This is a genomic window from Rummeliibacillus pycnus, assembly GCF_050459865.1.
GTDB classification, from domain to species: Bacteria; Bacillota; Bacilli; order Bacillales_A; family Planococcaceae; genus Rummeliibacillus; species Rummeliibacillus pycnus_B.
This window is the reverse complement of the sequence record NZ_JBCMNM010000033.1, coordinates 1-41,279: the sequence shown is the minus strand read 5'-3', so window position 1 is coordinate 41,279 and position 41,279 is coordinate 1. Positions and strand designations below refer to the sequence as shown.

Annotated in this window: 43 protein-coding genes and 1 riboswitch; of the genes, 14 read left to right on the top strand and 29 right to left on the bottom strand. The window is 34.6% G+C overall.

All coding sequences use genetic code 11. From position 1 onward, the window contains the following. Positions 1 to 278: 278 nt before the first annotated feature. The gene (gene metK, locus ABE048_RS08795; protein ID WP_430310684.1) at positions 279 to 1,472 is read right to left on the bottom strand and encodes a methionine adenosyltransferase; all 1,194 of its coding nucleotides are present in this window, start codon (positions 1,470 to 1,472) and stop codon (positions 279 to 281) included. 274 nt (positions 1,473 to 1,746) lie between these two features. After that, positions 1,747 to 1,863, bottom strand: a riboswitch (SAM riboswitch). A 201-nt stretch (positions 1,864 to 2,064) separates the two neighbouring features. Here metK and pckA point away from each other — a divergent pair. Beyond that, entirely contained in the window at positions 2,065 to 3,651 is a 1,587-nt protein-coding gene (gene pckA / locus ABE048_RS08790) for a phosphoenolpyruvate carboxykinase (ATP) (RefSeq protein WP_430310682.1), read from the top strand. Positions 3,652 to 4,018: 367 nt separating this feature from the next. On the opposite strand, the gene ABE048_RS08785 is transcribed toward pckA, so the two are convergent. From ABE048_RS08785 to ABE048_RS08745, 9 genes are all read right to left on the bottom strand, one after another. Further along, positions 4,019 to 4,474, bottom strand: coding sequence for a hypothetical protein (locus tag ABE048_RS08785; RefSeq protein WP_430310680.1), 456 nt, complete (start codon positions 4,472 to 4,474; stop codon positions 4,019 to 4,021). Positions 4,475 to 4,489: 15 nt separating this feature from the next. Continuing rightward, positions 4,490 to 5,275: an alpha/beta hydrolase family protein gene (locus tag ABE048_RS08780; RefSeq protein ID WP_430310678.1), complete on the bottom strand. Its 786-nt coding sequence runs from the start codon at positions 5,273 to 5,275 to the stop codon at positions 4,490 to 4,492. Next, the gene (ytkD, locus tag ABE048_RS08775; RefSeq protein ID WP_430310676.1) at positions 5,259 to 5,726 is read right to left on the bottom strand and encodes an RNA deprotection pyrophosphohydrolase; all 468 of its coding nucleotides are present in this window, start codon (positions 5,724 to 5,726) and stop codon (positions 5,259 to 5,261) included. The genes ABE048_RS08780 and ytkD overlap by 17 nt, the downstream gene beginning before the upstream one ends. A 51-nt stretch (positions 5,727 to 5,777) precedes the next feature. Further along, on the bottom strand, positions 5,778 to 6,086 hold the full coding sequence (locus tag ABE048_RS08770; RefSeq protein WP_430310674.1) for a transposase: 309 nt from the start codon (positions 6,084 to 6,086) through the stop codon (positions 5,778 to 5,780). A gap of 144 nt (positions 6,087 to 6,230) precedes the next feature. Next, positions 6,231 to 6,413, bottom strand: a complete 183-nt coding sequence (locus ABE048_RS08765; RefSeq protein WP_430310672.1) for a putative motility protein — start codon at positions 6,411 to 6,413, stop codon at positions 6,231 to 6,233. 202 nt (positions 6,414 to 6,615) lie between these two features. After that, positions 6,616 to 7,083 (bottom strand): GNAT family N-acetyltransferase, encoded by a 468-nt coding sequence (locus tag ABE048_RS08760; RefSeq protein ID WP_430310670.1) that lies wholly within the window; start codon positions 7,081 to 7,083, stop codon positions 6,616 to 6,618. Positions 7,084 to 7,185: 102 nt separating this feature from the next. Beyond that, positions 7,186 to 7,632 (bottom strand): NUDIX hydrolase, encoded by a 447-nt coding sequence (locus ABE048_RS08755; protein WP_430310668.1) that lies wholly within the window; start codon positions 7,630 to 7,632, stop codon positions 7,186 to 7,188. 12 nt (positions 7,633 to 7,644) lie between these two features. Then, on the bottom strand, positions 7,645 to 8,430 hold the full coding sequence (locus ABE048_RS08750) for a class I SAM-dependent methyltransferase (protein ID WP_430310666.1): 786 nt from the start codon (positions 8,428 to 8,430) through the stop codon (positions 7,645 to 7,647). A 114-nt stretch (positions 8,431 to 8,544) separates the two neighbouring features. Beyond that, complete coding sequence (locus ABE048_RS08745; protein WP_430310664.1) at positions 8,545 to 8,970, bottom strand: carboxymuconolactone decarboxylase family protein; 426 nt, start codon at positions 8,968 to 8,970, stop codon at positions 8,545 to 8,547. A gap of 107 nt (positions 8,971 to 9,077) precedes the next feature. Between ABE048_RS08745 and ABE048_RS08740 the strand changes: the two genes are divergently transcribed. From ABE048_RS08740 to ABE048_RS08715, 6 genes are all read left to right on the top strand, one after another. Continuing rightward, positions 9,078 to 9,512, top strand: coding sequence for an Lrp/AsnC family transcriptional regulator (locus ABE048_RS08740; RefSeq protein ID WP_430310690.1), 435 nt, complete (start codon positions 9,078 to 9,080; stop codon positions 9,510 to 9,512). Between the two features lie 395 nt (positions 9,513 to 9,907). Then, positions 9,908 to 11,308 (top strand): cytochrome ubiquinol oxidase subunit I, encoded by a 1,401-nt coding sequence (locus ABE048_RS08735; protein ID WP_430310662.1) that lies wholly within the window; start codon positions 9,908 to 9,910, stop codon positions 11,306 to 11,308. Further along, a complete protein-coding gene (gene cydB / locus ABE048_RS08730; RefSeq protein WP_430310660.1) occupies positions 11,305 to 12,306 on the top strand; it encodes a cytochrome d ubiquinol oxidase subunit II in 1,002 nt (333 codons plus the stop codon). The genes ABE048_RS08735 and cydB overlap by 4 nt, the downstream gene beginning before the upstream one ends. A 13-nt stretch (positions 12,307 to 12,319) precedes the next feature. Next, positions 12,320 to 14,044, top strand: coding sequence for a thiol reductant ABC exporter subunit CydD (gene cydD / locus ABE048_RS08725; RefSeq protein ID WP_430310688.1), 1,725 nt, complete (start codon positions 12,320 to 12,322; stop codon positions 14,042 to 14,044). Positions 14,045 to 14,070: 26 nt separating this feature from the next. Next, a complete protein-coding gene (cydC, locus tag ABE048_RS08720) occupies positions 14,071 to 15,807 on the top strand; it encodes a thiol reductant ABC exporter subunit CydC (RefSeq protein ID WP_430310686.1) in 1,737 nt (578 codons plus the stop codon). Positions 15,808 to 15,989: 182 nt separating this feature from the next. Continuing rightward, positions 15,990 to 16,304 carry a hypothetical protein gene (locus tag ABE048_RS08715; protein WP_430310658.1) on the top strand — a complete coding sequence of 105 codons (315 nt, stop codon included), beginning with the start codon at positions 15,990 to 15,992 and terminating at the stop codon, positions 16,302 to 16,304. Between the two features lie 320 nt (positions 16,305 to 16,624). Here the strand turns inward: ABE048_RS08715 and ABE048_RS08710 are convergent, their stop codons facing one another. Genes ABE048_RS08710 through ABE048_RS08700 form a run of 3 tightly spaced genes read right to left on the bottom strand, consistent with a single transcriptional unit; the run spans position 16,625 to position 18,376 of the window. Then, positions 16,625 to 16,924 (bottom strand): hypothetical protein, encoded by a 300-nt coding sequence (locus tag ABE048_RS08710; RefSeq protein ID WP_430310656.1) that lies wholly within the window; start codon positions 16,922 to 16,924, stop codon positions 16,625 to 16,627. After that, a complete protein-coding gene (locus ABE048_RS08705; protein WP_430310654.1) occupies positions 16,906 to 17,895 on the bottom strand; it encodes an anti sigma factor C-terminal domain-containing protein in 990 nt (329 codons plus the stop codon). Before ABE048_RS08705 ends, ABE048_RS08710 begins: the two co-directional genes overlap by 19 nt. Further along, positions 17,888 to 18,376: a sigma-70 family RNA polymerase sigma factor gene (locus tag ABE048_RS08700; protein WP_430310652.1), complete on the bottom strand. Its 489-nt coding sequence runs from the start codon at positions 18,374 to 18,376 to the stop codon at positions 17,888 to 17,890. The genes ABE048_RS08705 and ABE048_RS08700 overlap by 8 nt, the downstream gene beginning before the upstream one ends. A gap of 1,163 nt (positions 18,377 to 19,539) precedes the next feature. Here ABE048_RS08700 and ABE048_RS08695 point away from each other — a divergent pair. Next, entirely contained in the window at positions 19,540 to 20,586 is a 1,047-nt protein-coding gene (locus tag ABE048_RS08695; RefSeq protein ID WP_430310650.1) for a Cj0069 family protein, read from the top strand. A gap of 37 nt (positions 20,587 to 20,623) precedes the next feature. On the opposite strand, the gene ABE048_RS08690 is transcribed toward ABE048_RS08695, so the two are convergent. Both ABE048_RS08690 and ABE048_RS08685 read right to left on the bottom strand, forming a co-directional pair. Beyond that, a complete protein-coding gene (locus ABE048_RS08690; RefSeq protein ID WP_430310648.1) occupies positions 20,624 to 20,875 on the bottom strand; it encodes a GlsB/YeaQ/YmgE family stress response membrane protein in 252 nt (83 codons plus the stop codon). A 105-nt stretch (positions 20,876 to 20,980) separates the two neighbouring features. After that, on the bottom strand, positions 20,981 to 21,760 hold the full coding sequence (locus ABE048_RS08685) for a M15 family metallopeptidase (RefSeq protein ID WP_430310646.1): 780 nt from the start codon (positions 21,758 to 21,760) through the stop codon (positions 20,981 to 20,983). A 503-nt stretch (positions 21,761 to 22,263) separates the two neighbouring features. Here ABE048_RS08685 and ABE048_RS08680 point away from each other — a divergent pair. From ABE048_RS08680 to ABE048_RS08670, 3 genes are all read left to right on the top strand, one after another. Continuing rightward, complete coding sequence (locus ABE048_RS08680) at positions 22,264 to 22,434, top strand: hypothetical protein (RefSeq protein WP_430310644.1); 171 nt, start codon at positions 22,264 to 22,266, stop codon at positions 22,432 to 22,434. Continuing rightward, on the top strand, positions 22,431 to 22,664 hold the full coding sequence (gene yidD, locus ABE048_RS08675) for a membrane protein insertion efficiency factor YidD (RefSeq protein ID WP_430310642.1): 234 nt from the start codon (positions 22,431 to 22,433) through the stop codon (positions 22,662 to 22,664). Before ABE048_RS08680 ends, yidD begins: the two co-directional genes overlap by 4 nt. Positions 22,665 to 22,764: 100 nt before the next feature. Then, a complete protein-coding gene (locus ABE048_RS08670) occupies positions 22,765 to 23,739 on the top strand; it encodes a metal ABC transporter solute-binding protein, Zn/Mn family (protein ID WP_430310640.1) in 975 nt (324 codons plus the stop codon). 108 nt (positions 23,740 to 23,847) lie between these two features. On the opposite strand, the gene ABE048_RS08665 is transcribed toward ABE048_RS08670, so the two are convergent. The 3 genes from ABE048_RS08665 to ABE048_RS08655 all read right to left on the bottom strand — a co-directional run bounded on the left by ABE048_RS08665 (position 23,848) and on the right by ABE048_RS08655 (position 25,889). Beyond that, positions 23,848 to 24,285, bottom strand: coding sequence for a Dps family protein (locus ABE048_RS08665; protein ID WP_430310638.1), 438 nt, complete (start codon positions 24,283 to 24,285; stop codon positions 23,848 to 23,850). 568 nt (positions 24,286 to 24,853) lie between these two features. Continuing rightward, positions 24,854 to 25,426: a manganese efflux pump MntP family protein gene (locus ABE048_RS08660; protein ID WP_430310636.1), complete on the bottom strand. Its 573-nt coding sequence runs from the start codon at positions 25,424 to 25,426 to the stop codon at positions 24,854 to 24,856. A 136-nt stretch (positions 25,427 to 25,562) separates the two neighbouring features. Then, positions 25,563 to 25,889 carry a GlpM family protein gene (locus ABE048_RS08655; protein ID WP_430310634.1) on the bottom strand — a complete coding sequence of 109 codons (327 nt, stop codon included), beginning with the start codon at positions 25,887 to 25,889 and terminating at the stop codon, positions 25,563 to 25,565. 118 nt (positions 25,890 to 26,007) lie between these two features. Between ABE048_RS08655 and ABE048_RS08650 the strand changes: the two genes are divergently transcribed. Continuing rightward, positions 26,008 to 26,886, top strand: a complete 879-nt coding sequence (locus ABE048_RS08650; RefSeq protein WP_430310632.1) for a LysR family transcriptional regulator — start codon at positions 26,008 to 26,010, stop codon at positions 26,884 to 26,886. 50 nt (positions 26,887 to 26,936) lie between these two features. Here the strand turns inward: ABE048_RS08650 and ABE048_RS08645 are convergent, their stop codons facing one another. Continuing rightward, a complete protein-coding gene (locus ABE048_RS08645; RefSeq protein ID WP_430310630.1) occupies positions 26,937 to 27,380 on the bottom strand; it encodes a hypothetical protein in 444 nt (147 codons plus the stop codon). Positions 27,381 to 27,621: 241 nt separating this feature from the next. Between ABE048_RS08645 and ABE048_RS08640 the strand changes: the two genes are divergently transcribed. Continuing rightward, on the top strand, positions 27,622 to 28,797 hold the full coding sequence (locus ABE048_RS08640; RefSeq protein WP_430310628.1) for a PucR family transcriptional regulator: 1,176 nt from the start codon (positions 27,622 to 27,624) through the stop codon (positions 28,795 to 28,797). A gap of 92 nt (positions 28,798 to 28,889) precedes the next feature. After that, a complete protein-coding gene (locus ABE048_RS08635) occupies positions 28,890 to 29,771 on the top strand; it encodes a DMT family transporter (RefSeq protein WP_430310626.1) in 882 nt (293 codons plus the stop codon). Between the two features lie 183 nt (positions 29,772 to 29,954). Here ABE048_RS08635 and ABE048_RS08630 read toward each other — a convergent pair whose 3' ends face one another. The 10 genes from ABE048_RS08630 to ABE048_RS08585 form a co-directional block, all read right to left on the bottom strand. Further along, positions 29,955 to 31,391 (bottom strand): o-succinylbenzoate--CoA ligase, encoded by a 1,437-nt coding sequence (locus ABE048_RS08630; protein ID WP_430310624.1) that lies wholly within the window; start codon positions 31,389 to 31,391, stop codon positions 29,955 to 29,957. Positions 31,392 to 31,497: 106 nt separating this feature from the next. Further along, positions 31,498 to 32,412: a pseudouridine-5'-phosphate glycosidase gene (locus ABE048_RS08625; protein WP_430310622.1), complete on the bottom strand. Its 915-nt coding sequence runs from the start codon at positions 32,410 to 32,412 to the stop codon at positions 31,498 to 31,500. Positions 32,413 to 32,414: 2 nt separating this feature from the next. Next, complete coding sequence (locus ABE048_RS08620; RefSeq protein ID WP_430310620.1) at positions 32,415 to 33,506, bottom strand: PfkB family carbohydrate kinase; 1,092 nt, start codon at positions 33,504 to 33,506, stop codon at positions 32,415 to 32,417. A 213-nt stretch (positions 33,507 to 33,719) separates the two neighbouring features. After that, positions 33,720 to 34,538: a 1,4-dihydroxy-2-naphthoyl-CoA synthase gene (menB, locus tag ABE048_RS08615; protein WP_430310618.1), complete on the bottom strand. Its 819-nt coding sequence runs from the start codon at positions 34,536 to 34,538 to the stop codon at positions 33,720 to 33,722. 12 nt (positions 34,539 to 34,550) lie between these two features. Continuing rightward, positions 34,551 to 35,375 (bottom strand): 2-succinyl-6-hydroxy-2,4-cyclohexadiene-1-carboxylate synthase, encoded by an 825-nt coding sequence (gene menH, locus ABE048_RS08610; protein WP_430310617.1) that lies wholly within the window; start codon positions 35,373 to 35,375, stop codon positions 34,551 to 34,553. After that, positions 35,363 to 37,090, bottom strand: a complete 1,728-nt coding sequence (menD, locus tag ABE048_RS08605; protein WP_430310616.1) for a 2-succinyl-5-enolpyruvyl-6-hydroxy-3-cyclohexene-1-carboxylic-acid synthase — start codon at positions 37,088 to 37,090, stop codon at positions 35,363 to 35,365. The genes menH and menD overlap by 13 nt, the downstream gene beginning before the upstream one ends. Next, the gene (locus ABE048_RS08600; RefSeq protein WP_430310614.1) at positions 37,083 to 38,462 is read right to left on the bottom strand and encodes an isochorismate synthase; all 1,380 of its coding nucleotides are present in this window, start codon (positions 38,460 to 38,462) and stop codon (positions 37,083 to 37,085) included. The genes menD and ABE048_RS08600 overlap by 8 nt, the downstream gene beginning before the upstream one ends. A gap of 147 nt (positions 38,463 to 38,609) precedes the next feature. Next, the gene (locus ABE048_RS08595; RefSeq protein ID WP_430310612.1) at positions 38,610 to 39,560 is read right to left on the bottom strand and encodes a dipeptidase; all 951 of its coding nucleotides are present in this window, start codon (positions 39,558 to 39,560) and stop codon (positions 38,610 to 38,612) included. Between the two features lie 124 nt (positions 39,561 to 39,684). Then, complete coding sequence (locus ABE048_RS08590) at positions 39,685 to 40,185, bottom strand: TraR/DksA C4-type zinc finger protein (protein WP_430310610.1); 501 nt, start codon at positions 40,183 to 40,185, stop codon at positions 39,685 to 39,687. 151 nt (positions 40,186 to 40,336) lie between these two features. After that, on the bottom strand, positions 40,337 to 41,098 hold the full coding sequence (locus ABE048_RS08585; protein WP_430310608.1) for a MerR family transcriptional regulator: 762 nt from the start codon (positions 41,096 to 41,098) through the stop codon (positions 40,337 to 40,339). Positions 41,099 to 41,279: the final 181 nt, after the last annotated feature.

Here is a 41,279-nt window from a genome sequence, read left to right as displayed (position 1 = left end):
GAGGAGGCTCAACGCTCGCCCGCGGAAAGCGCCATCTGGAGCGGCATCCTAAGTAAATACTGGAAGTTAAATATGATTGTTTATTTAGAAAATATTCAAGTATTTATGAAATTGACTCGTTAGAGAGTCTAAAAAAATAACCTAAAAAAACCTCCCTTCAATTATTTTTAAAAAGCAGTTTTTTTATTAGAAATTAGAACACACTAAAAAGGTCGTTCACTATAAAAGTGAACGACCTTTTTAGATTTATTGAACTGTGTGATTAGCCGACTAAGCTTCTACTGAAATTTAGCTTTCAGTGCTTCTGCTTTATCGGTATTTTCCCAAGGAACATTTAAATCAGTACGGCCAAAATGTCCGTAGGCAGCAGTTTGTTTGTAAATCGGACGACGAAGATCAAGCATTTTAATAATACCTGCCGGACGTAAATCGAAGAATTCACGAATTGCTTCTACTAAGTCGCTTTCTTTTACTTTTCCAGTGCCGAATGTGTCAACTGAGATGGATACTGGTTGCGCTACACCGATTGCATATGCAAGTTGAACTTCTGCGCGTTCTGCAAGACCTGCTGCTACGATATTTTTCGCAACATAACGAGCTGCATATGCACCAGAACGGTCAACTTTTGTAGCATCTTTACCAGAGAAAGCACCACCACCATGACGAGCGTAACCGCCATAAGTATCAACAATAATTTTACGGCCAGTAAGACCTGCATCACCTTTAGGTCCACCAATTACGAAACGTCCTGTTGGATTAATGAAGTATTTCGTGTTTTCATCAAGTAATTCAGCTGGAACTACTTCAGTGATTACTTTTGCTTTTATATCTTTTTTAATTTGCTCTAATGTTACTTCTTCATCATGTTGAGTTGAAATAACGATTGTATCTACACGTACTGGATGGTTATTTTCATCATACTCAATTGTAACTTGTGTTTTACCATCTGGACGTAAGTAATCTAATTGACCTGATTTACGAACTTCGGTTAAGCGACGTGCTAATTTATGTGCTAAGCTAATTGGAAGTGGCATTAATTCAGGTGTTTCGTTACAAGCATAGCCGAACATTAAACCTTGGTCCCCAGCACCAATTGCTTCAATGTCTGCATCCGTCATAGAACCTTCACGAGCTTCTAATGCTTTGTCAACACCTTGTGCAATATCAGGTGATTGTTCACCAATTGCAACAAGCACTGCTAAGTTTTCAGCATCAAAACCGTATTTACCACGAGTATAGCCAATTTCTGCAACTGTATCACGTACAATTCCTTTAATATCTACATATGTAGATGTTGTTACTTCACCTGCTACAAGTACTAAACCAGTAGTAACTGTTGTTTCACACGCTACACGTGCATTCGGATCTTTTGCAATAATGGCATCTAAAATTGCATCTGAAATTTGGTCACAAATTTTATCCGGGTGTCCTTCTGTTACGCTTTCTGAAGTAAATAATCTTCTGTTTGTCATTTGGTTTCCTCCTATTATCAACGAGATCCTCTCGAAAAAAAGATACGGTACTCATTACCCATGTCCGTTTAAGTAATTACGCTAAACGACAAGCCAGCTATTAGCTGCTTTTTAACACGAGGATATAGAAAGTGCCAGTACAAAATATAAATAGAATCCTACAAATCACATATAATAATGAAACAAATCAGATTTGCCTCTATTTTTTGAAAAAAAAAACCTTTCGCTCATCGAAGTTCAATGAGGAAAGGATATGTTTCGTAAGCACCTTTCACTCTTATCGTTCAAGGAATGTATCCTTGCATCAGATTAGCACCAACGCATTACATGAAAGATAATGCAGGTTGCCGGGTTTCATAGGGCCTGACCCTCCACCAGCTCGGGATAAGAGTATCCGTTCTATTGCATATAGTAAGTGATATTGATTTGAAAGTCAAACTTAATTTTATTTTCATTTTTAAAAAACAAATTTACAAAAATAATTAGCTATTAGTATAGACTATTAATCTGAATGTGTTATACTAATTCTCGAAACGATTTACAGAAACCCTTTTCACAGGGGAATAATATAAAAAGGATGGTACGAACTAAGATGAATTCAGTAGAAATTGCGAATGAGCTGAAGGATTTATTACAAGGTCAAAATATTTTGGAGCAACTTTCAGTCCCACAATTAGTGGAAAAAGCAACTTCACGCGGTGAAGCAATCTTAACAGTTGATGGTGCTGTTCGTGCAGTAACAGGCAAATATACAGGACGTTCACCTAAAGATAAATATATGGTAGTTGAAGAATCTTCTAAAGATGATATTGATTGGGGTAAAGTTAACCAACCAATTTCTGCAGAAGTCTTTGACTCATTATACAACAAAGTTGTTAACTATTTAAAACAAAAAGATGAAGTTTTTGTATTTAAAGGCTTTGCAGGTGCCGATACGGATTCTCGCTTAGCAATTCGAGTTGTTAATGAATACGCTTGGCATAACCTATTTGCTCACCAACTATTCATCCGTCCTACTGATGAAGAACTAAAAACTCATGAAGCTGATTTCACAATCGTATCTGCTCCAACATTTAAGGCAGATCCTGAAGTTGACGGTACATCTTCAGAAACATTCATCATCGTATCTCTAGAAAAACGCATTATTTTAATCGGCGGTACTGAATACGCTGGCGAAATGAAAAAATCAATCTTCGGTATCATGAACTACCTATTACCAAAACAAGATATTCTTTCAATGCACTGTTCAGCAAATGTTGGCGAAAAAGGTGACGTTGCACTATTCTTCGGTTTATCAGGTACTGGTAAAACAACATTATCTGCTGATGGTAACCGTAAACTAATCGGTGATGATGAACACGGTTGGTCAGATAACGGTGTATTCAATATTGAAGGTGGTTGCTACGCTAAAACGATTAACCTTACTGCCGAAAAAGAACCAGAAATTTATAACGCAATTAACTTCGGTACAGTTTTAGAAAACGTAGTTGTAGATCCTGAAACTCGTATTCCTGATTACGATGATGTAACTTTAACACAAAACACTCGCGTTGCGTATCCAATCCAAAATATCGAAAATATCGTTGATCCATCTGTTGCAGGTCACCCAAAAACAGTTATTTTCTTAACAGCTGATGCTTTTGGTGTTTTACCTCCAATCAGTAAATTAACTAAAGAACAAGCGATGTATCACTTCTTATCAGGCTTTACTTCAAAAACTCCTGGTACAGAACGTGGTGTTGTAGAACCAGAACCAGTATTTTCTACTTGTTTCGGTGCTCCATTCTTCCCATTACATGCGACAGTTTATGCCGAAATGTTAGGTAAGAAAATTGACGAACATCAAGTAAATGTTTTCTTAGTAAACACTGGATGGACTGGTGGTAGTTACGGTGAAGGTAGTCGTATGAAACTTTCTTACACTCGTACAATGGTTCGCGCTGCAATTGATGGTAAACTAAATGATGTATTTACTGATAAAGATCCAATCTTTGGTCTTGCAATGCCAACTTCAATTGAAGGCGTTCCAACAGAACTTTTAAATCCACGCAACGTTTGGGCTGAGAAAGAAGCTTATGACAAAAAAGCAACTGAATTAGCTGGTATGTTCCGTGAAAATTTCAAGAAATTCGGTGCAGTCGCTGAAGAAATCGCTAAAAAAGGTGCACCAATCGCTTAATTTTAAAAAAACCTATAAGTAATCCATATCGTATAAAAACGAGCAGCTGAACCTCTGCTCGTTTTTTTGTTTGGGATAAAGAGCGCGACCGCTGATCTTATTCGCTCGTAAACGCCTTTTATTTGCTCTTTTGGTTACTTTATTCGCTCCTAAACACCTTTTATTCGCTCCTTTTGTTACTTTATTCGCTCCTTTCCAAATTGTATTCGCTCTCTTAGCATTTAAAGTCTTAGGTTGACTATAATTGTTAGTTAATCTTTTTTCCTCAGATAAAGCTCATGGTTACATCCTAAAATAATCAAAACCCAATTTAATTTTTAAATTTGCTCATAAACAAAAACACCACAACAATAGTTGTAGTGTTAGTTTAATCTGAATCATCTGGTACATATTCTACTATCAATTGAAGTTTTTCAAACATCTCGACAATTGGCTCCGCTTCATCCTTCGTTATTCGGTTAAAGAAAACTTCTTCTCCGTGATTGCGGACTTCAATTCCCTCTCTCATTTCATCATCATGAAAGAGGATAGAAAACCATTTGAGTTCTCCATCTATATGTGACTTGTTTTTTAAGTAATCTCGAGTATCATCTTCTAACATGATACGTTGGATTTTAACAAGCCCTTCATTTCGTGATACAAAGCTGATTTGTTCTAATTCTTCAATTGCTTGAGTTTCTTCCTTCCAATTTTGAATTTGAACTTCTGAATAGGGTTTCGTGTAATTTGTCCATAATTCTTGCCAATAGGGATATTTCTCGTTAAAATCCAACTTTTTATTTTTCAGCTTTTCTGGATCAACTCTTGCTTTAATATAGCCCAAATCATCACCCCATCATTACGATTGCTGCAACTTCATCCACTGGCAAGCACCGTCTACAACTTTTCGATTAACTTCACTCGGGAAAAAATGTGTGTATTCTGGATAATACCAAGTTTCTACATGCTTGTTTAAAGACTTCAAGCCGTTTTCCAAAAGCTGCGCATGTTTAAATCCTACATTTTTATCTAGCATGCCATGGATGATTAATACTGGTGTATCAATTTCAGATATTCGAGAAATGGGTGTCCGTTCTTCATAAGCGAAAGGATTTGTTTGAGGAGAACCTCCTAATACACGTTTCATCATTCTTCGCATATCTACTCGTTCTTCATATGTGAATTTCGTATTTGAAACGCCACCCCAAGTGACAATGGAAGTTATATCATCGCGCAATATTCCCGTCCATAGCGCCATCATACCTCCTCTTGAAAATGCAAAAATATGAATTCGTTCAAGATTACAAAAATGTTTTAACACATCTACCGCATTTACTGCATCAAAACGATCTTGACCACCAAATTCGTCACGTCCTTCACCACCACGTGTTCCTCTATAATATGGCGCAAAGACGATAAATCCATGTGAAGCTAGCTGTGTAATACGAGCAGGTCTTACCATTCCAACTCCTTGCATACCACCACGCAAATAAAGGATTCCGTCATACTTTGCTTCAGTAATTGGTGTAGCTAGCAATCCTTTTACACGAAGCCCTTCTGACCAATAAGTGATTTCCGTTAACCTAACTTTCGGATTAGGTGATGGGTAATCTCTTACATTTTCAATTTCACCATTTATCTTCACGTTCACTCACCTTCTCTAAAATCTTCTTCATACCTAAATCTTTCATATAAAAACTTAATTGTTGGTTTTCCAATAACTCTTCTTCGTTCATTAGTACAGCTCCGTTTGTCTCCATGTTCAGATGATTATTAACGATTTTTTGAACAGAGGCAGTAAAAACCGCTTTCGTAAAAGGAATTCTTTCTTGTACCATATATGTTGCAAGCCACTCAACATCGGTAATTCTCGCACCCGTTTCTTCAAATACTTCTCTTACTGCAGCTTCTTCTAATGTTTCTCCCTCTTCTACTTTGCCGCCAGGGAATTCAAATCCACGTTCAGGATGCTCTGTAAGTAACCATTCCCCTTCATACTTCGCCAAAACAAGCACATGCTTGGGGTTAATTTGAAATGCATTTTTTTTAAAAGATAATTCACAACCATTACCATTCAAATCTGTATATGTAAACATACCTTCGCTCACTCCTTATTGTATTTAGTGTAACGAAGGTATCACGTTCTATCAACTGTAGTAAGGCATTTGTTCGATGAATTTTTTTGTCTCTTTATCTCCATACTCATGAATAAGTGCATATAACTTCATTAAACGCTTATCTACTTCATCATTTTGCTGATCAAAATGATATGGTACTGCTGGAATTTGAGCTCTCCAAATACTATCATTATCCCAACTCTTCAGTTGCCCAAACAGATGATCAAATACTTCTAACATAGACGGATCTACTTTTATGTGGAATTCCCATGGAGAGTGATGCGGCGAAAAATTATAATATTTGTGCATTACTGAAACATATACATCAACATTTGGCATAAACATTCTCCTTTTTTATTTATTAGTTTAGTTTTTCAGGGGAAATTTATACAAAAAAAATCAGATTGTTCGGATGAACAATCTGATTTCATTGGAGTTGTAAAGTCATGTCATATTAATCGATAGATTGTGGATTCATCTCGATTAAACTTGTGCGTCAATTATGGTTCCTTTAAACGGATGTGTAGCTTGAGGTTGTTCAGGCATTTGATCTAATAACTGAATAACACCAACAGTTTGCATGTTCATAGCATTTTGTAAAACGCTCATTTGAACAGTCTGTTGAAGATCAGAAAGCTGCATTGACATTATAGAATTCAAATCCATTCTACTCACTCCTTTACAGCAATAGTATCGGATAAATATGAGAGATATTAATTATTTTTAAAAAGACTCTTTTAATGGATAGAAACGGCTATCAAGTTTACTTCTGTGAACTCTCGAAAGTCTGGCAAGTGTAGCTCAGCGCAAAACAGCTCTGTCACAATTACTTTCCTTTCTAATATCCTCTCATCATCCTCTTTTTTACTTAGAATACCCATTTCATCACTTGTAACTCTCCTATTTTCCCCTCTTCACGGGCTCCTGTATCAACAAACCCAATTTTTTCATATAATTTTCTTGCTCGATCATTAAATGGATAAACAGTTAAAAAAATCGTAGTAATATGTGGAAAGTGTTCATTTAAATAGGTAGGCAAGGATTGTAGTGCTTTTTTAGCATAGCCTTTACCTTGATGCATCATGTTCGTAGAAAACGAACGCAACAATATTGCATCCTCTGCTGTACTATACGGTGCAACACCATCTTTCTCATGTAAAACGAAAAAGGTCACAATCTCCCCATCCTTTTCTAAAACTACTGGATGACGTGAAAAATCATTATTGCATATTTCTAAGCTTTCTAGTGGCATTTTCGTTAAAAGTTTCTGTTCTTCATATAATTTATAGCGTTGTAATTTTTGAAAATCCGATTTTAAATAAGATCTTAATACCATTGCAATCACCTCATATCATACGATTTTTTGAGTTATTACATTTCATTGGCGCTTCTACACCAAGTATTCGTAAACCTTCATTTAAAACATTAGCGTCTTAATTTACAATTTTATATACCGTTCAATAACTAGTTTATCTGGAGGACTTATATTATTAGGGAGTTTTGTTAAATCAAAAAATTGAATATCTGTAGATTCGGATTCGTCAAATTTCAATGAACCAAAATAATCTCTACAGATAAAAGCTGTTACAACATTATATACTTCATCTCCATGGGGATATTGGTAATAAAAATCCTTGCCTGAAAAAGTGCTTAGTAATTCTAATTTATTCGCTTTTAGACCTGTTTCTTCAAGCATCTCTCTATTTGCAACATCTTCAAGACTTTCCCCTAATTCCATAGAACCACCGGCAAGCCCCCAACATTTATTATCTTTTCTTAATTGCATTAAAAGTTGATTCTCATTATTGAAAATTAATACACAAGCTCCAACCATTATTAGAGGATCAGTCCCCACTTTTTTCCGTAAATTCATAATATAACTCATTTTATTTTCTCCTCAAAGGGGTTTCGCAGCTTTCCAAATAGTCCATTTATCTTTTTCAACAATTGGTTCATTATTTTTTATTATCAATTGACTATTTATATAGTTAACAAGATCTTGTATTTGTGTATCATTTAATTCGTGGAGAATAGAACGCCCAGTTCTCCTTAAGATGTCTGCTGATAATTCTTCTTGTGTATTATAAATTTTTCTTGTTTCCCATAATTGATATTGGTTAGTATCTTGAAATCCTATTTTTTGAAGAGATTGTAATACCTTTTCTTCAGAATGTCTTCTAGATACTTCTTTTTCGATTAAACTAGGGTATTTTTCAAAGAAATAACCTCTAATATTTTCTAAATCACCCTTAAGCAAACAATCTTCTGGTGTTCGATCTTGAATAAGATAGATTCCACCTGGTTTTAAAATTCGATAAGCTTCCCTAAAACATGTATCTAAATCTGAAATATGGTGTATAACAGCACGTTCAAGAATCATATCGAACTGATTATCTTCCAGTTTTGTATCTAAAGCGTTACCTAGTTGATATCGAATGTTAGGATATCCTTTGCAATTTCCCTTTGCGGTAGAAAGCATTTGCTCAGAAAAATCAAGAGCAGTTACTGTCAATGCCCCCATATCAGCTAGGGCCTTCGTATAAATTCCTCCACCACACCCAATATCTAAAACGGATTTCCCATTCACATCACAAATTTCATTTATCTTTTGAATCCAACTGCTATCTGCGTCTCTTGAAGAATAGGAAGAACGATTATCTTTACTGTGAAAATCGATCGCCATGCTATACCTCCTTGCAAAATAAGTGATATATCCATTTTACAATATAAGGATTATAAGTAAATATTATATATACAATGATTTGCAATAAGAATTACTTATTCTATTTAGCTTGTTCTATCTATAACTTCCTTTAACTTCCTCTAACTGCATTAATGCTCCAAAATATTGTGAAGCCGTTGTAAAACAAATAAATGCAATAAGCTCACTTATTTCTTCATCAGAAAAATATTCTTTTAATACATTTACTACGGTTGGAGATGTTTGCCCCTTTGAAGTAAGAAAGGCTTGTGCAAAACCAACACTGACGGCTATCTTTTCGTCATATTGTTTTTCATCTGGTTTCCCCTTTGCTTTACAATAAACACAACCATTTCCTTGAGCCAGTGTTCTTCTAACTTGTTCTTTTAACTCAGCAGATAAAAAACCATCCTTTTCTAATTCTCCTCCAAGATTATTCCAACTATCCATTACTTTTTCGTTATGCCCCAAAAGCTTTTGAAAGGGCGTAGAGCCATTACTTGAATAAGCTATGAATGCCATTTTGCATCACTCCTTTCATTTATTGTAAAATGAAAGATATAAAATTCACATTTAGCATTTAAAGTAATTTACTAAAATACTTTAAATTAGAAAGGAAAATAGACATGATTGATTTAATAGACAAATCCATATTACAAGAGCTATCCAAAGATAGTCGTCTATCAATGAGTGAATTAGGGCGTCGCGTCCATTTATCAGCTCCAGCTGTAAAAGAAAGAGTCAAGCAGCTAGAAGAACAAGGGGTTATTTTGCAATATACAACTCTTATTAATGACAGAGATCTTGGCTATACCATTCAGTGCATCATTGAAGCGACAATTAAAAATAATCGTTATAACGATTTTAAACTACTCATCCAATCCTATTCGAATGTAGATTTCTGTTATCGTATTGCAGGGGATGCTTGTTTTATGTTGAAGATGAATTTTTCTTCATTCCAAAGTGCTGAAGCTATAATTGACGATCTACAATTATATGCTCATACAAAAACGCATTTTATATTTTCAGAAGTTGAGACAGCTAAAAACTATCTGAACTTGTAACAATTTAATTAATTGATTTTAACTAGAGTATGCTCTTCCATTTTTCAACACCTCAACAAACTTCACACTTCCTTCACAACTGTATTAATTTCACTTTTGAATATTTTGTGACACCAAGTTTAATCATTAGTAATTCAATACAAATAGACAATAAACCTTGGCGATAAACAAGATAATAATTAACAGAAATAGGATAGTATATTATATATATCCATTGATATATCAGCAATAAACACTATTCAAATAGTGTTAACTATGGTTATATAAAAATCGCCACAATATGACCACAATATCGTGACACTTTGTACTCATTTTATACTTCCAAAATAAGAAACAGGTCGTATACTGAAAGGGAAGTTTAAATAACATTCGTTTTCCCTTAGGAGGAAGTTCATATGGAAGTTTTAGATTTAGCACGCATTCAATATGCGATTACTACTATTTTCCACTTCTTCTTCGTTCCATTTTCAATTAGCATGATATTCTTAGTGGCAATCTTTGAAACCATGTATATATGGAAGAAGAAAAAGATTTACCTAGATATGTCTTTATATTGGGGCAAAATTTTCTTACTATCTTTTGCAATTGGCGTTGTAACTGGTATATTACAAGAATTCCAATTCGGGATGAACTGGTCTGAATACTCTCGCTTCATGGGTGATGTATTTGGTGCACCCCTTGCAGTAGAAGCTTTACTTGCATTCTTTATGGAATCTACATTTATCGGTGTTTGGATGTTCGGTCGAAATAAATTACCTAAATGGGTTATTGCTTTATCAGCTTGGCTCGTAGCATTTGGAACGATGCTGTCTGCACTTTGGATTTTAGCAGCAAACTCCTTCATGCAAGAACCAGTTGGATTTGAAATTCAAAATGGCAAAGCGGTTTTAACTGACTTTATGGCGTTATTAACGAATCCGCAATTGTTAGTTGAATTCCCGCATACAATATTCGGAGCACTTGCAACTGGTGGATTTGTCGTTGGTGGTATTAGCGCTTATAACTTACTGAAAAAGCGTAATACTGAATTTTTCAAAAAGTCATTTAATTATGCAATGACCGTAGCATGCATCGCAGGTTTTGGTATTGCATTTTCTGGTCACACGCAAGCTCAACATTTAATGGAATCACAACCAATGAAAATGGCTGCTTCAGAAGCATTATGGAATGATTCTGGTGATCCAGCAGCTTGGACACTAATTGGTGATATTGATACAAAAAATAAAGAAAATAAATGGGAAGTTAATATTCCTTACTTATTAAGTTATCTAGCATATAGTGAGTTCGATGGTTCTGTAGAAGGTATGAAGACTTTACAAGCGAAGTACGAAAAATTATATGGTGAAGACATTAACTATATTCCACCTGTTAAAACAGTATTTTGGAGTTTCCGCGTGATGGCTGGATTTGGTGGCTTGATGATTGTGATCTCATTGCTAGGTTTATGGTTCGCAAACCGTGGGACTTTAGAAAATAAAAAATGGTTTTTACGTGTCATGATGGCGTCGATTGCATTGCCTTTTATCGGAAACACAGCAGGATGGATTATGACAGAGATTGGCCGTCAACCTTGGACAGTTTTTGGTTATTACACAACTGCCCAATCTATTTCACCAAATGTTTCTAAAGGACAAATCCTATTCTCAACAATTTCATTTAGTTCGGCTTATGTCATCCTAGCAGTGATTATGATTATGATGGTAGCTCGAGTAGCAAAACAAGGCCCAGATGCCATTCTTAAGAAAAAATTAGATACGAAAGTAGATTTGATGGACAAGGAGGCGTTTGAAGAATGAGTTTAGAAACATTATGGTTCGTACTAATCGCAGTTCTCTTTGTCGGATTCTTCTTCCTAGAAGGATTTGACTTTGGGGTTGGTATGGCAACACGCTTACTTGCTAGAAACAAACATGAACGTGAACAATTACTCGGAACAATTGGACCTTTCTGGGACGCTAACGAGGTATGGCTCATTACAGCAGGTGGTGCGCTATTTGCAGCATTTCCTAACTGGTACGCTACCATGTTCTCTGGATATTACACATTATTCGTTATCCTTTTACTTGTACTAATTGCCCGTGGAGTAGGGATTGAATTTAGTCATCATGCCAAAACAGATAAAGGAGTAAACCTCTGCCATTGGTTAACCTTTATCGGTAGCCTTGTAGCACCTTTCTTACTAGGTATGCTATTCACTAGTCTTGTACATGGTATGCCGATTGATGGTGACATGCACCTATTTGGTTCATTCTCTGATTTCGTGAATGTTTACTCATTGGTTGGTGGCCTTGCAGTTGTATTACTTTCACTCGTACACGGATTAACATTTATCGGTTTACGCACAACTGGTGATGTACACAAAAGAGCAATCTCTCTGTTAAATAAAGTGTATATCCTATTATTTATTGGTGAAGTACTCTTTGCAGTATTATCTTACTTCCAAACAGATCTATTTGATGTACGTCCTGTCACAACACCAGTATTATTAGGATTAACAGTCTTAGCAACCGTTTTAGGTATGTTATTTGCTAATAAAGGTCGTGAAGGTTTCGCCTTTACAGCCTCAGGTCTTGCTATAGCTTTTGTAGTAGCAATGCTGTTTATCGGATTGTTCCCACGTGTGATGATCAGCTCAATTGATCCATCCTTTAACTTAACAATCGAAAATGCAGCTAGTGGACATTACACATTATCTGTCATGACAAAAGTAGCTTGTACTTTACTTCCATTCGTATTAGGCTATCAAATTTGGAGTTACTACGTATTCCGTAAACGTATTAGCCCTAAGAAATAGGTGAACATAAATGATTGACAAAGCGCTATTTAAACTCAGTGGAATAAAAGAAACTTTTGTGTTCTTATCGGTAATGGCGGTACTTCAAGGTACTTTCACTATTCTCCAAGCGATTTATTTAGCGACGACAATTACAAACTTATTCCATAAGGAGCAGCTGGCTGATCAGCTGCTCCCTATGTCATTATTCTTTGTTTGCTTCGTTGCTAAACATATCGTGATCTACTTTAGAGAAAAATATATGACATGTTTTTCAATGAAAACAGGCTCTAATATACGAAAAAAACTAACAGCTAAGTTATTTAATCTCGGCCCTAACATAACTGCAACAGAAGGTACAGGAAATATGGTGACAATGGCATTAGAAGGTATTTCAAATGTTGAACAATACTTGAAATTATTTCTACCAAAGATAATGAATATGTTTGTCATTCCAGTCATGATTTTCATTTATTCTTTAACAATCGATATTAGATCTGCTCTTATTCTCTTGCTCGTTCTTCCTATATTAATCTTCTTCCTAATTCTTCTAGGCATTGCAGCAAGAGCAAAGGCAGATAAACAATATGAATCTTATCAAGTGTTATCTAATCACTTTGTAGATTCACTTCGAGGTTTACAAACTTTACGCTTTTTAGGATTAAGTAAAAAATACGATCGTAATATTCGCAATGTCAGTGAGCAATATCGCAAAGCTACAATGGGAACATTAGCAGTGGCTTTCTTATCAACATTTGCTCTAGAATTCTTCACAAGCATTTCGATTGCAATTGTTGCCTTATTTTTAGGATTAGGATTAATCAAAGGATCACTTTTGTTATTGCCATCGTTAATCATTTTAATTTTGGCACCAGAATATTTCGCACCGATTCGCGATTTTGGTTCAGATTATCATGCAACATTAGATGGCAAAAATGCATTTACTGCTATATCGTCTATCATGGCACAGCCATCATTTAAACAAGATACTACAGCCATTTCAACATGGAATGACCAATCTACTATATCGATAAAAAATATGACGGTTCAACATGAAGGATCAAATACTCCTTCATTAAACCAGGTATCCTTTGATTTAAAAGGTTATCAAAAAGTAGGCATTATCGGAGCAAGTGGTTCTGGCAAATCTACATTAATCCATGCATTAAGTGGCTTTGCAGAATCGAATGTTTCAGAAGTCCTATTAGATGGTGAATCTATCAATTCATTTATAAATAGAAACTGGCAAAAACAAATTTACTATATCCCACAACACCCTTATTTGTTTCATGATACCGTTCGTAATAATATCGCATTTTATACAAAGGATGCCACAGATGAGCAAATTAGGAAGGCATGTGATCTAGCTGGATTAACGGAAGTAATTAACTCATTACCAAACGGATTTGATGAAATCATCGGTGAAACAGGTCGGGCGCTGAGTGGAGGGCAAGAACAACGTATCGCCCTTGCTCGTGCATTCTTAGATGATTCTCGTAAGATTTTACTTTTTGATGAACCAACAGCCCATTTAGATATTGAGACCGAATGGGAAATCAAACAACGTATGCTTCCGTTATTTGAAAATCGCTTAGTATTCTTCGCAACACATCGTCTCCATTGGATGATAGATATGGATATGATCCTTGTTATGAAAAATGGTGAAATTGTTGAACAAGGCACTCATGAAGAACTCCTTGCAAAACAAGGCTATTACTATGATTTAGTTTATCAACAAACGTATGGATCGGAGGCATAGAAACCATGAAGACAAAACAACCAAATATCCTCAAACATACGTGGGTAAAACCGTATTTACAACAAAATAAGAAACTACTGTGGCTTGTATTATTATTGGGAACCATGACATTTATTTGTGCAAGTGCTTTAATGTTTACCTCTGGCTACTTGATTTCAAAATCAGCCACACGTCCAGAAAATATTTTATTAGTCTATGTACCGATTGTACTTGTACGGACATTTGGTATTTTCCGACCTGTATTTAACTACGTTGAGCAATTAACGAGCCATTCATTTGTATTAAAAATTCTTTCCAAAATGCGTGTTCGTTTATATAAAAAATTAGAAACCCAAGCATTAACACTTTCTAACAGCTTTTCAACTGGTAATTTACTTGGTGTATTAGCTGATGATATTGAACATTTACAAAATTTATATTTAAAATCGATTTTCCCTAGTGTCTTTGCTTTCATTTTATATATCATTTCAGTTGTTGCTCTAGGGTTCTTCTCTATTCCATTTGCATTATTGGTTGCCTTATTATTATTTGTACTAGTGGTACTTATTCCGCTTGTCTCTTTATTAGTAAACCGTAAACGAATGATACAAATGAAATCACTTCGAAGCGAACTATATGCATCTCTCACTGATGCATTTATGGGGTTGAGTGATTGGAAAATTAGCGGAAAACATCAAGAGTTTTTAACTGCTTATGAAGAAATTGAAGAAAAACAAGATGCCTTAGAATTTGAATTGGATACATTTAATCGTAGACGTAATTTATTGTTCCAATCCATTGTTGCAATTGTGACTTTAGTAATGATTGTTTTCGCGGGAACAAGTGCAAATACTGGGGAATTCGCACTTATATGGATTGCCGCCTTTGTATTAGTTGTATTTCCATTAGCAGAGGCGTTTGCACCCGTTTCTGATGCAGTTAATCACTTACCTAATTATGAGACATCTTTAAAACGATTAGACGAAATTGAAGCATCTAGCAAAGAAAGCTTGCCATCTAAAAAAGAAGAAGTAATGGATATGAAATATCAACCTTTAACAATTACCTTTCATGATGTTTCCTTTAAATATAGTGGTGCAGATCAACATGTTTTGCATCATCTTGATTTACAGTTTCATCAAGGAGAAAAGATCGCTATCTTGGGTAAAACAGGGTCAGGTAAAAGTACATTAGCAAATTTATTATTAGGTGCAATAAAACCGACAAAAGGTATTGTGCAATTGAACGATCAAGATACCTCATCAATTCATGATGATATTTCTACGATTGTAGGGGTGCTTGAACAGAAGCCTCATTTATTTGACTCAACAGTACTAAATAATATTCGTTTAGGTAATATACATGCTACTGATGAAGAAGTCATTGAAGTAGCTAAAAAAGTCCAAATGCATGATTATATTGAATCTCTTCCTGATGGATATGACACTCGAATGCAAGAACTAGGAGAACGTTTCTCCGGTGGTGAACGACAACGTATTGCCTTAGCACGAATTTTGCTACAAGACACACCAATCGTTATTCTCGATGAACCTACTGTTGGTCTCGATTCTATCACTGAAAATCAATTAATTGATACAATCTTGAGAACCTTAGAAGGAAAAACAATCATTTGGATTACACACCATCTTGCAGGTGTTAATCAAATGGATCAAGTGATTTTCATCGAAGAAGGCACTGTTCACTTGAAAGGCAAGCATAAAGAATTGCTTTCAAAAAGTGCCCGTTATAAAAGATTGTTCGCTTTAGATCATCCGATAAAATAAAAAACAAAGCCCTCGATTCCGTAAATTTCGAGGGCTTCTTTATTCATATAAAACCAACTTAAAGATTTTCAACAATCACGTTCACATATGACAATTATATAGGCAATAGTACTATTACTTGTCAAAAAAGTCCTCATATACTAAAAGTAACATTCAGAAAATTCCGAAAGTGGTGATGGTACGTGCATCTGTTTACTTATATGTATTTAGCTGGACTAATGATTGGGCTAGTTATTGATGCAATTACGTATTTATTTCCAATAAAACTAAGCCATGGGAACAGGATTTCAATTAACTTTGTAATCGCTATCTTCATATTTATCGTTAGCCTTTTAGTAAGTGGTTCTACTGGTATCGCTATTGGATTTTTTAGTGTAGGTATATATACAACAGCTCTTCTATTAGGTTTATTGGGCATTAAGGCTTCTTGTAAGAAATTTGTTTATTTTGTGATTGTTGTACTTGTTATTGTAATATATTTATTTAGTTTACTTTGAATCAATTTCATAAATGCTTTTCTAGTTAAAAAATAAGAATATATCTTCTAAATAAACAACTCAATAATTCGGTTAATATTTCATTATGCCGCTCCAGATGGCGCTTCATAGTTAATGTTCTAATAGATATGGCATATAAGAGATGTAATTGTTTAATTAGTAAAAAATTGCTCTTCCTCATTTTTATGAAGAAGAGCAATTTTTCTTTAATTTTAATTATAAGTAGATCTACGTTTTGGGCTATGACTACTGTAGAGGTAGCGTAAAGATTGAGACACCACACCCCAAGCGAAGGCATCTCAGGTTTATTTTTTGACAATCTATGGGAAAGGATAAACCATCCATCCTAGTGTGAAAATTGCTCCTATAAATAAGATAGTAAAAAGACCAATTGCAATCCCCCATATCCCCAATGATCGACTTCCTCGTTTTAGGATGGCGATTCCACCTGATACAAGATTGAATAAGATGAAAAGTTGATATGCTAGGCCAAAACTATGGTAGAAATCTGTTAAAAAACTAAGATTCAAAAATACTAATAGAACAATTCCACATAATACGGAAAACCATCCAGCAAAATTATACAGTTTATCAAAACTTTTTAACGCGACCAATTCCATAACTTAACCTCCCCAATTTTTATCTTACGAATAAAATCTACCTTTTCTAACGCTGCAATTTCTTGAGCTGGTCCCGTCACAACAACGCCATATGTTTTAATACCATTTTTGTTAATATAATCAATACGTTCTGCCAAATCTAAGTTTTTAGCATTCGAAACTGCTACGGCCGTTTCTTCATGTTTTTGAAGGTTATTTAGAATTTCCTTAAACACTGTCTCATGACTTTTATCACTATTAAAAGGGGACCAATATGTTTTGTCCTCTATTGTCGGAAAACCTATTGGTGAAACCACATCTCCATCTTTACTTAAGTTTTTCTCTTCTACACCAGTATCAACTGCTGCCCACACGACATCAACATTTGGTAATTTTTTTTGAACATCCTTAACACTCATTAATTTATCAAATGAAAGATATGCTTCAACAACGGTTTCTTTAGGTAATCCATTGACAACTTGCCATTCACGATTTTCATTGACATCATTAACATTTTTCGGATGTACAATCCAAACGTTGTTTTCAGTTGGATACTTTGGTTTTACTCTTTCTAAGTTGGAATCAAACGACTTTGAATTCAAATTATTTAGTAAAAAATTCATCTTATATGTTCCAGCTTTATAATCTTCTTCACCTATCCTCTTATATTGTTCAAACTGAAGCTGCATTGAAAGTGGCTTGATACTCATATCAAATTCAATTTTTTTTAAACTTGTATTCGGATCAGTGACATATAAAGTATCACTTACAACATCCATTAATGTCGTTGTCTGCGTACCAAAAGAATAATACAAAAATGTAAATAAATATATGATAGGTACAATTAAAAGAATAGCTGTAATACTTCCTAAAATAAGTGTCCATCTCGTTTTTTCTACACTTTTCTTTAATATTTTATCGGCTTTTTTTCCATCAAAGGCACTTGATAAATCGTTTTTAGATTGTTGAAGTAATTTTTCATAATCATCCATCATTAACAACCCCTTCTTTTATTAGTTCTCTCATCTTTCTCCTGCCACGAAATAAATGACTTTTAATCGTATTTATTTTTAAATTTAAAATTGCTGCTGCTTCCTCATGTGAACAACCGTTTACGTCACAAAGAATGATGGCATGTTTTTCATTAAACGATAATGTGTTCAGGTACTGAATAAGAATTTGAAATGATTCGCTTTCAACAATTTGAGATTCAGGAGTTATGTAATGGATGATATCTACTTGTTCTTCCATTGTAATTCGTTTATTTTTTCTCTCATGATCAATATAAGTATAATAAGCAACTTTAAAGAGCCAAGGTTTTATATCTTGAATTGTTCCATTTAACAATGCAAAATGTGCTTTGTAAAACGTATCTTGCATTAAATCCTCAGCTAAAGGCTTACTTTGACAAAGTGAATATAAATAGCGATAAATATCATGTAAATATTGCCTATAAATATCATCCAAATCCATCCAAATCCTCCTTTCATTACATCCTCGAATAACTTCATTAAAAAGTTGCAATTATTTTTAATTTTTTAAAATGAATAAATTTCATGAAATTTCCCACATTCAAATTTTGACGTTCCACTACATACTTTGATGGCACTGAAAAAGTGTAGTAACACAAAAATTTATAGTATATATAGCTATTGAATGAAGTGGAATTAGCTCCGCTTTCCGTGGGCGAACTGACGAGCCTCCTCGCTGCGCTCCGGGGTCTCGTCTAGCTCGCTTTCCCACAGGACATTGAATGAACATCACTGAATTAACATCACACGAAGAAAATTCGAATGCATTTTCGAGGACTCTCCGCTAATTCCACATCAACAAATATTGCTATACTCACTCCACAAAGAACAAAATTGGATATCATTAAATGTTCGTATATTTTATATGAATTTTGCATTATAAAATTAATTCAAGTTGAAATATAGAAATAATTGTATATTAATTACAATAAAAAAATATACAAATTTATGTATAATTCGATAATTGTTACTTCCATAAAAAACCCCACAAAATGATCTTCTCATTTGTGGGGGATTTATATGAAATCTCCAGCATCCACGTTTAATGCTAGGAGATGTTTACATATTTATATGAATTACAATTGCAAGTGAGTTGGGCATTTGATTTAAGAATTTGGAGCTTACTTCAAGGACATGTATTAAATTTATCTTGACCCATTGAAACTAATTTATACTATAGGATTGGGTAAAAAATAAACTAGAAAAAAATTTCTTTTCTCTATTTTTTCGAGACGAAAATGAATATTTAATGATACAATATGGTTATCAATATTTCTTAACCTATTACACCATGTAATAGGTATGAAGTCCCCTGAAATGATAAATGTATATCATCTTCTACTAATTTCCCCCTTAAAGTTTACCAAGTTTATTTATTTTTACTACTAACTTCCTCGACTTTCTTATTCATGCAAATGAATATTCTATTTAATGTTAAAAACATCTTATTGTTATCAAATTTTTCGTTTATTTTTCTTTTAACAATCATATTCAGTTCCAAAATAATTATTTTTTTATAAAAAATATACATTTATTTCATTTATAAAAACTACTATTATTGTATTCTATAGATAGAATTACAATTGTATTAAAGGAGGATTTTTATTGGAAAAGAAAGTTATATTTTTTGAAGTGCAAGGCGGCAGCGACAAAGGTCCAGATGGCTATAGAAAAGATACAATGCCAATGGTTCATGCTTTAAAAGAACATGGTCAAGATGCAGATGTGATTTTCTTTGAAGTAGCAAAGAAACAAGAAATTTTTGAGTATGTAAAAGAAAATGCAATCGCTTATGTTTCTCGTATTAACCCTGGAAATTTAAAAGATGAATCTGCTTACTTTTCAATGTTACGCCAGCTTTGCGATGAAGGCATAATCGGTATGCCCCATCCAGATGCAATGATTGGTTATGGTGCGAAGGATGCTTTAGTAAAATTAGCAAATACTTCTCTTGTACCTAGCGATACGTATGCTTACTATACAATTGAAGAATTCAAAAATACTTTTCCAAAATCATTAGCTCATGGTATACGTGTGTTAAAACAAAATCGTGGTTCAACAGGTGAAGGTATTTGGCGTGTGCAAGTAGTGGACGAGCTTGCATCAGATACAACACAAGTACCACTCACCGCAAAGATAAAATGCACAGAGGCAAAAGATAATCATGTTGAATATTTCGAGCTAGCTACTTTCATGGATTTCTGTGAGCAATATATTGTTGGTGACAATGGAATGCTTGTTGACATGCAATTCCTACCTCGCATTAAAGAAGGCGAAATTCGTTTATTCATGTTGCATGACAAACCAATCAATGTCGTACACAAAAAACCAGCTGATAGCGAAGATGCCTTTAGTGCTACATTATTCTCTGGAGCCAACTACCGATACGATAAACCAGAAGATTGGCAGGAACTAGTTGATACTTTCCTCAGTCAATTGCCAGAAGTGATGGAACGTCTAGGTGGTTATGATTTACCTCTGATTTGGACTGCGGACTTCATCTTAGATACAGATGAACTTGGAAATGATCGTTATGTCCTTGGTGAAATGAATTGTTCTTGTGTTGGGTTCACATCCGAATTAGAGTTAGCTCATAATGTAGCTGAAGAAATTATTGCTAAAATTAAAGAATACAACACTTTAAGTGTCTAAAAAAACGCGAATTCCTAAATTGGAATTCGCGTCCCGATTATTTATTCATTGCTTTAAAAATAAAACTTATGATCGCAATTAAAATAACCGCACCTATCAGAGCCGGTAATATATAGAAATCGCTTATTTTTGGTCCCCAACTACCGAATAGCATTCCACCAATCCAGGCACCTATAATCCCTGCAATAATATTTCCGATAATGCCACCAGGAATATCTTTACCTATCATAAGGCCCGCTAACCAACCTAAAATACCTCCGATGATTAAATACCAAATAAAACTAAACAATTAGCATCTTCCTTTCTTTCGGCTCAATTTATATTCCCCTAACTTTGCAAATTTAAACTAGGATTTTTTTATTATTTTTGAAAGGATAATGTTATGTATAATTTTTTATTTTACGGGTACATCAAGAGTAGGAAAATCGACATTTGGATCATCATAATGCCACCATTCTGAGCTAATGGATGTAAAACCTGCCTCTAACATAATCTCCGTTAATAAGTCCACATTTTGTTGAGCCTTTTTAGAATTCTCTGTATAACTACGACCAGCTTTTTCTGAGAAGGAATCGAACTTAGTTGGCATTTTCAGTTCCTTCCCTTTGTGGTCGACTAGAGTTACATCAACACTTACACCTTTACTATGTTTAGAATCCTCTAATGGATAAGATACATACATATGATTTTGTATTTTGTACCATATTGCCCACTGTACACTTATTGGTCGGTAAGCATCCCATATCTTAATTTTGTATCCTTTTTTATTCGCTAATTTATTTGCTTTTTTTAATTTTTTTGCTGTAGATTTTGTCATCAATGCTTTCGCTTTTTTGGGATATAATCGGTACTCCATGAAATTTTTCTTTGTTGCATACCTCAGATCGATGATAAATCCATCTTTTTCCGTTAACTCAACTAGTCCTGCTTCTTTGTAATTTTCAGGTGCCTTTTCTAAATATTTTCTTGGTGCCCAGCCAGTTTGGCCATTATGACTTATTTTGTACCAACCTTTATAGAATTCCGTTGCTTTCACAAATATTTCTTGATCAATTTGCCCAATTTTCGGGTATTTTACACCTGCACCTTTACGAACATTCATTTGTCCTGTTACTTTTAACGTTTGATCTATTTTTTGAATTGTTGCCACTTCCGATGTTGTAGATGAAACCATTCCCCTTGCAACTCCTTCCATATATTATTCAAAATAGTATCTTATAGTCTGGGCTCTGAGAAATTTAATAGTTGACGGTTTGTGTGCATAGCGTTTTGGTACTTTGGGATAATTATTTTACATTATCTATGCATTTATTTTTACCATCAACATCATATACTATATTTTCCTTGTTTTAAATCATTTTACTTTTATCAGTAATTCTATGCAACCCAAGAATCTAGTGATTCTCTTAGATATCTAAAAAAATGGTGAATAATGCTGAGATGATATGCTTTATCTGTCTATTTCTTTTTATTAATAAGAGAAATTTATCTCTATATTTTTTCTTAAACAAAGACTAGTCAAATGGTTGTTTAATTTAGTAAGTATAAATAATTCTGGTCTAAGTTTAGAAGGTTTCATGAAAAGTTCACACGTCTTTTCAATTTGTAAGCACTATACTATATCTATCAATGAAGTTTCGATAAAATAGAAATGAATTAAACAATGGAGTGAATAATATGTCAATTGCATGGATCGCTATTATGCCTGTTGTTATTCTAACAGTGGCATTAGCAAGTGTTTTAATATATTTTATTGCAAAAAACAATAAAAAAAATTCCCATAAAACAATCGATCCAAAACCAACTGAGAATTTTTACTACGATTCGAAGAAAGAAGAGATGAAGTGAAAAAACTATTTATATTACCCATTCGCTTCTACCAAAAAGTGATATCACCTTTAAAACCACCAAGTTGTCGCTTTTACCCAACATGCTCTAACTATGGTATTGAGGCAATTGAAAAACATGGTGCCATAAAGGGTGTATACCTAGCTATACGTCGGATTTTACGATGCCAACCTTTTTGTGAAGGTGGCTATGATCCTGTCCCTGAAGAATTTCCTCCGAAAAAGAAATAACCTTTCGGAGGTTTTTCTATTGTTTTTTTTATAGAAATCTTGTATAGTAATTATTGTTCGAAAAACAAATCGTAATGATTACTATTTATGAGGTGTAAAAATGAAAAAAATCTTTTCCATTTTTCTTGTAGCCTTATTAGCTGTTTTTACTACAGCTTGTGGCGCAAACAAAGAAGCTGGAACATCCAAAGATAATAATGGCAAACTTAAAATTTATACAACTGTTTATCCACTTGAATATTTTGCAGAACGAATTGGTGGCAATCATGTAGAAGTATCTTCCATCTATCCTCCTGGATCAAACGAACATACTTTTGAACCTACTCAAAGAGATATGATGAATATCGCTGATGCAGATTATTTCTTTTATATCGGATTAGGCCTTGAAGGATTCGTTGAAAATGCAAAAAAATCCTTACAAAATGAAAATGTAAAATTTGTTGAAGCAGCTGCGAATGTCTCGAAAGATAAATTGGCTGTCAGCACAGGACATGATGACGATGAGGACCACGCTCATGCTACAGCTGGTCAACATAGTAAAGAAAATAACCATGTAGATCCACATGTTTGGATGTCTCCTATCATTAGCCAAGACTTAGCTCTTTCAATAAAAGATGCATTAGTAAAAGCTCAACCAAATAACAAAGCAGAATTTGAAAAAAACTATCAATCACTTGTTAAAGATTTAAAAGACTTAGACAGTGATTTTAAAACAATGGCTAACAAAGTACCGAATAAAACATTCTTCGTCTCACATGCTGCATTTGGATATATAGCTGGAACATATGGACTCAAACAAGTTTCTGTTTCAGGCTTAAATTCACAAGACGAACCATCTCAAAAAGAACTAACAAAAATCGTTGATCAAGCGAAAAAAGATCACATTCACTACATTCTATTTGAACAAAATGTATCTTCAAATTTGGCAAAAGTAATTGAACAAGATGTCGGTGCTAAGTCGCTTACTCTGCATAACTTAAGTGTACTAACAAACGATGACATTAAGAATAAAGAAGATTATTTTACTTTGATGCATAGAAATATTAAAACGTTTGAGCAAGCATTAGAGAAATAAGTTTAATGCCCTGCAAATTTGCAGGGCTTTTCTTTTGGCTTTATATTAGACACAAGATAAAATAAACTTTTGTTTAAGAATCTCTATGCTAAGCCACCTATTGTTTCATTATGAAATAAATGCTTTAAGCATCCACACATGTTTTTCTAAGCTTTGATTAATCGAATTTAGTAAATCCTCAGTCGTATCATCATTCTCATTTGCCGCTTCAGACATTCCATTTTTTAAATTCTTCATCATCGTTTCGAAATCTTGAATCAATGTTTTTACCATTTGTTCGGCTGTTTCACTACCTACTGCCTCTTTTATCTCTGATATTTCTAGATATTCCTTTAATGTTGCAACAGGTTGTCCACCTAATGCTAGAATTCGTTCAGCAATTTCGTCCAAATTTACTGCAGCTTCATTGTACAATTCCTCAAATTTTTCATGAAGAGTAAAAAATGAAGTTCCCTTTACATACCAATGAAAATTATGTAACTTCACATATAAAACAGACCATGAAGCCACTAATTGATTTAATTCTTTCTGTAGATTCGACATCAAACTCCCACGCTCCTTTGTTTTTTATTAAACTCCCCAGTTACTATTCCACATTTCGATGCATGTTAAACAAAAAGAAATTTGAAAAAGCTGTCTAATAAATCTATTTCAAGAAAGAATATTGAATTAAAACAGTAAAAAATCCGCTCTCTTTTGATAGGAGCTAATTTTTTGATGCCTGTTGATTGCAGTGGATGGTGGTGACTCCTGCGGAAAAAACATGAACCATGAGACTCCACGAAGCAAGAAGCCATAAAAAAAGTGTAGTAACACAAATATTTATAGTATATATCCGATATTGAATGAAGTGGAATTAGCTCCGCTTTCCGTGGGCGAACTGACGAGCCTCCTCGCTTTGCTCCGGGGTCTCGTCTAGCTCGTTTTCCCACAGGAGTCTCCGCTAATTCCACTTCAACTAAGATGGTTATACAAGATTTTTAACATAAAAATCAAGCTACTTTTAATTTTCTAGTAACCTCAACAAAGCGAAGGGCTTAAACCACACCCGTGGAAAGTGTCAGCCTATATCGGAGATCAATAGATACGAATCACAAATATCTTAAATAAAACCCTATTTAATAAACATCTCAAATATCCCAATAAAAATAAGCATCAATCCTGATATTGCTGTTGAATATTTTCCAATAAACGTCTTCGAAAGCAGAAGGCCGAAATGACCTCCGATTGCAAACGTTAAAATGGAGAAGAATCCAATTGAAATCACTGTCCAAATAGCTGAAATACCATTTGCCCCGATGGCTATGCCACCAGCTAAGCAGTTTACAGATAAAATTAATCCTAAAACAGTCGCTTCTCTAATAGAGATGATATTATTACGATCCTTATCAATTTCCTCTAAATTTTTTGCAGATTTTGGATTAGAAAACTTATTCGATGAAATTGTATATACGCCAATTACACATAACAAAAGGCTCCCAACAATATTTGCTTTATGTGGTGTGATATAGTCAATCATTGCACTCCCAATCATTACGGATAAATACGTAACGAACATTGATACAAACGCAATCGTAATATTCGAAGTAAATGGGATTTTCGTTTTTTTTACACCATATGCAAGTCCAATACCTAGATTATCTAAATTCGCAGCGAATCCAATAAGAATAATCGTGATCCAATGCATAAAATCCTCCCTGTACTATTCAAGGTATTCTTTTCATCATATGCTTGAAGGATTTTTTTGCTCTTTTGACTACTTATTGTTTCTAAAAAAATATAAAAGAGCTTAGAAAATTAATTTTTCTAAACTCCTTAATTACCTATGCAATTAAAAATCTCGATCCAACCATAAACACTACATATACAGTTAAAGCGATTAGTACAGATTGACCTGGTTTAAACCAATTGGAAAGAAAATATATTCCTCCTACTAAAACGACCATACCGATCGCTCCGATTATCCCATTACGCTGAGTAATGTGGAATTTTTCTTCTGTCATATTACGAACTTGCAAATGTAAGTTCATTAAAGTCAAAATAGGCAATAGAGTAATGACCCCCGATAAAAATAAATACTTCGACTTGCTCAACATAGCGGCAAACATCATGACTGTGCCACCGATGATAAATTGGATTACATATCCCATAACTTTAGCTCCTAACAACAAGATTGAATTATTGCCAGTGTAATGGTATTTTATCCATAAGTAAATTAAATATTTTGCATATCAAATATAGAAAACTTTTATAGATGGAGATAATAATATGTCAATCAATAAAATAAAGGCTTATATAACAGCTGTCGAATATGGAAGTCTGACAAAGGCTGCGGAAATACTTGAATACACACAACCAAGTATTAGTCACATGATTAGTAGCTTAGAGGATGAATATGGATTTTCTTTATTAATAAGAGGGAAATCTGGAGTAGCCCCTACAGATAATGGGCTTGTCTTATTACAGATTATGCAGGATATATTAAAACGTAATCAACTATTATCTGAAACCATAAATGAAATTAATGGAATGGAAATTGGGAGAATACGAATCGGTGCATATACTAGCGTTTGCGTTCATTGGATGCCTGCTGTTTTAAGTCTATTTAACAAAAGCTACCCCAAAATTCAAATTCAATTATATGAAGGAAATTCACAAGAAATAAAGCAATGGCTGGTAGATGGTAAGATTGATTTTGGTATAGGCACGACACAAATCAATCCCCCCCCTAATTTTATACCTTTGAAAGAAGATCGAATGTTAGCCATATTACCAAGCAACCATCTATTAGCAAGTCATGATTCAGTCGAGCTGAAAACATTTACTACTGAACCATGTATCATGCCATATGAGGATTCACACCACGATGTGCAATTCATCTTTAAAAAAGAAAAAATCTCGCCCAATATTGCTTATCAAATTCGTGGAGATGAGGCAATTATTGCAATGGTAAGAAAAGGTTTAGGTATTAGTTTGCTATCTGAATTGCTCATTAAAGATCATTTACCAGAGCTGTGTGCAAAACCAATTGAAGGAAATTATGTGCGCACAATTGGTATTCTAACGAATTCAACTGTGCAAAGTCTATCCCCTCCTAGTAAAAAATTCATACCGTTTTTACAGGAATGGTTGCAAAAAAATGGATAAAAAATATAAGAGGATATGCCCCTATTCACGAGGCGTATCCTCTTCATTTATTAGTTTGAAATTTCTTCCTTATTCCTCTTACCTGTTTTACTCTTTTCAAACTGATACTTTACAGAAAAAATCGCGCTTACCGCAATAAGTACATAAGAAATCTCTATAATTGCACAAAATCGTATAAAGTAGCCTATAGTTGGCTGGATTAGGTTCTCTGCAGTAGTGATAAATATTGGAATATATAAGAACCAAGTAAATAGTGTGAGAAACCATTGAATGTCATGATTTACCTGCGGACTTTCAGAATTAACCATTGTTAAACAAATGTATTGGACTGCCATTAAAAAAAGGATAGCTAACATCATTGCTATACTAATTTTTTGAGTCATTAATGTTGTAGCCAGTAAAATTACTTCTCCAGTAACTAGTGTATATACACTGTTTCTAATTTTGTTTGAGCCATTTCTATTGATAAAACTCCCCCCTAGATAGTTTGCCAATTCTCTGTTTAGGTTTTAGCAACACTTACAGTACGCTTGACCAAACACTATTCAACTTTTCCGCTATTATAGATGTATGGGACAAGCATGAAGCATATGACTACTATTTCTCCTATTTCACTATTTTGTATTAATGCACCTAAGAAAACATTCTAAAAGTTAACAAATACTTTACGTTATTCATACTAAAAGATGTTAAGATACTAAATAATCGTTACACGAAAGGTTGATTGATCCACAAATGAATGTAAAAAGTTTTATGCAACTACCGATTACAAAGGACTTTTCAATTGTTGCAGGGATTCATGGATTATCTAATCCTGTAAATAGCGTTGAAATCCTCGATTTTGAATTTTCACCAGATATTCAAACAGTAAGAGAGACTATTTTTAATCGACATAGTGTTGTATTGAGTAGCTTGTTATTCGCAAGGCAAAAACCAGAATATTTAATAGATACGATTAAAAACCTAATTGAGCTTGGAGTTAGTGCTTTAGCTTATAAACCCGTTATATTTCAGAATTTACCTGATGAAGTGGTTGCCTTCGCAAACAATCAAAACTTCCCCATCCTTCAATTTGGAGGGGATGAATTTTTTGAAGATATCATATTAGAGGTAGTTGCTTATACGAAACAACAGGATAAAGCACATAAATTAGAGACTATTATAAAGAAGCTTATTGAAAAGAAAGTTAATGAAGAACAGATACATTCCTTTCTACAACAACTGAATAAACCTTTCGAAAAATATGTATTTGCTGCAAATCTTCAAATAGATACAACTGAAAATACTGAATGGATAGATTCGCTTTTTCAGTTAGAGCCATTACTAAAATCAGGCATTATATGTACCTATAAAAAAAGTATTTTTATCTTAATGACTAATACATCTAAGTATTTCCAATTTGAAAACATTCTAAATGAATGGATGACAATGTATGCTATTCCAAAAGAATCATTTATCATTGGATATAGCCAAGTGCAATGCACGCAAAAGACACTGCATCTTGCAGTTAGAGAAGCTTTCTTTGCACGTATAATGGCTGAAATTAACGTTCAGCCTACTTGCCATTATGAAAAACTTGCAACTGATACTTTACTTATTGAGCTCTATCGAGAGAATACCCCATTTGCAATGAAATTTGTGCACAAGTATCTCGATCCACTTTTAGATGAGAAGGTAGATCCGGATTTAATCCAAACAGCTATATCCTATATTCTTAAAAAAGGAAATATCAAAGAAGTAGCCAATTCGCACTTTTGTCATCCAAATACAATTCGATATCGAATGACAAAAATACGCCAGTTAATTGCACCCGCAGATAATGATTTTGTTTTTTATGAACAGTTATCTGCAGCGATTAAATTGCACTTGCTCCATAATCGCATCGAAAAATCTGCAATCGTTTTTGAATAAGTACAAAAATTCACCTAAAAGTTTAGAATTGAATACAAATTATTGTCTTTCATCTCATGTTATCCTTATATAAGTTAGGAGGAAGAACGAAGATGAAACCATACATAGCCAATGGCCTACTACTCATTACCGCCATCGTTTGGGGTAGTGCCTTTGTCTTCACTGATATTGCACTAAAATATATAACAGCTTACCAGATAATGGCCGGTAGATTTTTATTAGCCTCTATTATCCTGATCATTCTTTTTGGTTACAAACTTAAAAAAATTACCAAGTCAGTTATTTGGAAAGGTGTAACGTTAGGAATTATTTTGTATATTGCCTTTGCCTTACAGACAGTAGGTTTACAATACACTACACCTTCCAAAAATGCTTTTTTAACAGTTGTAAACGTAATAATTGTACCAATCATAACGTATGCCATTTATCAACGCCGTATTGATGGGTATGAAATAATTGGTTCAATTCTCGCCATTATTGGGATTGGCTGTTTAACCTTACAAGGCTCATTCACTATGAACATAGGTGATGCGTTATCACTTGCTTGTGCTGTAGGATTTGCTTTTGATATCTTTTGTACAAATCATTTTGTCAAAAAGGAAGATGCTATACTACTTACGATTATTCAATTTATAACAGCAGCTGTAATTAGCAACTTAGTGGTGCTTATTCAAGGAGATGCGCCATTAACATTAGAAAAAGAAGGCTTGTACCCGGTTATCTATTTAGCTATTTTCTCAACAACTATTGCTTATCTTTTCCAAAATATTGCAAACCAATATACAACCGCAACAAAAGCTGCCATTATTCTTTCAATGGAATCATTTTTTGGTATGGTGATGTCGGTATTATTTTTACATGAAGTCCTAACAACTCGCATGATTATTGGTGCGGTGTTGATATTGAGTGCTATTCTTATTGCAGAAGTAAAACCAGCATACCCTAAAAAGAACATCATAAAAAACATACGATAGCAGTTGCTTTCGTTATGGATATAGATTCACTAAATAATTGAGCGTGAATATTTCCAGGGAAATATTTATTTCTTGCTTATTCTCTTAAATTCGACTTATCATTTTCTATCTAATTCATTTTAATATTGATTTTCTTTAAAATAGCCATCAAAAATAATGATATTTTTGATGGCTATATATATTTTATATCAATTCCTGTAATTTACGGCGCAATAATTTACTTGAGCCATTACGAGGGAGCTCTTTGACGAAATAGACCTTCTTAGGAACCTTATAAGAAGCCAAATGTTCTTTACAAAATACTAAAAGTTCTTCTGCATCTACTTCATTTTTCAAAACAACAAATGCGTTTGGTACTTGTCCCCACTGATCATCTTCTACTCCACAAACCCCTGCTTCCCTTACGCTAGGATGAGATGTTAATACATTTTCAATTTCTGCAGGGTAAATATTCTCTCCACCAGAAATGATTAAATCCGAACGTCGATCTACAACAAATAAATATCCTTCATCATCCAAATAGCCTATATCACCACTATGTAGCCACCCATTTGCTTGAGAAGGCTTCTCTACAAAACGTCCAACATAACCAGGTGTTACATGTGCTCCTTTAATTAATATTTCACCCTGTTCAAATGGCTTTTTGGCATCTGCAATTTTGATTTGGTTGAAAAATAAAGGCTTCCCTGCCGAACCAATTTTTCGTAATGCATCTTCACTTGATAATGTTGCGGTCTGTGAGGAGGTTTCTGTCATTCCGTATGTTTGTGAAACCTGTATACCACGCTCTATTGCTCTTTTTAAATAATCAACTGGTACTGGACCGCCACCTGCAAGCATGGTTAAAAATCGTTTCGATACTTGTTGATTACGATTTTCAAGCTCTGATAAAATACGTTCTAATGTTACCGCAACCACAGACATACGTGTAACAGAGCCTTCCACTAGTTGATTTACAACCTTATCAACATCAAATTTTCGATATAAATCTAAACGAATGCCGTGCAACAGACATTTACATAACATTGAAAATCCGCTGATATGGAATAGAGGCACTGTACATAACCAAGCATCATCTTCAACTAGTCCAGTGTTATACAATGAAGATGTAGCATTCGATACGTGGTTACCGATTGTTTGACGTACCCCTTTTGGATATCCTGTCGTACCAGATGTGTACATTATGGTCATCGTATCTTCCTCTGACCATTCTATAGCTGGCGTGAACTCAGCAAGCGTTGTTTGTTCTATTTCAGAAAATGTATGAATACTGACTGCTGTCTTTGGCAAATTTTCCACTAATTCATCTTCAGAAAATATCGAAACTACTTCGGAATCTTCAATTTGATAAGCTAATTCAGTATTACTTAAACGTAAATTTAATAACACCATTTCACATTGCAAATGCATACAGCCACAGATCATGAAAATGATTTGCGGAGTTGAAGTCGCATATATTGCAACTCGATCATGTGGTTTAACCCCAAGTGCTGTTAATTTTCGTGCTTGTTGTAAAGCTAAATCATTTATTTCGTTATATGTCCACGATTTACCTTCGAACCGTAATGCTATACGTTCCGGGGTCAATGTTGAACGTTGAATTATCCAGTTTGGAATCATGTATATGCCACCTTAATATAAAATCATCCCTTTTATCTTATCATTATCCATTAAAAATTGAAAAAACCCGTACCACAATTGTGATACGAGTGAATGTGAACTAAGATTATTTATTGTTATTTAAAGCTTTTGCAATTTGAGCGCCAACTAGTGCGTTATTTTTCACAAGGGCAATATTAGCTTCAAGGCTACTACCTTCTGTTAGTTCTTTTACTTTACCAAGTAAGAATGGTGTCACTTCTTTACCATGAATATGTTTTTCTTCAGCTTCTGCTAAAGCTTTTTCAATAATATTTGTAATAAAATCATGATCTAATGCTTCTTTTTCAGGAATTGGGTTGGCAATAACAGCTCCACCTTGTAAATTTAAATTCCATTTTGTGCGAAGCATATCTGCTACTTCTTGTGGCGTATCCAATCGGAAGTTGACATCGAAGCCACTTTGACGAGTATAGAATGCTGGAAGTTCGTTTGTACCATAACCAATTACCGGTACACCTTTTGTTTCAAGATATTCTAAAGTTAAACCGATATCTAAAATTGATTTTGCTCCTGCACATACAACGCCTACTTTTGTTGTTGCAAGTTCTTCTAAGTCCGCTGAAATATCCATCGTTGTTTCTGCACCACGATGAACACCACCGATTCCACCTGTTACGAATAACTCGATACCCGCAAGTTCAGATGCAATCATAGTAGCTGCTACAGTTGTAGCACCTGTTTGCTTTGTTGCAAGTAAGTATCCGATATCACGACGTGAAGCTTTTGCTACATTTTTGGCATTACCGAACATTTCTAATTCTTCATCAGATAAGCCAATTTTGATTTTACCGTCGATTAAAGCAATTGTCGCAGGTACACAGCCATTATCACGAAGAATTTGTTCTACTTCACGAGCTGTTTGTACATTTTGTGGATAAGGCATACCGTGTGAGATAATTGTTGATTCAAGTGCTACGATTGGTAGTCCTAGTTCTTTCCCTTTTTGAACTTCTGCTGATAATTCGATATATTGTTGCATAATTAATCCTCCAACTCTTTTATTAATAAGTCCTCTGTTAGCTCTGGTCTTACAGTAAATGGTGATTCTAATGTGCGTTTTGCATTCATTAAACCAGCTTCCACAGCCTTCTCAATAGGCATATTAGCAAGCCAGCCGTGAATAACCGCAGATACAAATGCATCACCTGAACCAGTCACATCTTTTATTTCTTCTACTGCTTTCGCATTAAAATGTGTTGGTTTTAAATTATTGCTTGCTACGTAAACACCATTAGCACCAGCAGTTATGATGACATTTTCTGCACCTAACTTCATGATTTCAGGTAAAGCTTGTAAATAGTCAGCTGCAGTTTGAATTTGCTTATGTAATAATGTCTCTGCTTCATCCGTATTACATATGAACCAAGTAACCCCATGTAAATTATCAGGTAAGCGATTCATCTTTGGAGACGATACCGGTACAATTACTAATGGAACATTTCTAGCAATCGCAAATTGTTGAACATACTCTACTGTTTCTTTTGGACAGTTTAAATCGACAATAATGCAAGGAGCTGTAGATAATAACACATCATGCTTCATCAAGATAATAGGTTTTAGCTCCTCATATACATCCATATTTGCAGTGGCTAGTATCAATTCTCCCGATTCATCCATAACCGCTGAGTAGGAACCAGTTGAAAAATCTTGAAGAAGCTCTACCTCTTTTAAATTAATAAAAGCTTCTGATGCAGTAGCAATTGCTTGCCAGTCAGTATCTTTTCCTGCAGTTGTTATTAAACTAACTCTATTGTTTAATCGCCCTAGGTTTTCCGCTATATTACGAGCAACCCCACCTATACTTTGCATAGAAGAAACAGGGTTTGATGTACCAAATTGAACAGGTCCACGTATATGAAATTTTCTATCAATATTCGCACCGCCTATACAAACGATACTATTCTCTTCCGGCAATATGTATGCTCGTCCAATTATTTTCCTTTGTTTCACTAATCCAGAAATGAGATTTGCTAAGGCTGGACGTGACATATCCAGTTTCTCAGCCATTTCTTGCTGAGACATAAATGGATTACTGCGAATTAAACGTATTAATGCCTGTTCTCGATCCGTCATGCCATCACCTCTTTGTTACTTTTGTTTAAATTATAAACAATTGTTTAATTGGTGTCAAAAATTTTTTGGCTAACGATCTATTATTTTGATTTTTATATTGAATTCCACAAAGAACACTATTTTTCTTAATAAAAAAATCTACTCCCTATTTAAAGAGAGTAGATTTATGTTTATAAATATTTTAGAGCTTGAACAAACCGCTTCCGTTTAAGTTTATGGGAAACGTGGGAATTGACCAAAGTCTGGCTTACGTTTTTCTTTGAATGCGTCGCGTCCTTCTTTTGCTTCATCAGTTGTGTAGTAAAGTAAAGTTGCATCGCCACCAAGTTGTTGTAAACCAGCAAGGCCGTCTGTATCTGCGTTTAATGATGCTTTTAAGAAGCGCAATGCTGTTGGTGATTTTTCTAGCATTTCTTCACACCATTGAACTGTTTCATCTTCAAGTTGTTCATAAGGAACAACAGTGTTTACAAGACCCATATCTAGTGCTTCTTGTGCGTTATATTGACGGCATAGGTACCAGATTTCACGAGCTTTTTTGTGACCTACGATACGTGCTAAATAGCCAGCACCGTAACCAGCGTCAAATGAACCAACATTTGGTCCTGTTTGTCCAAAGCGAGCGTTATCAGCAGCAATTGTTAAGTCACATACGATATGTAGTACATGTCCACCACCGATTGCATAACCTGCAACCATAGCTACTACTGGTTTTGGAATTTTACGAATTAAAGTTTGTAGATCAAGTACATTTAAACGAGGAATGTTATCTTCACCTACGTAACCACCGTTACCGCGTACTTTTTGGTCTCCGCCTGAGCAGAATGCTTTTTCGCCTTCACCTGTTAAAATAATTGCACCAATTTTAGCATCATCGCGAGCACGAGAGAATGCGTCAATCATTTCTGCAGTTGTTTTTGGGCGGAATGCATTTCTTACTTCTGGACGGTTAATTGTAATTTTAGCAATGCCATTAAAAGATTCATATCTGATATCTTCATAGACATGTTCAGTTACCCATTCACGAGTCATTAATTTGTCCTCCTAAATAATTTCTAAATGCTCCTCTATTATTGTAGCAAAAGTTTGTGGATTTTCCACATGTATTGCATGACCAACGTTTTCCACAATAACATTTTTACAACATTGGAACCTTTTGTTCATGGCAGAAGCCTTTTCTTCAAATTTCCTATCTAATTCACCCGTTATTAAAAGTACGGGTTTTGTAAAGCTTTGCAACTCTTCCCAATAAGAAGGCTGATGTCCTGTTCCCATACCTCGTAAACTATTTGCTAATCCAATTTCACGTTGTTCTAACCGCTCTTTTCGAATGGCTTGTTTAGTTGGAGCGGGTAATCCTTTTTGAGAGTCAAATAAAGGGATGTTCTCCCAATGATCTGTGAAAGATTCTACTCCATCTTTTTCAATACGATCTGCTAATAAATGGTCACTTTTTCTTCTTGCTGCTCTCTCTTCTGATGTTGGAAGACCTGGTGATGAACTTTCTAATATCAACTGCTCCACCATATCCACATATTTCATCGTAAAAGCAATTGCCACACGTCCTCCCATCGAATAACCGATTAATGTAAATGAAGGAATCTTTCTTGCTTTAAAGAAATCATGCAGTATTTCAACTTGTTCTTCCATCGAATAACGTTGGACATTGAATGGCGCATCCGTTAAACCATGTCCAATTAAATCTATAGTGATAATTCGATAAGTATCTTGAAATGACTGAATTACCGAATCCCATGTTTTTGTACTGCCTGTGAAACCATGAAGAAAAACAAGTGTTTTTTCAGCTTGTGGATTGATAATTTGGTAATGGACATTTAAGCCTCTTATAGATGTCATCACGCTTGCCATTTTTCATCTAGCTCCTTGCCAATAGAGTCCCATAATCTGCGGTGTGATTGAACATTTTCAGAGCGATTTGTCATCACTTCAATTATGCGGAGAGCTTTTTCTTTCTGTGCCTCTACCACTTGAATGAGTTCTTCTTTTGTCTCTACTACTTCATATTGTGCATCATACATTTTTGCTAAATCTGCAAATTGTAAACCAGATGGTGTGCCAAATAACTCTTCATAGTGTTCCTCAACAGTAGATTGTGAAAGATAAGAGAAAATCCCTCCACCATCATTATTCATCACGACGATAGTTATTTCGCAAGTTTGGTAACGCGAAGCGATCAAACCGTTGGAATCATGCAAAAAAGCTAAATCACCAATTAATAAATATGAATCGCGTTTTGTTGCTAATTGTGTTCCAATTGCAGTTGATACAACTCCATCAATACCATTGGCACCACGATTTGAGAATATAAGAACATCCTTTTTCGTTTTATTAAAGAAAGTATCAACATCACGAATTGGCATGCTACTACTTGCAAATAAATCACTATGCTCTGGTAAATGTTCAAATAAAGTTGCAGCAAGTGCACCTTCATCTGATGCTTCATGTAAATAGAATTTTACATGGCGAGTAGCTATATCATTTGCTTCAATCCAAGCTTGTACATATGTTTGATCAGTATGAGCTGTTGTAATTGTTACATCGTCTAGCCATCTACCAACCGTTGCTTGTATATGATGAGTAGTCACTGCCAATGAATCGCGGAACATCGGATCTTCATCTACAACTAAATAGGTTTGTGGATGAACCTTTGTCAAAAATTGCATTAGCGGTTTTGAAACAGGTTGTGCTCCAAAACGAATAACTGTATCTAAATTTGCTACAGTTATAAATGTTTCATTTTTCAATAATGCATCATATTGATCGATAATATATTCTGCACAATCATCTGGTACGTTTGCACGAAGTTGTGACAAACTTTCTACTAATACCGGCCATTTGAGATGGCGTATAAAGTTCCAAATAGTTTCAAAATCTGTCGTTTGTGTTATTTCCCCAAAAATCACAATACCTTTTTGCGCATTTTCAATTGCAGCTTCAAGCACATTCATGGCATGCTCATTTGGTTGTAATTCTTGAATTATACTTGCTGTAAATGAGACTTCTGGTAATTGCTCTTGAAAATCAATTAATAAAGGCTCTCGCAATGGCACATTTACATGTACAGGTCCAGCGGGAGCGGTTTCAGCAATTGCGACAGCACGAGCTATATGGCGTTCGATAAATGGTAAAGTATTTGGAAATTCATCTGGAATTGGAAAATCAACTGCCCATTTCACTTGATTGCCATACAAATTCGTTTGTGCAATGGATTGTGGTGCCCCTACTTCGCGAAGTTCATGTGGGCGGTCTGCCGTTAATACGATTAATGGAACGCGTGATAATTTTGCTTCCACAATGGCTGGGAAGTAATTTGCAGCTGCTGATCCTGATGTACATAATAGTACAACTGGACGTCCGCTTGCTTTTGCTAAACCTAGTGCTAAAAAGGCTGCAGAGCGTTCATCTATTTGTCGATACATTTGGAATTCTTCCGAATGTGCGAATGCATAAGCTAGAGGTGTTGAACGTGAACCTGGGCTCACTACAACATCTATTACCCCTGCTTGATATAAAGATGCAACAAGCTTGTATACATAGCTTGTTAGAATATCCTTATTAGTCATGTAATTGTCCTCCTAAAGCACGAATCATCGGACGGAATTTTACTAGTGTTTCTTCATATTCACTTTGTGGATTTGAATCCGCCACAATTCCCCCACCAGCATATAAAAATGCCTCATCTTGATGTAATAATGCAGAACGAATCGCTACAGCAAATTCTCCATTTCCTTCTGCATCTAACCAACCAATTGGTGCTGCATAATAGCCTCTGTTCATTGGTTCGTATTCACGTATTACTTCCATTGCTCTTTTTCTTGGTACACCACCTAAAGCTGGTGTTGGGTGTAATGTTTTCAATAATTGTAAAATGGTCGCATTGTTTTTCAATTGACCTTCTACTGGTGTATATAAATGTTGAATATCTCTTATTTTTAAAAGCTTTGGTTGTGATGGAATATCGTAGTTTGAGCAATTTTCTTTAAATGTATTACCAATCATGTCTACAACATATTGATGTTCAGAACGATTTTTGGCATCATTTAATAAATCCTGCCCTAATTTTTCATCTTCTTCTGCTGTTTTACCCCGTTTTACTGATCCTGCAACACATGAAGAGTAGGCATAAGAATGTTCAACTTTTACTAATCTTTCAGGTGAAGCACCGAAAAACAGCTTATCTTCAAGTTCTAAACCAAATAAATAACTTTCCGGTTGCTCTAAAATAATTTGCGATAATACATTTGGTGAAGAAATAGCTTCTTCAAATTGCAAAGCAAGTGAGCGAGCGATTACAACTTTTTCTGCTTCTTTTTGACGAATCAAAGATGTCACTTGTTTAATAGATTCCAAGTATTCTTCCTTATATGGTTCAAAACTGTTCTTTATTTGTGGTTTTGCATATGTTTTTAATGCTTTTACTTGAGCTGTATGCATAAGCTCTTCACGCTTTTTGCAAAGTTGTTCAAAAACTTGTGGATTTTCCTGCTCTGCAATATAGTTCGTGCTAATATAAACATGGTCGTTACGCATTACAAGTTGATATGTAGCAACTGCGAAAAATGCTTGAGGCATACCTTCCCATTCCCCTGAAACTCCATTCTCAGGGTCGAAGGTAAAACCACCAAACAGAATTGGTTGTAACGCTTGATCATTTGTCACAATATGCTGTGTTAGCTTTTTCCATTGTTGTTCTACATCGTCAAAGCGTTGTTCCTTTGACTGATTTGTAATCATATACGCATGACCTAGGCCAACGAGCGTAAACGTTTTCTCACGATTTTGCCAATAATATCGCTGACCAGCAAAGGTTTCTTCCCCTGCTTCAAAAAAGGCTAATGCTGATAATCGATTCACTTCAATTGTTTCTGAAAAAAATTGCAGTGTCGACTTGTCTGTCTCTTGGCCATCGGTTGATGTCGACAACTTACGATTCATGAAAATTCCCTCCGTCAGTAGATAAAATATTGCTTTTCTACTCGTACATACTTAAGTATCCTATACTATCATACATCTTTCTACTTGATTCAGCACTTATTTACTTTGTAGTAAGTCATATAAAAAAGCATTTAGAGGAAAATCACTCTAAATGCTTTGACTTGATTCTATATTTTTCACATACTCTATGAAGTTTTTACTTGTTATCTTTTCTATTTCTTCTGTTGAAAATTGTTGCAATAAAGTTGCAATCAAATTTTGTGATTGTGCTGTATTCTCTAAACCGACAATCGTTCTGTCAATACCATCAAAATCTGAACCAAGCCCTAAATGTTCAACGCCCACCAAATCTGCCAAATATTTCACATGTTCAGCTAAATCCATTAATGTTACATGATCGGTGTCTTTTTTTATAAAAGGTGGATAATACACAACATGAATATGACCACCATGCTCCACTAAGGCAATCGCCTGTTCATCCGTTAAATTTCGTGTATGTTCACAAAGTGCTCTAGCATTTGAATGACTTGCAATAATATGCCTTGCCAATGGTAATACATCCCAAAAGCTTTGTTCATTTAAATGGGAAACATCAATGATAATATCTCGTTTATTTAATAACTCGATCACTTGTTTCCCAAAAGGCTTCAAACCTTTATCAGGTGGTTCTTCTGCTCCAAATGCAACGCCGTTTTCAAAATTCCATGTGAGCCCAACTAACTTCACACCTGCATCAAGAAGTGATTGTAATTTAAAAAGATCCTCACCAATCACATCACAACCTTCTAAACTTAATATGGCACCAATCTGACCTTCTTCTAATGTTTCAAGTTGATTCCAGTCAGTAATATGAACCATTTCAGGGTTTGGCTGTAATACATTTGTATGAAAGAGTTCAACTTGACGCATAGCTTCTGTGAATTTTTCAGCTTGAGGTACATGCTTATCGATGAATATAGCAAAATCCTGTACGATTACATGCCCTAATTGGAGTTTATCCTTACTTGCTTGAAGCTGATATGCTTGAGAAAATTCAATTGGTTCTTCACTTGTTGATAATTTGTATAACACGTCACAATGTAAGTCAATGATATTCATAAGCGTACCTACTTTTTATTTTCATTATACGTAAAATAAAAGGGAGTTGCCCAAAAAAATTTATTTGAACAACTCCTAATCATCTTCAACTGCAAGTAGCATTAAAAGATTTCGGTATATGATTTTATTGATTATTATATCCTCTATCAGAAGGAGTATCAGAAGATCCGTATTCCTCGACAACAAGGAAGCTATCTTCACCGTCTACTCTGTAGTCCTTCATATTACTTGGATCGGAAGTAGTAGCATTTATTATGCCTTCTTCAACAGGTCGTTCTTGTGTACCTGCTGTATTTTCTGAATGCTCTACACAAGTTAATGTAGTTGGGATAGCTTCTAAACGCTCAAAAGGGATTGTTTTACCACAAACTGAACAGACTCCATATGTTCCTTCATCTATTGCCCTTAAAGCATTTTCAATTTTCCCTATTTGAAATTCGTTGAAGTTATCCACCGCGAGTTCGGTTGCCTGATCTGCCAAATCTGTCGCTTGATCAGCTGGATGATTGTCATAATTGGAAAGCTCAGTCGATATAAATATTTCATCATTATCAGGTCTCGCTTTAATTCGTTTTAATTCATCTTGCAATGTTTTCCTTAATTCTTGTAGTTGTTGATCTGTCATTGTTCAGCCTCCATTCTGTACTATTTATTCCCCAATTGATTATTTTCAAAGCATCTATTCTTAAATAAATAAAAATGAATTTATTTTCGTGGTTATTTTACCTTTACAAAATAAAAACAAGGAACCAAAATATAGTTCCTTGCTGCTCAAATTAAATATTGGCATATATTGCATCACGTAAAAACTGCGCCATCCCTTTTTGATGTCGATCATAATATTCAGTAAAACGTTCATCAGCTACGTACATATCAGCAAGCCCTCTATGCGCTTCTTTAGAATAAGTTGGCCAATATTGTGTTAACCATTTTCTATGGCATTCTACGGCCTCCTGTGCAGTCTTACTTTGTACCTCACCTTGTTGCATTGCCTCTTTCAATAATTCAATTATTTTTTTCTCAAGAATTTGATTTTCTTTAAACTGTACTTCAGTCATTCCACGAAGTTTCTCATTTGATGCATTGACTACATCATCACCATACTTTTCACGTATTTCATCACCATAGTGACTTTCGTTTTCTTGAATGAGCTCTTCTTTCAATCCTTCAAAACGTTCTTCATCTTTCATTTCATATACCCCTTCCACTGATTGAATTGTCTTTTCTACATTTAGCAACATTTTCTCTATTCTTATTTTCTCATCCTTTAATTTCTTTTTATGATCTAGTAATGCTCTTTTTATATCAAAATTTGAATCACATAATATTTTGTTAATTTCTTCTAGCTTTAGTCCCAATTCTCGATAAAACAAAATTTGTTGCAATAATTTAACTTCCCTTGACCCATAAATTCGATAGCCTGCTTCACTTATTTTTAGCGGTTTTAGTAAATCAATTTCATCATAATATCGTAGTGTTCGAGTAGTTACACCGGAGAGCTTAGCAAGCTGTTGAATTGTATATTCGACTTCAATCACCTCCATAATCTCACTATAAAGGTTGACGTTGCGTAAAGGTCAATCTTTATTTTTCTCTTTTTTTTAAATATACACATTTCTAATCTAAACACATTTAAGTTTTCATATATCAAAAACAAAAAAAATCCCTTAGAATCAAAAGATTCTAAAGGATTTCTTAGTATGACCCCTACGAGATTCG

Coding starts and splice junctions, on each gene's coding strand:
- ABE048_RS08710 (WP_430310656.1), bottom strand. CDS start 16,924: ATGGAATTGGTCGCGTTAAAAAGTTTTGATAAACTGTATAATTTTGCT.
- ABE048_RS08750 (WP_430310666.1), bottom strand. CDS start 8,430: ATGGCGATCGATTTTCACAGTAAAGATAATCGTTCTTCCTATTCTTCA.
- pckA (WP_430310682.1), top strand. CDS start 2,065: ATGAATTCAGTAGAAATTGCGAATGAGCTGAAGGATTTATTACAAGGT.
- ABE048_RS08755 (WP_430310668.1), bottom strand. CDS start 7,632: ATGAGTTATATTATGAATTTACGGAAAAAAGTGGGGACTGATCCTCTA.
- ABE048_RS08625 (WP_430310622.1), bottom strand. CDS start 32,412: ATGCAACAATATATCGAATTATCAGCAGAAGTTCAAAAAGGGAAAGAA.
- ABE048_RS08685 (WP_430310646.1), bottom strand. CDS start 21,760: ATGGTTTCATCTACAACATCGGAAGTGGCAACAATTCAAAAAATAGAT.
- menB (WP_430310618.1), bottom strand. CDS start 34,538: ATGACTCGTGAATGGGTAACTGAACATGTCTATGAAGATATCAGATAT.
- ABE048_RS08600 (WP_430310614.1), bottom strand. CDS start 38,462: ATGAATCGTAAGTTGTCGACATCAACCGATGGCCAAGAGACAGACAAG.
- ABE048_RS08630 (WP_430310624.1), bottom strand. CDS start 31,391: ATGATTCCAAACTGGATAATTCAACGTTCAACATTGACCCCGGAACGT.
- ABE048_RS08635 (WP_430310626.1), top strand. CDS start 28,890: ATGAAACCATACATAGCCAATGGCCTACTACTCATTACCGCCATCGTT.
- ABE048_RS08595 (WP_430310612.1), bottom strand. CDS start 39,560: ATGAATATCATTGACTTACATTGTGACGTGTTATACAAATTATCAACA.
- ABE048_RS08620 (WP_430310620.1), bottom strand. CDS start 33,506: ATGACGGATCGAGAACAGGCATTAATACGTTTAATTCGCAGTAATCCA.
- ABE048_RS08680 (WP_430310644.1), top strand. CDS start 22,264: ATGTCAATTGCATGGATCGCTATTATGCCTGTTGTTATTCTAACAGTG.
- metK (WP_430310684.1), bottom strand. CDS start 1,472: ATGACAAACAGAAGATTATTTACTTCAGAAAGCGTAACAGAAGGACAC.
- ABE048_RS08660 (WP_430310636.1), bottom strand. CDS start 25,426: ATGCATTGGATCACGATTATTCTTATTGGATTCGCTGCGAATTTAGAT.
- menD (WP_430310616.1), bottom strand. CDS start 37,090: ATGACTAATAAGGATATTCTAACAAGCTATGTATACAAGCTTGTTGCA.
- ABE048_RS08735 (WP_430310662.1), top strand. CDS start 9,908: ATGGAAGTTTTAGATTTAGCACGCATTCAATATGCGATTACTACTATT.
- ABE048_RS08640 (WP_430310628.1), top strand. CDS start 27,622: ATGAATGTAAAAAGTTTTATGCAACTACCGATTACAAAGGACTTTTCA.
- ABE048_RS08760 (WP_430310670.1), bottom strand. CDS start 7,083: ATGGTATTAAGATCTTATTTAAAATCGGATTTTCAAAAATTACAACGC.
- ABE048_RS08770 (WP_430310674.1), bottom strand. CDS start 6,086: ATGCCAAATGTTGATGTATATGTTTCAGTAATGCACAAATATTATAAT.
- ABE048_RS08590 (WP_430310610.1), bottom strand. CDS start 40,185: ATGACAGATCAACAACTACAAGAATTAAGGAAAACATTGCAAGATGAA.
- ABE048_RS08705 (WP_430310654.1), bottom strand. CDS start 17,895: ATGGATGATTATGAAAAATTACTTCAACAATCTAAAAACGATTTATCA.
- ABE048_RS08655 (WP_430310634.1), bottom strand. CDS start 25,889: ATGGGATATGTAATCCAATTTATCATCGGTGGCACAGTCATGATGTTT.
- menH (WP_430310617.1), bottom strand. CDS start 35,375: ATGGCAAGCGTGATGACATCTATAAGAGGCTTAAATGTCCATTACCAA.
- ABE048_RS08745 (WP_430310664.1), bottom strand. CDS start 8,970: ATGGCATTCATAGCTTATTCAAGTAATGGCTCTACGCCCTTTCAAAAG.
- ABE048_RS08765 (WP_430310672.1), bottom strand. CDS start 6,413: ATGGATTTGAATTCTATAATGTCAATGCAGCTTTCTGATCTTCAACAG.
- ABE048_RS08670 (WP_430310640.1), top strand. CDS start 22,765: ATGAAAAAAATCTTTTCCATTTTTCTTGTAGCCTTATTAGCTGTTTTT.
- ABE048_RS08700 (WP_430310652.1), bottom strand. CDS start 18,376: ATGGATTTGGATGATATTTATAGGCAATATTTACATGATATTTATCGC.
- ABE048_RS08650 (WP_430310632.1), top strand. CDS start 26,008: ATGTCAATCAATAAAATAAAGGCTTATATAACAGCTGTCGAATATGGA.
- ytkD (WP_430310676.1), bottom strand. CDS start 5,726: ATGTTTACATATACAGATTTGAATGGTAATGGTTGTGAATTATCTTTT.
- cydB (WP_430310660.1), top strand. CDS start 11,305: ATGAGTTTAGAAACATTATGGTTCGTACTAATCGCAGTTCTCTTTGTC.